The organism is Nodosilinea sp. LEGE 07088 (assembly GCF_015207395.1).
Lineage (GTDB): Bacteria > Cyanobacteriota > Cyanobacteriia > Phormidesmidales > Phormidesmidaceae > Nodosilinea.
Map to the genome: position 1 here is coordinate 1 of NZ_JADEWX010000032.1, position 48304 is coordinate 48304.

Annotated in this window: 44 protein-coding genes; 22 read left to right on the forward strand and 22 right to left on the reverse strand. The window is 56.5% G+C overall.

Annotated elements, in window-relative coordinates; translation table 11 throughout:
* The 3 genes from carB to IQ254_RS10190 all read right to left on the reverse strand — a co-directional run.
* Nucleotides 1-1997 (reverse strand): carbamoyl-phosphate synthase large subunit (gene carB / locus IQ254_RS10180; RefSeq protein ID WP_193966069.1); only part of this gene is annotated, 1997 nt, incomplete at its 3' end.
* A 315-nt stretch (nt 1998-2312) separates the two neighbouring features.
* Nucleotides 2313-2828 carry an AAA family ATPase gene (locus tag IQ254_RS10185; protein WP_193966070.1) on the reverse strand — a complete coding sequence of 172 codons (516 nt, stop codon included), beginning with the start codon at nt 2826-2828 and terminating at the stop codon, nt 2313-2315.
* A gap of 43 nt (nt 2829-2871) precedes the next feature.
* On the reverse strand, nt 2872-3207 hold the full coding sequence (locus IQ254_RS10190) for a helix-turn-helix transcriptional regulator (RefSeq protein ID WP_193966071.1): 336 nt from the start codon (nt 3205-3207) through the stop codon (nt 2872-2874).
* 135 nt (nt 3208-3342) lie between these two features.
* On the opposite strand from IQ254_RS10190, the gene tgt reads away from it, so the two are divergent.
* Both tgt and IQ254_RS10200 read left to right on the forward strand, forming a co-directional pair.
* The gene (tgt, locus tag IQ254_RS10195; RefSeq protein ID WP_193966072.1) at nt 3343-4476 is read left to right on the forward strand and encodes a tRNA guanosine(34) transglycosylase Tgt; all 1134 of its coding nucleotides are present in this window, start codon (nt 3343-3345) and stop codon (nt 4474-4476) included.
* 116 nt (nt 4477-4592) lie between these two features.
* Nucleotides 4593-4730 (forward strand): photosystem II reaction center protein K, encoded by a 138-nt coding sequence (locus IQ254_RS10200; protein WP_193966073.1) that lies wholly within the window; start codon nt 4593-4595, stop codon nt 4728-4730.
* A 69-nt stretch (nt 4731-4799) separates the two neighbouring features.
* Here the strand turns inward: IQ254_RS10200 and IQ254_RS10205 are convergent, their stop codons facing one another.
* Nucleotides 4800-5105 (reverse strand): TIR domain-containing protein, encoded by a 306-nt coding sequence (locus IQ254_RS10205; protein WP_193966074.1) that lies wholly within the window; start codon nt 5103-5105, stop codon nt 4800-4802.
* Between the two features lie 350 nt (nt 5106-5455).
* Between IQ254_RS10205 and IQ254_RS10210 the strand changes: the two genes are divergently transcribed.
* From IQ254_RS10210 to IQ254_RS10220, 3 genes are read left to right on the forward strand one after another with little or no spacing between them, the layout of a single operon-like run.
* Nucleotides 5456-6514, forward strand: coding sequence for a hypothetical protein (locus IQ254_RS10210; RefSeq protein WP_193966075.1), 1059 nt, complete (start codon nt 5456-5458; stop codon nt 6512-6514).
* A gap of 49 nt (nt 6515-6563) precedes the next feature.
* Nucleotides 6564-8132, forward strand: a complete 1569-nt coding sequence (locus IQ254_RS10215; protein WP_193966076.1) for a GUN4 domain-containing protein — start codon at nt 6564-6566, stop codon at nt 8130-8132.
* Complete coding sequence (locus IQ254_RS10220) at nt 8122-8751, forward strand: GUN4 domain-containing protein (RefSeq protein ID WP_193966077.1); 630 nt, start codon at nt 8122-8124, stop codon at nt 8749-8751. The genes IQ254_RS10215 and IQ254_RS10220 overlap by 11 nt, the downstream gene beginning before the upstream one ends.
* 49 nt (nt 8752-8800) lie before the next feature.
* Here the strand turns inward: IQ254_RS10220 and IQ254_RS10225 are convergent, their stop codons facing one another.
* Nucleotides 8801-10126: a hypothetical protein gene (locus tag IQ254_RS10225; RefSeq protein WP_193966078.1), complete on the reverse strand. Its 1326-nt coding sequence runs from the start codon at nt 10124-10126 to the stop codon at nt 8801-8803.
* Nucleotides 10127-10337: 211 nt separating this feature from the next.
* Here IQ254_RS10225 and IQ254_RS10230 point away from each other — a divergent pair, with 211 nt between their 5' ends.
* From IQ254_RS10230 to IQ254_RS10245, 4 genes are all read left to right on the forward strand, one after another.
* Nucleotides 10338-11213 (forward strand): pirin family protein, encoded by an 876-nt coding sequence (locus tag IQ254_RS10230; RefSeq protein WP_193966079.1) that lies wholly within the window; start codon nt 10338-10340, stop codon nt 11211-11213.
* Between the two features lie 122 nt (nt 11214-11335).
* Nucleotides 11336-12175 carry a PEP-CTERM sorting domain-containing protein gene (locus tag IQ254_RS10235; protein WP_193966080.1) on the forward strand — a complete coding sequence of 280 codons (840 nt, stop codon included), beginning with the start codon at nt 11336-11338 and terminating at the stop codon, nt 12173-12175.
* Between the two features lie 207 nt (nt 12176-12382).
* Complete coding sequence (locus IQ254_RS10240) at nt 12383-13114, forward strand: rhomboid family intramembrane serine protease (RefSeq protein ID WP_193966081.1); 732 nt, start codon at nt 12383-12385, stop codon at nt 13112-13114.
* Between the two features lie 293 nt (nt 13115-13407).
* The gene (locus IQ254_RS10245) at nt 13408-13968 is read left to right on the forward strand and encodes a pentapeptide repeat-containing protein (protein ID WP_193966082.1); all 561 of its coding nucleotides are present in this window, start codon (nt 13408-13410) and stop codon (nt 13966-13968) included.
* A 16-nt stretch (nt 13969-13984) separates the two neighbouring features.
* Here the strand turns inward: IQ254_RS10245 and murQ are convergent, their stop codons facing one another.
* Genes murQ through IQ254_RS10260 form a run of 3 tightly spaced genes read right to left on the reverse strand, consistent with a single transcriptional unit; the run spans nt 13985 to nt 16231 of the window.
* Nucleotides 13985-14911: an N-acetylmuramic acid 6-phosphate etherase gene (gene murQ / locus IQ254_RS10250; RefSeq protein ID WP_193966083.1), complete on the reverse strand. Its 927-nt coding sequence runs from the start codon at nt 14909-14911 to the stop codon at nt 13985-13987.
* 45 nt (nt 14912-14956) lie between these two features.
* Nucleotides 14957-15835, reverse strand: coding sequence for a DUF4870 domain-containing protein (locus tag IQ254_RS10255; RefSeq protein WP_193966084.1), 879 nt, complete (start codon nt 15833-15835; stop codon nt 14957-14959).
* Nucleotides 15836-15850: 15 nt separating this feature from the next.
* Complete coding sequence (locus IQ254_RS10260) at nt 15851-16231, reverse strand: DUF3110 domain-containing protein (RefSeq protein ID WP_193966085.1); 381 nt, start codon at nt 16229-16231, stop codon at nt 15851-15853.
* A gap of 233 nt (nt 16232-16464) precedes the next feature.
* On the opposite strand from IQ254_RS10260, the gene IQ254_RS10265 reads away from it, so the two are divergent.
* The 5 genes from IQ254_RS10265 to cobW all read left to right on the forward strand — a co-directional run bounded on the left by IQ254_RS10265 (nt 16465) and on the right by cobW (nt 25202).
* Entirely contained in the window at nt 16465-22062 is a 5598-nt protein-coding gene (locus IQ254_RS10265) for a translocation/assembly module TamB domain-containing protein (RefSeq protein WP_193966086.1), read from the forward strand.
* A 90-nt stretch (nt 22063-22152) separates the two neighbouring features.
* Nucleotides 22153-22785, forward strand: a complete 633-nt coding sequence (gene lepB / locus IQ254_RS10270; protein WP_193966087.1) for a signal peptidase I — start codon at nt 22153-22155, stop codon at nt 22783-22785.
* A gap of 178 nt (nt 22786-22963) precedes the next feature.
* On the forward strand, nt 22964-23575 hold the full coding sequence (locus IQ254_RS10275) for a hypothetical protein (protein WP_193966088.1): 612 nt from the start codon (nt 22964-22966) through the stop codon (nt 23573-23575).
* A gap of 83 nt (nt 23576-23658) precedes the next feature.
* Nucleotides 23659-24093, forward strand: a complete 435-nt coding sequence (locus tag IQ254_RS10280; RefSeq protein WP_193966089.1) for a VOC family protein — start codon at nt 23659-23661, stop codon at nt 24091-24093.
* A gap of 74 nt (nt 24094-24167) precedes the next feature.
* Nucleotides 24168-25202 carry a cobalamin biosynthesis protein CobW gene (cobW, locus tag IQ254_RS10285; RefSeq protein ID WP_193966090.1) on the forward strand — a complete coding sequence of 345 codons (1035 nt, stop codon included), beginning with the start codon at nt 24168-24170 and terminating at the stop codon, nt 25200-25202.
* Between the two features lie 9 nt (nt 25203-25211).
* Here the strand turns inward: cobW and msrP are convergent, their stop codons facing one another.
* Nucleotides 25212-26201, reverse strand: coding sequence for a protein-methionine-sulfoxide reductase catalytic subunit MsrP (gene msrP, locus IQ254_RS10290; RefSeq protein ID WP_193966091.1), 990 nt, complete (start codon nt 26199-26201; stop codon nt 25212-25214).
* A gap of 672 nt (nt 26202-26873) precedes the next feature.
* Here msrP and IQ254_RS10295 point away from each other — a divergent pair.
* The 3 genes from IQ254_RS10295 (at nt 26874) to IQ254_RS10305 (ending at nt 29989) form a co-directional block, all read left to right on the forward strand.
* Nucleotides 26874-27653, forward strand: a complete 780-nt coding sequence (locus IQ254_RS10295; RefSeq protein ID WP_193966092.1) for an RNA polymerase sigma factor SigF — start codon at nt 26874-26876, stop codon at nt 27651-27653.
* 69 nt (nt 27654-27722) lie between these two features.
* Nucleotides 27723-28679 carry a hypothetical protein gene (locus IQ254_RS10300; RefSeq protein ID WP_193966093.1) on the forward strand — a complete coding sequence of 319 codons (957 nt, stop codon included), beginning with the start codon at nt 27723-27725 and terminating at the stop codon, nt 28677-28679.
* A 125-nt stretch (nt 28680-28804) separates the two neighbouring features.
* Nucleotides 28805-29989 (forward strand): bifunctional sterol desaturase/short chain dehydrogenase, encoded by a 1185-nt coding sequence (locus IQ254_RS10305; protein WP_193966094.1) that lies wholly within the window; start codon nt 28805-28807, stop codon nt 29987-29989.
* Here IQ254_RS10305 and IQ254_RS10310 read toward each other — a convergent pair.
* From IQ254_RS10310 to IQ254_RS10320, 3 genes are all read right to left on the reverse strand, one after another.
* Nucleotides 29986-30288, reverse strand: coding sequence for a hypothetical protein (locus tag IQ254_RS10310; protein ID WP_193966095.1), 303 nt, complete (start codon nt 30286-30288; stop codon nt 29986-29988). The two genes, IQ254_RS10305 and IQ254_RS10310, sit on opposite strands and share 4 nt — an antisense overlap.
* Nucleotides 30289-30352: 64 nt before the next feature.
* Nucleotides 30353-31408: an ABC transporter permease gene (locus tag IQ254_RS10315; protein ID WP_228040468.1), complete on the reverse strand. Its 1056-nt coding sequence runs from the start codon at nt 31406-31408 to the stop codon at nt 30353-30355.
* Nucleotides 31409-31962: 554 nt separating this feature from the next.
* Nucleotides 31963-33420 carry a DASH family cryptochrome gene (locus tag IQ254_RS10320; protein WP_193966096.1) on the reverse strand — a complete coding sequence of 486 codons (1458 nt, stop codon included), beginning with the start codon at nt 33418-33420 and terminating at the stop codon, nt 31963-31965.
* A gap of 146 nt (nt 33421-33566) precedes the next feature.
* Between IQ254_RS10320 and IQ254_RS10325 the strand changes: the two genes are divergently transcribed.
* The 3 genes from IQ254_RS10325 to ctpC all read left to right on the forward strand — a co-directional run bounded on the left by IQ254_RS10325 (nt 33567) and on the right by ctpC (nt 37109).
* Complete coding sequence (locus IQ254_RS10325) at nt 33567-33980, forward strand: nuclease A inhibitor family protein (RefSeq protein WP_193966097.1); 414 nt, start codon at nt 33567-33569, stop codon at nt 33978-33980.
* Between the two features lie 160 nt (nt 33981-34140).
* On the forward strand, nt 34141-35583 hold the full coding sequence (locus tag IQ254_RS10330; RefSeq protein ID WP_193966098.1) for a glycoside hydrolase family 13 protein: 1443 nt from the start codon (nt 34141-34143) through the stop codon (nt 35581-35583).
* Between the two features lie 227 nt (nt 35584-35810).
* The gene (gene ctpC / locus IQ254_RS10335; protein WP_193966099.1) at nt 35811-37109 is read left to right on the forward strand and encodes a carboxyl-terminal processing protease CtpC; all 1299 of its coding nucleotides are present in this window, start codon (nt 35811-35813) and stop codon (nt 37107-37109) included.
* A 48-nt stretch (nt 37110-37157) separates the two neighbouring features.
* On the opposite strand, the gene IQ254_RS10340 is transcribed toward ctpC, so the two are convergent.
* Entirely contained in the window at nt 37158-37403 is a 246-nt protein-coding gene (locus tag IQ254_RS10340) for a lipopolysaccharide assembly protein LapA domain-containing protein (RefSeq protein WP_193966100.1), read from the reverse strand.
* Nucleotides 37404-37493: 90 nt separating this feature from the next.
* Here IQ254_RS10340 and rplI point away from each other — a divergent pair, with 90 nt between their 5' ends.
* Both rplI and IQ254_RS10350 read left to right on the forward strand, forming a co-directional pair.
* Nucleotides 37494-37952, forward strand: a complete 459-nt coding sequence (gene rplI, locus IQ254_RS10345) for a 50S ribosomal protein L9 (protein ID WP_193966101.1) — start codon at nt 37494-37496, stop codon at nt 37950-37952.
* Between the two features lie 618 nt (nt 37953-38570).
* Nucleotides 38571-38762: a hypothetical protein gene (locus tag IQ254_RS10350; protein ID WP_193966102.1), complete on the forward strand. Its 192-nt coding sequence runs from the start codon at nt 38571-38573 to the stop codon at nt 38760-38762.
* Between the two features lie 4 nt (nt 38763-38766).
* Here the strand turns inward: IQ254_RS10350 and thiO are convergent, their stop codons facing one another.
* The 9 genes from thiO to IQ254_RS10395 all read right to left on the reverse strand — a co-directional run.
* Nucleotides 38767-40725: a glycine oxidase ThiO gene (gene thiO / locus IQ254_RS32435; protein ID WP_193966103.1), complete on the reverse strand. Its 1959-nt coding sequence runs from the start codon at nt 40723-40725 to the stop codon at nt 38767-38769.
* Between the two features lie 61 nt (nt 40726-40786).
* Nucleotides 40787-41251 carry a hypothetical protein gene (locus IQ254_RS10360; RefSeq protein ID WP_193966104.1) on the reverse strand — a complete coding sequence of 155 codons (465 nt, stop codon included), beginning with the start codon at nt 41249-41251 and terminating at the stop codon, nt 40787-40789.
* 121 nt (nt 41252-41372) lie between these two features.
* Nucleotides 41373-41966, reverse strand: a complete 594-nt coding sequence (locus IQ254_RS10365; RefSeq protein WP_193966105.1) for a hypothetical protein — start codon at nt 41964-41966, stop codon at nt 41373-41375.
* A 127-nt stretch (nt 41967-42093) separates the two neighbouring features.
* On the reverse strand, nt 42094-42726 hold the full coding sequence (locus IQ254_RS10370) for a CatB-related O-acetyltransferase (RefSeq protein WP_193966106.1): 633 nt from the start codon (nt 42724-42726) through the stop codon (nt 42094-42096).
* Nucleotides 42727-42765: 39 nt separating this feature from the next.
* Nucleotides 42766-43362 (reverse strand): 5-formyltetrahydrofolate cyclo-ligase, encoded by a 597-nt coding sequence (locus IQ254_RS10375; protein WP_313887414.1) that lies wholly within the window; start codon nt 43360-43362, stop codon nt 42766-42768.
* A 44-nt stretch (nt 43363-43406) separates the two neighbouring features.
* Nucleotides 43407-45566, reverse strand: a complete 2160-nt coding sequence (locus IQ254_RS10380; RefSeq protein ID WP_313887415.1) for a pentapeptide repeat-containing protein — start codon at nt 45564-45566, stop codon at nt 43407-43409.
* Between the two features lie 7 nt (nt 45567-45573).
* Nucleotides 45574-46095, reverse strand: a complete 522-nt coding sequence (locus IQ254_RS10385) for a M23 family metallopeptidase (RefSeq protein ID WP_193966111.1) — start codon at nt 46093-46095, stop codon at nt 45574-45576.
* 204 nt (nt 46096-46299) lie between these two features.
* Complete coding sequence (gene lepB / locus IQ254_RS10390; RefSeq protein WP_193966108.1) at nt 46300-47430, reverse strand: signal peptidase I; 1131 nt, start codon at nt 47428-47430, stop codon at nt 46300-46302.
* A 68-nt stretch (nt 47431-47498) separates the two neighbouring features.
* Nucleotides 47499-48304: type 1 glutamine amidotransferase (locus IQ254_RS10395; RefSeq protein WP_228040470.1), on the reverse strand; the 806-nt coding region annotated here is incomplete at its 5' end.

A 48304-nucleotide genomic window follows, 5' to 3' on the forward strand; every position in this document is an offset into this window, starting at 1 on the left:
GTGGATGGGTCGGCGGGGGGCAGGGAGAAGAGGTATTGCTGGAGCGGTACGGCCAGCTTCAGCGGAGTTTGGCCGCCAAACTGAATGATGATGCCGACGGGGTTTTCGGCCTCGATGATGTTGAGTACGTCTTCTTTGGTCAGGGGCTCAAAGTAGAGGCGATCGCTGGTGTCGTAGTCGGTGGAGACCGTCTCGGGGTTGGAGTTGACCATGATGGTCTCAAAGCCATCGTCTCGCAGGGCAAAGGAGGCGTGGCAGCAGCAGTAGTCAAACTCAATGCCCTGGCCAATGCGGTTAGGGCCGCCGCCCAAAATCATCACCTTGGGGCGATCGCTGGGCAGCACCTCGGTTTCGTCTTCGTAGGTGGAGTAGTAGTAGGGGGTAAAGGCCTCAAACTCGGCGGCGCAGGTATCTACAGTCTTGTACACCGGGATCACGCCCAGGCCTTTGCGGTACTGGCGCACGGTGTCTTCGGTGGTGCTGGTGGCGTAGGCAATCTGGCGATCGCTAAAGCCCTGACGCTTGACCGCCCGCATCTGGTCGTAGGTGAGGTCAGTCAGATTGGTGCGCTTGAGGAATTTTTCGGTCTTCAGTAGCCCTGAGAGTTGGTTGAGAAACCAGGGGTCGATGGCGGTGAGCTGGTAGATGTCGTCTACAGTGAGCCCCAGCTGCATAGCGTGGCGCAGCTCAAAGATACGATCGGGGTTGGGGGTGCGCAGCTTGGGGCGAATTTCGTTGAGGCTGGGTAGCTTCTCGGCGCGATCGCAGCCCCAGCCCGCCCGGCCAATTTCGAGCGATCGCAGCGCCTTTTGAAACGACTCCTGAAAGGTGCGGCCAATCGCCATCGCCTCACCCACCGACTTCATCTGGGTGGTCAGGGTGGAGGAGGTGCCGGGAAATTTCTCAAAGGCAAAGCGAGGAATTTTTGTCACCACATAGTCAATGGTGGGTTCAAAACTGGCCGGAGTTTTCTTAGTGATGTCGTTGGAAATTTCGTTGAGGGTGTAGCCCACCGCCAGCTTGGCGGCAAACTTGGCGATCGGGAAGCCCGTGGCCTTTGAAGCCAAGGCCGAGCTGCGCGACACCCGAGGGTTCATCTCAATGACGATGTAGTCGCCGTTGTCGGGGTTGACCGCAAACTGAATGTTAGAACCGCCCGTCTCCACACCAATCTCGCGAATAATCTTGACCGAAGCATCGCGCAGACGCTGATACTCTTTATCGGTCAGGGTCTGGGCCGGGGCTACGGTAATCGAATCGCCCGTGTGAACCCCCATGGGGTCCAAGTTTTCGATTGAGCAGATAATCACTACGTTATCGGCCAGATCGCGCATCACCTCCAGCTCGTACTCTTTCCAGCCCAGCAGCGATTGCTCGATCAAGATCTGTGACACCGGGCTGGCATCGAGGCCCGATCGCGAGATGGTTTCAAACTCCTCCTGGTTGTAGGCAATGCCGCCGCCAGTGCCGCCCATGGTGTAAGCCGGGCGAATAATCAGCGGAAAGCTACCGATCTGCTGGGCGATCTGCTTCGCCTCATCCATGGTTTCAGCCAGCCCCGACGGGCACACCGGCACCTCAATCCGGGCCATAGCCTCTTTAAACAACTTGCGGTCTTCTGCCATCTCAATGGCCTCGAGCTTGGCCCCAATCAGCTCGACCCCGTGGCGCTCTAGGGCTCCATTTTTCGACAGCGCTACCGCCAGGTTCAGCGCCGTCTGCCCGCCCATGGTGGGCAGCATCACATCGGGCTGCTCCCGCTCGATCACCCGCTCTACCATCTCGGGAGTCAGCGGCTCAATGTAGGTGCGGTTGGCAGTCTCCGGGTCGGTCATGATGGTGGCCGGGTTGGAGTTGATCAGCACCACCTCATAACCCTCTTCCCGCAACGCTTTGCACGCCTGGGTGCCAGAGTAGTCGAACTCGCAGGCTTGGCCAATGACGATCGGGCCAGAGCCGATCAGCAGAATCTTGCGGATGTCATCACGGCGAGGCATAGGCGGCAGAGGTGCTTACGGAAAATCCAAATCATTCTAAGGGGTATTGGCAAGATCCGTTTGCCCAGGTTGAGGCGATCGCGCCCGATCGCCGAGGGTTGCCGACTATTGTCATCATTTGCTGAACTTAAACCAAACGCTAGCTTTGCTATTGCTGCGGCTGACGTTCCCACTCACTGGACGTAAATGACCTTTGCATCTCACCGATCATTTGCATCTCACCGATTATTTGCATCTCACCGATTATTTGCATCTCACCGATTATTTGCATCTCACCGATTATTTGCATCTCACCGATTATTTGCATCTCACCGATCAACTGTATTCGTTTGTATTCGTTCTGGTGTATTCGTTCCGGTGCAGTGGGCTGGTTGGGCGTACACAAGCTAGTACCTTCTCGACAACCTGGTTAAGAGATATAGTCGTCTCGATCTCGCATGTAGCCCCACGTCGTAGCAGCGGCTCCACCGTTTCAAGATAGTAGAGAACTTCTTCGAGTTCCTCCGATCGCTTCCCATAGGGGTTGTTAGTTCTGGTGCTCAAGCGGTCTATAAGAATCTCGGCTGGCGCTCTCAATAGGATGATGTCAGTGAGTTGGGGATAGAACTTCACCTGGTTCTCTGCACATCCACTGAGAAAGAGCGTGTCGTCACCAGCAGAATCTAATGCTTCTTGCACGCGCGATTCGCACCATTGTTGGTTGCCATCATTGTCGTGTTCCGACCAGCCTGGTTCGTCCAGGTCGATCGCTCTAAATCCCTGCCTTCGGAGTTCTTCAATGACACTCGATTTGCCTGTTCCAGACATTCCCGTCAGTAGAATTTTCTTCATAGTCGCGCATCCACTGAGGGACATATCAGATAAACCGCAGTCTCTATGGCCGATAATCGGGTGGGCAGGGGCAGGCCAGACGCGAGGGACTGAGGTGGTGCAGGGTGCTGAGGTAGGCATCGAGCTCGCCAAATTCCGCCGGGTTGAGACTGTAATAAATCCAGCGACCCTCCTGACGGGCGGTAATCAGTCCGGCTTCGCGCAGGGTTTTGAGGTGAAAGGAGAGTTTTGACTGAGCAATATCCATGCGATCGCACAAATCGCACACGCACATCTCCTGCGATCGCAGCAGCTCAATTACCTCCAGCCGCAGTGGGTCAGCCAGGGCTTTGAAGCGGGCTACCAGCCTGTGCGATCGTTTACCTAAAGCCGTAACCATCTGCTGCTCAAAAAACACTGAATCCAGCGTAGCAAAGCCCGGCCCCTCTGCCCTTAGCCAAAAGCCTGGCGGGCCTCCCCTAGTGCTACGATAAATGCCGCCCTGCCCAACATCCGCTCCCTGGAGCAACCCATTTTGACCCAGGCCTTTTCCTTTAGTTGCGACGCCCGCTGTAGCCACACCCAGGCGCGGGCAGGTACCTTCATCACCCCCCACGGCCCCGTCCACACCCCCCGGTTTATGCCGGTGGGCACCCTGGCCAACGTCAAAACCGTTACCCCGGCCCAGCTGTCCACCACCGGGGCGCAGATGGTGCTCTCCAACACCTACCACCTGCACCTGCAACCGGGCGAAGACATCGTGGCCGAGGCCGGTGGCCTGCACCGCTTCATGGGTTGGGATGGCCCCATGCTCACCGACTCCGGCGGCTTCCAGGTGTTTAGCCTCAGCCAGATGCGCACCATCACCGAAGACGGCGTCACCTTTAAATCCCCTCGGGATGGTCGGCTCATCAATATCCGTCCCGAAACCTCGATTCAGATTCAAAACGACCTGGGGGCCGATGTGATCATGGCCTTCGACGAATGCCCCCCCTACCCGTGCAGTCGCGAGGCCATCAAAGCCTCTACCGATCGCACCTGGCGCTGGCTCCAGCGCTGTGCCACCGCCCACCAACGGCCTGACCAGGCGTTGTTTGGCATTGTGCAGGGGGGCGTCTACCCCGACCTGCGCACTGAGGCGGCCCAGCAGCTGGCTACCCTCGATCTGCCGGGCTATGCGATCGGCGGGGTCAGCGTCGGCGAGCCGCCGGAGTTGATCGAGACCATTGTCAAGGCCACCGCCCCCTGTCTGCCCGACCACAAACCCCGCTACCTGATGGGTGTCGGCACCTACCGCGAAATGGCCCAGGCGATCGCCGCTGGGGTCGATCTGTTTGACTGCGTCATCCCCACCCGGTTGGCCCGCCACGGCACGGCCCTGGTAGCCGGGGAACGCTGGAACCTCAAGAACCAGCGCTTTCGCCGCGACTACACTGCGATCGATGGCACCTGTCCCTGCTACACCTGCCAAACCTTCACCCGGGCCTACCTCTGCCACCTGATCCACGCTAAGGAGATGCTGGCCTTTACCCTGATCTCAATCCACAACATCACCGAGCTGGTGCGGTTTACCCAGCGGGTTCGAGAGGCGATTTTGGCTGACCAGTTTCAGACAGAATTTGCCCAGTGGTTAGCTCCTAGCGCTGCGGCGATCGCTCCCCCAGCGTGATAAAATGCGAAGAAAATTTACCAAATCTCAGATTTCAGCCTGCCCGCTCCTGGCACGGCTCTGCTCAGGTCTGAGGCTGGTCTGTCCCGGCTGTGTAATGAGAGGATATTTAACCAATGGAAGCTATGATGCTACTGGCCAAATTGCCCGAGGCCTATTCCCTGTTCGACCCCCTGGTAGACGTGCTGCCCATTATTCCCCTGTTCTTCCTGCTGCTGGCCTTCGTCTGGCAAGCCTCGGTCGGCTTTAAGTAAAGTTAAGGTTCTACCCTTTCCACTATACAAACCCCACGGCTATAAAAGCCCTGGGGTTTTGTTTTAAGGTTAGCCCTCAACCTTGTGTAGTAGTTTGTTGAGATCCAGTTCGCTGGCGATCTTCCCACTCCTTAATAGTCTGATGTTCAATAAAGTGGTCAGACTATTGAGCCATTCCCCGGCAATCACTGGTAGCACAATGGCGCACTGACTGATCATGTCTCGGATATATGCTCGAACGTCTTCTCCTTTAGGAATGCTTTTGTCGTCTAAGAAAATAGCGTCTGGGCCATAGGTATCTGTTAAATGCTGATGGATCTTGCGGGTAATCGTTTGGCTATCGCGACGACGATAGGAAAGGAAGATGATCGGCATACCGAATTCCTGAGCTAACCAAGTTGCCTCTATTAAAGATCAGGGTTATCGAGATGGAGCTCTGAATAAGTCGGCACTGACATATCAAAATTGCTACTCAAGCTAAGATTTTGCCTGAGGATCTGGGTTGGTTGTGAGTCAGCGAGTACTCTGAGGCGGAAATGACCCAGCTGTTTACTCACGCGGAAACCCTTATGAGACCTGGAATTCCCGTTCTGCCTTCTGCCTTCTGCCTTCTGCCTTCCGCCTTTCGGTACTAGCCGCCCCAGTTATGGCGATGCATCGAGCAACCGGGCCCTCAGCTTGCTGCTCAGCGCTATACTTAGCCAGCGTCATTGCTCTTAGCCAAAATGGTTCAGACGTCTAACTCAGACTATAGTTTTCAGCTTTCGATCAAGTCCGTAGAGTGCACACTAGACCCAGGCGTTATCCATACTGGGTTTGAGGTACTCTCTGGCAGCGTCATCAGACTCAGTGGCCTTGAGCAGACCACCTTTGACTTTGATTTACTGCCCCAGCGCCCCCCTTCCGGTACGCTCCCCGACCACAGCACCCAGCCCAATCGCTACGTGGGGCTGAGGTTTAATATCCCCCTCAACCGATTTAGGGTGGTGATCAGATGCCTTGAAAACTGGCTCGATCGTACTAAGCAAAACAATAGATTTGAGTTTCAGCTTTCACCGGCCCATACCATTACCATCCAGACTAACCAGGCTAAAGTTTTAGCGCAGATTTTACCCCTGGGCGAAGCGCTGCTTCCCCCCGAGGAGGTCTACCTTACCCAGGCCAAAGACTATGTCAACACCTTTGGTGAATTGACCCCAGCCGCTAAGGCCAACTTGCTGCTGTTGCGCCATCAGTTGAGCCTTTCCCATGACGAGGCCGATGACCTCAACGCCAGGGCCATGGGGCCGTTTAAATCCCTAGCAGATAAGTATCAACACTTTCGCAAAGAACTGCTGGCCTGCAAGCAAGAAATGACCCTGGACGAAGATTTTTGGCAGGTCATGCGTGACAAGGCCACCAATATGAGCCTGCCTGAGGCCGATGCTGAGTTTCTCAAGGCCGAGCGGCTGCATACCCTGCGCAGTGAGGCCGAGCGAGCCCGACAGCAGGCCGAAGCCGAGGTGGCAGCAGAGCACCAGCGACAACAACAGCAGCAGCAGCGATTGATTAACTACTGCCAGAGCTTTGAAGCCTTGGTGGTTGAAACCCTGAACCCAATCAGCCTCTGGGGGCCAGAGCCCGACGCTTTTCGGCGACAAATACTGGCCCAGCTCTCTGCCTCAGAGTTAAATCGGGGTCGTCTGATCCAGGGGCGAGACTTTTACCACCTCAGCTCCCAGGAAACCGATGCCCTGGAGAAAACGGTTTTAGATGAGCTGTATATGCTATCTGGCTTACTATAGGGGGCAAACGAGTCGATCGGAGATTTAGGGTCGTCTGTGAGGTGCTAGCTTGGCGGAAAGCGTTAAATTTCGTATCACGATCGTAGACCCTCAGTTCAAGAGCGATGACGTGGTCACCGAGGTTCGCTATCTGATTGAAGATCTGCGCGACCTTGAGGGGATGAGCCAGATTCGGTACGAGCCTGTCACAGAAATTAGAGACATAGCCGAAATTCGGGTTGGGGTTCAGTTCGAGGCTGATTCAGACCGCCTGAGCTCAATTTTGCGGCGGCTGCGCGATCGCCTTTATTACAACCCGACTACGACCTTCATCCAGATCCGTATTGCAGCGATCACCCTGAAGATTCAGACTGATAGCGCCGAAGATCTAATGAGTCTTATGTCCGCCACCCAGAGTGGCGAACTGTTTGCTCCCAATCGCGACTACCTGGCAGAGGCCGAAACCTACAGCCGTACTCAAGGTGAGCTATCGCCCACCGAACTCGATAACCTCAATCTGCTGCGTCAGCGTCTAGGGTTATCGGTAGAGCAGGCCGAAGTGCTGAATGCCAAAGCAACTGGCCCGTTTACAAGCCAAGCCCAAAAACGTCGTCACTTTGACGAAATCACCCAGGCCGAGTTTAGCCGGTTGTGGGCCATGGTCAGTGACCCGCCCTTCGCGCTCAAAGATCCCGACGATGATCATTGGCCAGTGCTGCAAGAGCTGGCTGAGAACCTTGGCGTTCCTATGGCCGAAGCTGAGACAATTTACCAAAAGCATCAGCAACGCTATCGAGATGACATGTCTCTAAAGGCCCAGCAAGTCTCGGCCAAAACCTTTGAGAGTAAGCAGTTGGCAGCTGAGGCCAAGGCCGAGGCGGCCCGGCAAGAACAGGCCCAGCAGGTCCAGGAACAACGCGATCAGTACCAGGCCCTCTGCCACGAAGTCATGGCCAACGATCTCTATCCCTCCGAGTACGACCAGGGCCGCTTAGACCAGGCCCGTCGCCTGCGGAATATTTCTGTTGACGAGGCGATCGCGATCGAGACAGAGGTGCGCGATGGGCTCTACGGCAGCATCGCTTCCGCCGCCGGGGTCGATTACAATCGCCTGCGTCACTGCCTACGCCAGCAGGCCTGGGAAGCAGCCGATTTAGAGACAGAAATAGCCATTTTAGCCGCTCTCCAACAAGGTCAACAGCCCCTTATAGCCGCCACAGTGTCGCGGCTACCCGCCATCGATTTGGCCACTATCGATGGTCTCTGGAGCCGCTACAGCAACGGCAAATTTGGCTTCAAAGCCCAGCAGCAGGTTTACCGCAGTCAGCAGCAGATTCAGCCCGACGAGCAAAAGCGGTGGCTAGACTTTTTGCAGGTGCTCGGGTGGCGCGACGAACCCACCTGGTTTTATCGTGGCTTTAAGCCCTACCGCGATCTTACCTTTAGCCTTGAGGCCCCCCAGGGGCATCTACCGACCTGGCGCTGGGGTTGCCCTAGCCTCAGCCCCCGCTACAGCCCCAGTATCGAGGTGGTTGAGGTCGTCATGGCACACCTCAACCACTCCATGCCCCTTGAAGCAGCGGCGGTTCTGGCGCCAACGCAAACCCTGATGATGGGAGGGTTAGCCAGTGCTAGCTAACAGGCTCCATAGCCAACTCGAACCCCAAAGCCAGTTCGCCGCCGACCTTGACGAACTCAGCCTGCTGCTCCACGACGACGACTGGATATCGGCCGATCGCCTGACGGCAACCCTGCTACGGCAAGCCGTAGAATCACAGCTGCAGAATTCCCCGGCGCAGCAACAACGGGCTAATCGGCGATCGCTCCTAACGCCTGAAACCATAGCCGCTCTCCCCTGCCAGTTGCTCCACGCCCTCGACGATCGCTGGCAGCAGGCCAGTGGGGGACACTTTGGCTTCTCGGTCCAGCTGCAGATCTACGACGAAATTTTGGCCACCACAGAGTTTGACCCATCCCTGCGCAACTGGATGACCCCCCACCCATTTCTTTCAGAGGTGGGCTGGCTCATGCCCCTGCCCCTGCGCCCGGTCGGGTTCCTCAAGTTTTACAACTGGCTGGAGTTTGACCTAGATGCGCCCATGGGCCACCTACCCGCTCTCTGGTATTGGCAGGTGCCAGGGTTATATTCTCTACAGATGGGCGGCTTTTTAACCGGCCAGGGAGCGGGCTTTGGCGATTTGGCCCGACTCGACGCCATGCTGCTCCGCATAGCCCGGTGCCATCAACCAGGGCAGTGATATTGAAGGTACAGCTATTACACTCCCCATCTCCTGATCTCCCTAGCCCCTATTCCCCTCCGTCCCCTTCAGCACCGTCAGGCAGATCAGACTCAGGCCAGGGAATGCGGCCATCAAGCGCGATCAAGCGGGCCATTTCACGGGCGCCATAGCGGTTAATATGGCTAGGGTCAGCAAACAGGTGCGATTTCCAGCGCCAGTCTTCGAGTAGGTCTAGCAAAATGAGCTGGCCCTGGTCTGCCCTGGTCTGCAAGAATCGCTGAAACTGGCGTTCGTAGCCCATCCGCACTCGGTCTAGGTAGTCGTTGCTGAGGGGCAAGTTGACGTACACCAAAGGAATATTCTGGCTTTGCAAAAACTGGGTGATGGCGGCCAAAGAAACCGTTTGCACCCCCTCCAGGCGAAAGGGACGGTAGGCGTTGTCGTAGAGCCCTGCGACCCGAGGAAAGCTGCGGTAGTACACCGCCGGGTTGAACTGGTCGTCAACGGCTAAAAATCCCTGGGTGTCAATGGGGCTCAGGGGTACCGTGCCGTAGTCAGTATCTGGGGCAGCCGCAGCAGTATCGGCGGTGGCTTCAGCCTGTACTCCTGAGTCTTGTAGCGTTAGGCGAGCCCCATCTCGCACGGCAGCGTAACCTGGCGAGGCCAGAATCTCGGCAAAGGTGCGGTCAAACCGGCCGCTGTTAAAGGCGCGGGAGCCTTCGGCCCAAATGATCAATCGGGGATGCAGGTCGGGGGCCAACAACTGTCGGGTAATAAAGCTCACTACCTGGGCCGTTGCCCCATTGACGCTAAAGTTATAAACCCGCAAACCAGGGTAGCCCTCTAAAGCGAGGGCCTGCTGTAGCACCTGGGGGTCGATGCCCTGGAGCGATCGCGAGCTGCCGATAATCAGCACGTCAGGTGGCCCTAGGGCTGCCACGTAGGCGCGGTAGAGACTAACCTGCTCGTCTAGCACGTCGCTACCTAGGGTGGGCAAGGCTCTGGGCAAGCCCTGTTGGTCAGCTTTGCGCTGAGCCAGGTACAGGTTTTGTCGATATTCGTCGGCCTTGCGCTGGGCAACGGGCTGGCGAGGGTCGTCAAGGGCCATTGCATGCAGGAGTGCGATCGAGCGTCCCCAGCCTGCGGCTACCTGGTGCCATTGAGCCGCAGTGGTGGCAGTGGTGGCTAACCCAGCCGCCTGGTTGGCTTCGGCAACGGCCTGGTACCAAAGGTCTGGCGGTGCGATCGCACCGCCAGACGTAGTACTTCCAGCAGCCGAGGGCAGACCATTAGGGGTAGCCGTCGGCGCCGAACGGCTAATACAGCAGGTCAACAACACGCCTAACACCGTTGAGGTCGCCAGCCCAGTGCGGCATGTGAAGGGTTTGGTCATAACATCAGGAAGGGCGACGGCAGTCAAGCAAGATCAAGCAAGCACGAGTTGCTTTAGGCAAGGTTCGCCATATAGCTAGTGTAAGAAATTGCGCCACCCGATAGAGCTTGGAGCTTCAGGTCTGAGCCCGTACGCTTACCTAGCGTATAGTAGGGGCGACGTCCCTAGCCTTACCTGGCTTTAATTTGTAGTGCCATGCCTTTGTAGTGCCATGCCAGATTCTATCGATCGCATGCTCAAACCTCACATTCAAGACCTGGGAGGATTTCAGGCCCGGCGTCTACTGCCCCATGAGCATCGCATGATGGTCGGGCCATTTATTTTTTTCGACCACCTCGGCCCAGCCCAATTTGCCCCAGGGCAGGGGGTTGATGTCCGGCCTCATCCCCATATTAACCTGGCCACCGTGACGTATTTGTTTGAGGGGGTCTTACGCCACCGCGACAGCCTCGGGGTAGTACAAGATATTTACCCTGGCGCCGTAAACTGGATGACCGCAGGCCGGGGCATCACCCATTCGGAGCGCACGCCAGAGTTCGTCCGTCAACGCGAGGCGGTGCTCCACGGCATTCAAACCTGGGTAGCCTTGCCCGACGACCAAGAGGAGGTAGCCCCCTGGTTTAAGCACCACCCCGAGGGCACCCTGCCCCGATGGCAGGCCGATGGGGCCACCATTACCCTGATCGCTGGAGCAGCCGATGGTTACTCTTCACCGGTACAAACCCTGTCGCCCATGGTCTACTTAGATGTGCAGTGTACGCCGGGCAGCCGGGTGGTTATTCCCACTGACTACCGCGAGCGAGCGGTCTATAGCGTCACTGAGGGGATAACCCTTGACAACGAACCCCTGCCCCAGCACCGCATGGTTCTATTGGCTCCCGGTAGCACCCCCGAGTTAGGAGCCACTGCGACGGGGCGTTGCATGATCATCGGTGGCGAGCCCGTAGGCCCACGCATTAAATGGTGGAACTTTGTTTCTAGTCGCCAAGCGCGGATTAACCAAGCCAAGCAAGACTGGAAAGCGGGCCGATTCTCAGCTGTGCCTGAAGAGACTGAGTTTATTCCTTTGCCTGAAGGGCGTCCATAGACCGGGCAGAAGGCATTGGCTTCACAGAAACTTGATGGCTGGTTCCGTGAATTCGCAGATGGTACATGGCTATTGGGCCAAGGACAATCAAAAGGTAACCGAGTTCACCTGGAGATACCTGCATGCGCCTGAATCGACTCTACAGTCTTGGCATTTTAGCTACCACCGTAGCACTCGCTAGCATCGCTCAACCCGCCCGAGCGATCTCGTTTACGCTAGGCGACAATGCCGCTACCCAAGCATCTATGAAAGGCATTGCCGGGTTTGGCGGCGAAACCAATCAAGGCGCTTATTCCATCTATGCTCAGACTGAAGGGTTTAATACTGTAGCGTTTAACGATGGCAGTTTTGCCGTCGTTGACAATCAGAATCAGCTCGTTGCCGATGCCGGCATCACTTATTCTTATATTGGCAATACGACTAAAAACGCTCGCATCACTTCAGATCAATGGGCCCCCACCTTCGCATCCCCAAGAGACAATAAATCCAAGTACCTGACGGCTTTTTCTGGCACTGATGTTCAGATTAATTTAGATACAACCCATAACTACTTCGGCATTAACTGGGGCTCTGCCCATGACGGTAATGAGTTTTCGTTTTACAACGGCGATGCCCTAGTGCAGAAGTTTGTTTACTATGGCGATAACCGTACCTTTGCCGCCGATACAAAGACAACTAACGTTGCCTCTGCTCTACAGACCTACGGGACAAAGGGCAATGGAAACCAATACAATGCTTACTTCAATTTCTTCGCTGACTCTAGCGATGATATTTTCAATCGAATTTTGATATCACAGGCCGGTGGTGGCGGCTTCGAAACCGACAACCACACCTTCAAAGCTGGCACTAAGGGCTTTAACGACGTCGAATCTGTACCGGAACCCGCTATGGCCTTAAGCCTTTTGGTTGTAGGCGGTGCCATGGTTGCTAAGCGTCGATCGATGGGCTCCCAGGTCAGCTAACCAGTCTGATTCACTATTTCTAAGCTTTCTTTGCTCCGCGAGTTTAACTCAGTCAACGCCGTCTCGCAAGCACAATGAACGCTGTATTGATCTCTCCGGGCAGATGGCTTTACCCATCTGCCTTTTTGGTATCTACCTCGTAGAAGATTTGCATTTTTCAGCCACTCTGCGATAGTAAAACTGTGCCCAGTCGCAGTGAGGAAATCGGTGGTACCCCTTAAAGATTACAACCCAGGACTGCGCACGCCCTACGTCACCTATGGGCTGATTGTGCTCAATGTAGCAATTTTCATCTACGAACTCAGCCTGCCCTCCTACGGGCTGACGAGCTTTTTCCATGCCTGGGCGGTGGTGCCCGAAGAGTTTTCTATCAGCCTAACCACGGGAGTTTCGGCCCTCAATGCTGAAGAGTGGCTGACGTTGGTGACGAGCCAGTTTCTCCACGGCGGCTTTTTGCACGTTGCTGGCAACATGCTCTATCTGTGGATCTTTGGCAATAACGTCGAAGACCAGATGGGTCACGTGCGGTTTTTGCTGTTTTATGTGCTCTGCGGGGTGTTGGCTAACTTAGCTCAGTGGTTTTTTGCCATGGGTTCTGAGATTCCATCTCTGGGCGCTAGTGGCGCGATCGCAGGGGTGATGGGGGCCTATATTTTCCGCTTTCCAGAGGTGCGCATTCTCACTCTGGTGCCCCTAGGGCCATTCCCACTACCGCTCCGCATTCCAGCGCTGTTCTATTTGGGCATTTGGTTTGTGCAGCAGGCGTTTTACGGCTTGGCCAGCCTCGGCACCCCAACCATGATCGGCATGGAAAGCGGTGGTATTGCCTACTGGGCGCATGCCGGTGGTTTTGCGATCGGCGCACTGCTCGGGCCGCTGTTTGGCCTGTTTAGTCAGCCCAATGCGGCGGTTGCTGTCGAAAGCCCGAAGGTCAAATAGCCGAAATATTATCGCGCTCCGAACCCCATCGTCAGGGGCTGGGGTTGTCAATGCTGGCGGTCAATAGCATCGCCATGCACTCCCCGCACTGAGTTAAGTTGAGCGACAAAGCTTTGATGGCTGACACCTGAGCTGTAACCACACTACTGACGCCCCTTGCAAACACCATGAGAGATTGTTACATTACTTAACAGATAGGTGGGCTTGGATAGAGCAGCGAATGCGTAGTGATCGGTTGGTCGCGATCGCCTGGAACTCGGGAGAGGGGATTAGAGCAGGGCAGGGAGATTTTCATGGATACAGCAAGTCCTATAGATATGCAGTCCATCACGATGGCCCAGGTGCTTGATCTCTATGCCGCTGGGCGGCGTGACTTTAGCCACCTTGACTTTCATGAGGCCTGGATGCCTGGCCTGGAGCTGCCTGGCATTGACCTTGCTCAGGCCAATTTAGTGTCGGCTAACCTCGATGGTGCGGTGCTGGTAGGCGCTAACCTGGGCGGCTGTAATCTTTGGCGAGCTAGTCTTGAAATGGCTGATTTGCAGGCTGCTAACCTGACTCGCTCGATCCTGATTCGTGCTCAACTGAGCGGCGCTAACTTAAACCAGGCCAATCTGAGCTCTAGCGACCTGCGCTTGGCCAGTCTGACCGGTGCCGGGTTGTGTCGATCTGATCTACGCAACGCCAATTTGAGCTATGCCGACCTACGCAACGCTGATTTGGCTGACGCTGATCTGCGCGGGGCAAACTTGACCGGGGCAAATTTACGTGGAGTCAGCCTCGCCACTGCTAGGCTTGGCGGTGCCAGTCTAGATCGCGCTTGGATGGATCCTTCCCCAGAACTTTCTTACTAGGCGATCCTTAATCCAGCTAATCACTTCTGTTAGCTCCTTCTAGTGCCTGCCTCAGCTGTCCCTGGTGCTGGGCAAGATTTATGGCGGCAGTCTCCGCGTCTAGATCGCCCAGGTGCATCATCAGAGCCAGCTTGACCTGCTGATGACTGCGGTCGAGCAGAGTGCCAGCGGCGTCGCGATCGAGATCGGTAAGGTCGCAGAGAATGCGCAGGGCGCGATCGCGCAGTTTGGTATTGGTTACCGCCACATCTACCATGCGGTTGCCGTAGACTTTGCCCAGCCGCACCATAACGCCGGTCGAGAGGATGTTGAGCGCCATCTTGGTCACGGTACCCGCCTTAAGCCGGGTTGACCCCGCTAGCAGCTCTGGCCCTACCAGTAGACGAATATCGATATCGACCTCAATGGGGGCCTGGTCGGCGGGTACACAAGCCATAAAGATGGTGGTGGCTCCCCGCTGTTGGGCCTCAGTGAGTGCACCGCGCACGTAGGGCGTAGTGCCTCCGGCGGTAATCCCTACGACCACATCTTGAGCCGATACGGCTCGCTCGGCGATCGTCGCTGCGCCATCTGCGGCAATATCCTCTAGCCCTTCTGAACTTTTCACCAGGGCGCCGACGCCGCCAGCGAGCAATCCCTGCACCAACTCCGGGGGGGTACAGAAGGTGGGCGGGCATTCGGCGGCATCGAGCACCCCCAGCCGCCCGCTAGTGCCTGCCCCTACGTAAAACAGTCGCCCGCCCTGTCGCAGGGCCTCGGTTGTGGCGTCGATGGCGGCGGCCAAGGGGCCTTTAGAGTCAGCGATCGCAGTCAGGGTGCGCTGATCTTCATGGTTAAACAGTTCGACCAGGTCTAAGCTACTGAGCTGGTCGAGCTGAGTACTGCGAGGGTTAGCCTGTTCAGTCAGCAGGTGGCCCCGATCGGTGGGTTGGGATGCGGTCACGGGCAGAGACAATAAACACTGCCGCTAATGTAGAGGATGGCGCGCCTAGCGCACAAACCGAATGGTTCCTAGGTAGCGTGCCGACCGCCCCTCAGAAACCTGGACTGCGGCGATAATGCAGCTCACCATTTCAACCAGAGCCAGCGGGATCACCAGTAAAAAGCCCACCAAAATAAACATCAGCGCGATCGTAACCACCCAGGCGATCACCATAGTGAGCTGAAAGTTCAGGGCAGCTTTGGCCTGGCGCTGCACATCGGCAGACCTAGATATCGCGTCGGGTGCTCCCCCCTTGACCAGCAGCAGCACCAGCGGGGCTACCACGCGCCAGGGTAGCAAAAAAGAGCCTCCCCAAAACAAAGGCCATCCGCTCAGCCACTGTCCGCCGATCACCAGGTAGCTGACCAGCGGAGCCAAGTGAACTAATGCCATCAGAGTGGTATCTGACAACGCTATGCTATCGGCCTCTGGGTCTAGTCGATCGGGTGCAGGTGACGCGATCGCAGATCGATCGGATTGAGGGTCGGTGCTGCTTGCAGTCCCAGTCGGGGGCGGAATCCTGGTACCATCGCCACTGGTTGATGGCGATGGTGACGCCAGAACTGCAGACGAAGCCACCGCCGATGGCCCTGTTGCCCCTAGCGCAAAGCCAGTTTGCCACTCAGCCGTGGCCGCACCCACCTGCCACCCGCTAACCCAAACTGTCTCTAGGGGGCAGGTTAGGTTCAGGCGCTCTAACCCCCTCTGAATCCGGGGCACCACTAGCGCCTGGGAGATGGGTGTCGGCGCTTCCAGCTCTAGACAAAGCTGAACCCCCAGCCAATACCCCCGAGCCACAATACCCTGCCGAGCCATAGATTGCGTCAGCAAATGCGCAATGGCCTGGGCATCGCCTTGGCGGGCACGGTCAATGAGTGTGGTCATGGGGATTGATTAGCATTACAGCAATTTTTCAAGCTGCTGGCGGAGGCGGTCAAGCTCGGTTTGGGAAGGGCCATTGGTCGTCGAAGATGGCGCTGCCTCTTCAGGCTGGTCGGGGTTCCAGGTTGTTTGCTCCAGATTTTGCTCCGGTGGCATGGCTAGCGACCCTGTTTCAACTAGGCGACAACTATAGCCCGCAGATTCACAAAATTCTTCAATATCCTCTTGCTCCATGGCCTCTACGGTGGCCTCCGGAAAGTCTTGAGCCTCCAGCATAAGGGCAAAACGAGTGGCATCATCTTCATGCTCAAACATCAAGACTAGATCCTTCCCGTCGATGTTCAAGGTATGAATACCTTCATTCTCGGTGCGAGCGTTAAACAACAGCACGTACACCATAGCTATATCTCACCCAACAGCGTTACCTGTCCACTGTAGCGGGCCGCTGCAGCCCGAACAAAGTCTCACCGATTGGCGTCTGACGCTATAGGGGTAGAGCTCCCCCAATGGCATCGTTCGGCGTCACTATGACTCAAGCCTCAGGTCACAGCGGTTAAGTTCATTACCGATGGTAGGCAGATGTTGGGGAGTTCACTACTATGATTGGGTGGTTTGCGGTGGTGTAAACGGGTATGACCCCTTCTCAAGAACCAGAGCCTGCGCAAGAATCCAGCCCAGGTGGCAGGTGGCGCTGGCGAATCGTCGGCTGGGCGGGTTCCGGGCTGCTGTTGGTCGGTAGTGTCGCTGGCTTTGCGGGCTGGGTCTGGAGCCGTAATAACCTGATTCCCTGGCTCTCGAACGAGCTTTCCGAGGCGCTCGATCGCCCGGTTGAGCTCGGCCCCCTCGAGCGCCTGGGGCCAACGGGTATTCGAGTTGGCGCATCGGCGCTCCCGCCAACGGCCACCGACCCCGATACCCTCACGATCGGGGCTATTGAGGTGCGCTTTAACCCCTTTGACCTGCTGCGCCGCGAGGTGCGCCTGATGATTTACCTAGAGCAGGCAGAGGCCTACCTGGAACAGGCTGCGGATGGTGAGTGGGTAGCCACAGATCTAGACCTGCCTGAAGACGACCCCAACCGCGACCCGTTTATTGATGTGTCGCTGGGAACGCTGAGCTTGCGTGACAGCCGCCTTACCCTCTTGCCCTACGGTACCGGGGAGCGCGATCGCCCCCAAATTGCCCTCGTCGATGTTCAGGGCGAGGGTGAGTTCAGCCACGTCGATCTAGAGGTCGATCCCGAAGGAGCAGGGGTCGAGGGGGGCGTTGCTACCCAGCCTCAAGCTCAGCGTATCGACCTGACGCTAGCAGGCACCTCAGTGAAGGGTGGCGATGTAGTCATTAAAGGCTCCCTCCAACTGCCACCCAACCGGCTAGAAGACTCGGTAACCGATCAGGTGGCTAGTCCTCAATTTTTGGCCTGGGTTCCCCCCCGGCTGTTGAACAGCCTGGTACTGCCCGCCCCGCCGGCCTGGGCCAGCAGTCCTAATCCTGCCCCCTCCCGTACTGGCCTCCAGGGCAAGCTCAACCTGCGGGCTCAGAAGGCTCGGGCCACCGACATCATGCCCCTGGTCGAGTCGTTTCTCAAAAATCCGTTGCCGGTTCAATTTCCCACTGGGCTGGTGAGCGGCAGTGTAGATATAGAACTGGGGGGTGAGCGTTCCCCCAGTTTTATGGGCACGGCTCAAGTCAGTGAGGGAACCGTCGCCTGGAAGGTGCTGCCCGAGCGGCTAGAAAACCTCCAGGGCGATGTGCGCTTTCGGGGCCGAGTCTTTGAATTTGAGGACGTGACCGCCAGCATGGGCGAGCTGACGGCTCGGGCCAGCGGCCCCCTCGACCTCGATGGGGGCTACGACTTCAGCGGTCAGGTCAACCCCTTTACCGTGGCCCAGGCCTCAGATCTGTTCGGAACGGCGCTGCCGGTGCCGGCTAATGGTACGTTTGGAGCCGATGTCACCATGACCGGGCCGCTGAAAAAACCGACCATTACAACAGCGCTGATTGCCCAAGATACCGTGACGATTGACCAGGTGGCCTTTACGGAGATGCGAGTCAATACGACTCTGGCAGCCCCCAATGTCTTCATCGATAGCATTCAGGCTATTCCCCAGGATGGGGGAGAAATCGCCGGTAGCGGCCAGTTCACCTTTGGTCAGCCAGGGCAGCTGGCTCTGACCCTGCGCGGCGATCGCCTGCCAGGTGATGCGATCGGTCGCCTCTACGGCCTACCTGCCTCTCTGGTGCTGGGCCCCGTGTTTGTGGAAGCTGAGTTTTCTGGCCCGGTTAACCAGTTGGTCGGTAACGCCAGTTGGCGAGCTCCCCAGGGCACCTACCCGGCCCAGGGGTTTGTGGCTCTCGCCGACAATACCTTGCAGTTCACCGATACTTTTGTCCAGGTAGCGGGCGGCACTGTGGCGGGCAGAGGCACCCTGGGCTTGGGCGATCGCCGCTGGCAGTCTACCTTAGTTGCCAATGGGCTACAGCTCAACCAGCTGGGGATATCTGCCGACGGGGTGGTCAATGGCACGGCTCAGCTAGCCGGTATTCTAGGCGCTGGCGGGCTGAACAGTATTCAGGGGCAAGGTATAGCCCAAGCCGTCCTGGCCGAGGGGACGGTGCTCACCCAGGCTGACCTGGCCGGGGGCCAGTGGAGTGCAAACCTACGCAGCAGCGGCCTGGCCATGGCAGCCTTTGCGCCTGACCTCCAGGGCACCGCTGAGGGCGAGTTTCGATTTACGGGTACCACCGCCAATCTCAGTCCAGCTGGCATCCGTGGTCAGGGCCAACTTGTTCTATCTGACGGGCTAGCTACTGTAGCGGCGCGGGCGCCCCAACTGGCCCAGGTGCGTCAGCCTCTCACTGCGGATCTGGTCTGGAATGGGCAGTCGGTGCTGGTACAGCAGGCCAGTACGGCGGGCATACAAGTCAGTGGGCTGGTAACGCCCCAGCTCAGTGGCGCTGGAGCACCGGCGATCGCCAATCTCGATCTCAATCTCAATGTTGATGGCTACAGTCTTGCCGCCCTGCCTGTGCCAGAAGTTATTCCTCTCCAGGGCAATGCCTTCTTCCAGGGGCGGCTCCGGGGCCGCCCCGGAGCCCTGGCCCTCAACGGCGAGGCTTCCCTAGTGGGGCTAATGGCAGGAGAGTTAGCCTTTGTTTCTCCCCTAGATGGCCCTGTCACCTATACCCAGGGGGGCCCGCTGGCGGTAGATTTGACCGGCGGTGGCGATCGCGTCTATGTGGCCTCCGGCCAGGGCGATCGCGACCTAGACTTTGAGGTCAGGGGCGGTGACGCTCTGGCCAGGGGCCACATCCAGGGCGATGATCTCTACGCCACCGTGGCCAATTTACCCCTGAGCGATATTCGCCTGCCCCAGGGAGAGACGAGCGGCTTTGGCACCGTCAGCGGCCTCATCACCGCCGCCGAAATTGTCGCTAACCTGCGCCAGCCTACGGTTCGGGCCAGCTTCGATGTGCAAGATCCAAGCATAGGGTATCTCAGCCTGCCCACCGAAACGGTGGTCGCCAATGCTGGTAGCGTTGCCCCTGAGTCCCCCGCCAACGGCAACACCGATCGCCCTAGAGAGATGGAAACCCGCTATGGTCGCCTGCGGGGAACAGTCACCTATGCCGATGGCGTAGTTGGCCTAGTAGGCGGTGTGATTGAGTCAGCATCGGGGCTCAGCCGCTACCTGGCCAGCGGCACCTACACCCTGGGCAACACCCCCCAACTCAACGGCGAACTGACCATCGACAATGGGCAGATTCAAGAGATTTTGCAGACCTTCCTCATTTTTGAACGAGCCGATTTTCGTCTGAATGTGCTCCAGCCACCCCCATGGTTTCGCCCCGCTACCGAGGCCGACCTGGCCTCTCTAGAAACGGTTCAACCAGTGGGCGATCGCAATGCTAGCCTGCTCGATCAATTGCGTTGGTTAGCTGAAGTACAGCAGCTACAAGATAGTCTCGCAGCCCAGGCTGAGACAGCGCGGCTACCGCCTTTAGAAGAATTTGTGGGCAGCATCTCAGGCACGGTGACCGCCAACGGTGCCGTACCCGACGACCTCGAGGTCACCTTTGATCTGGCTGGAGCCAACTGGGTTTGGGGTAACCCCAACGGCAGCAATGGATCGGTCTATCGCATTGATCAAGCTATGGCCCAGGGCAGCTACCAAGACAGTGTCATTCGGCTTGAACCCATTAGCCTGCAATCTGACTTCTCTGACTTCTCGGCCACAACCCAGCAGGGGGTAGCAGTAGCCACCCTCAACGGTGATTTTAGCTTCAACCCCGACGACCCCGTTGCGCGCACCCTACGCCTTGAGATCAGTGACGTGCCCGTTCAAGCGCTCCGACAACCCCTACGCTTACCCAATAATCTAAATGGTCTGATGAACCTAGGCGCCACCCTGACGGGCACCCTCGCCAATCCCCAAGTGCGGGGTCAGTTGGCCGTCAATGAGGCCACCATCAACAGACAGTCTATTGATCTAGCCACCGCTACCTTTGGCTATGCCGATGCCCGGTTTAGCTTGATTAGCCGCCTGGCCATTGATGAACAAGATGATGACCCACTGCGGTTGGTAGCCAGTGTGCCCCTATCGCTACCCGGCCTCAACCAGCGGCCCAAATCTGACGATGTTGCCATCAACCTACGCATGCGTGACGAGGGCTTTGCCCTAATCAACCTGTTGACCCAGGCCATCACCTGGGAAGAAGGCCAGGCTGATCTGGCCTTAGCCGTACAGGGTCGCTGGCTCACTGATCAATCGCTGCAAGCGGCTCTGACTACGCTCACCGTCGCTGGCAACGCTAACTTTGACGGGGTCACTATCAGCGCCCGCAGCTTACCCGAACCGCTCACCAATATTCGGGGCAACATTCAGGTCGTCGGCCAACCCGACCCCGACAACCTCAGTTCAGTCACTGCAAATTCGGTCTACAACAATGGCCTAGTGCTCGATGTTCAAAATCTACAAGGCGACTTTAGCGACGGCCAGATTACAGCCCAGGGCAACCTCAAGCTATTGCCTTCGGTACGAGACCTAGCGCCCGGCGCATTTGATGGTAGCAGTCCGGCCCTGGCCGAGAGTTCCGGCGGCAGCGCTTCTCCCCTACAAATTACCCTCGATCAAATTGCCCTGGATCTGCGTAGCCCTACGGGTACCTATCGAGGGGGCGTCGATGGCGATGTCGTGGTAGACGGCAGTGTATTTTTGCTGCCACCGTTGGTCTCAGGCGAAGTCAACCTGTCCAATGGGATCTTGACCCTGCCCGAGTCACAGATTGAGGGCAGGGCGACAGAAACCTTTGTAGCTTCCCAAGAACCAAGTATTTTCACGCCTATTCCACCAATTTTAGAAGATTTAAAGCTGGTGCTGGACGACAATATACGCCTGGCCGTACCTGGGTTTGTCGATGTGCAAGCCCAAGGCACGCTGGATCTGCTCGGGACCGTCCCCAACATTAAACCCAGGGGTCGTATTGACCTGCCATCGGGCCGCATTAATCTGTTGACCACTGAGTTTAGGTTGACTGGCAATGACAACTATGCTGAATTTCGAGATTTGGATGAAGCCATTGATCCTTATTTAGTGGCGACCTTGACAGCGATCGTGCCCGACAATGCCGCAGCTGGCAATTCTCTAGCAGTGGCAACGCCCTTCCCTCGCAATGAGATCAGCGAGTCAATTATCGATCAATTGGGATTGACCCAAGGGGGCGTGCAGACGGTTCGCATTCGCGCCGAGGTCAACGGTCGCGTCAGCCGGGTGGTCAATCTTCAAGATGTAGAACTGTCGAGCACCCCGGCCCGATCGCAGAACGAAATCATTGCCCTAGTCAGCGGTGGGTTCTTAGCCGCCCTAGAATCGACCCTGGGCAGCGTCTCTGGGGGCGGTGACGGTTTTCAGGGATTACTAGCCTTTGCTGGCTCGGCTTTGCTCAATAACTTGCAGGGTTTCTTAGGCGCGGGGCTAGAGCGAATCGACCTCAGGTTGTATTCAGCGTCCCCTCCCGGCATCCAAGATGGCGCGATCGATATTGGCGGTGAGTTGGGCTTTAATTTATCGCCCAGTATTTCGTTGTCAGTGCAAAAAGTATTTACCAACGTCACCCCAGCCATATTTGGTATTCGTTACCGCGTCAATGATCAGATTACTGTGCGAGCGATCACTAGCTACGAACAGTTCAACGAAAACACTGGAGTCGTTTTAGAATTTGGCTTTTAACTTAGCGCCGCTTTTTTCGTAGCCTTTTCCCCTGTAAGGTGACAGGCAGGGGCTAGTAGCTCTGTCCTATTTTTCGAATGCAATAAGCCTATGGATCCTCAGCGATCGCAATCTTCGCAGTCTACGCCACCGGCTGCGCCTCAGCCTGACCAACCCGCTTCGTCACAGACCTCGGCCTGGCAACGTTGGCAGGCTATTTGGGCCGATCAATGGGGCAACCTGCGCGTCCTAGTGGTGGCCCTAGCCGTCGCCCTCACGGTGCGGGTGCTGATTGCTGAACCGCGCTACATCCCCTCCAATTCGATGGATCCGACGTTACACATTGGCGATCGCCTGCTGGTCGAAAAGATCAGCTACTACTGGCAGCCCCCCCACCGGGGCGACATTGTGGTGTTTGCCCCGCCACCCCAGCTCATCCGGCTCGGTTACGAGCCCCGCCAAGCCTTTATTAAGCGCGTAATTGGCGAACCAGGCCAGACTGTACAGGTCAACCAGGGTCAGGTTTTAGTAGATGACACTCCCTTACAAGAGGCCTACATCCTAGAGCCGCCCGCCTACGGTCTAGAGCCCGTCACGATCCCCCCGGGGCAGGTATTTGTCATGGGCGACAACCGCAACGACAGCAATGATTCCCACGTTTGGGGTGGTCTGCCCCAGCAAAACATTATTGGTCGAGCGCGATTTCGATTTTGGCCCCTCGACCGCATTGGTCTCATTCGTTAAACGCTGTTCTGAGCACCCGACCAAGCTTGTATCCCAGTCTCAATCAGGGATGTCGGTACTGGCGACTCACCCTAATTGCCTCAACCTGCTGCAGAAATGCCTGACACCAATGGCGTACTCCACTACTGCGAGCTCAAGCTGACTTGTGTAAGATCGAGACGGTCTTGAGGAAAGCGATATGCTCGTACAGCTCGTTCGGCCCCTGGTACGAACCCAGGTGCAGATGCTCACCCAGGCTCAGTCGGCCAGCGGCAAGCTGGTGGGTATGGTGTCGCAGTGGCTCGGCTACCTGGGTATTCAGGCGGAGGTAACTCAACTACAAACCACAGGCAACCGCATTCAGGTCTCCCTCTGTGTTGGCAAACCTGAACAGTGTACTGAAGCCGAGTGGCAAAAGATTCTCGACAATCTCAACCAGGAGGCCAATACCGCCCCTGCCGAAGATACCCTCACCTACAAGGCGATGACCTCTGCCCAGCAGAGCAAGGTGCAGCGACTGCTGGCGTCTATTCTCCACGCCAGCGGGCAAGACCCTACAGCTGAGTGGGCTACCCTACGCCCTCGCCTCGCGGCCATGGGCATGGACGAGTCGATGATCGCAGGGGTTCATGCGGCCCTCAAGGTACCCATGCCCATGGAGCTTCTAATTGAGCAACTCGAGCCAGACGTGGCCGCCTTTGTGCTGTCTAAGGCAATTAACATTGCCCTGCTCGACCAGCAGATCAGCCAGGCCGAAGATACCGTCCTCAAAGCCCTGCTCAACGCCGTCGATCGCCCCGTTGTCGCCTAAGTGGATGGTTAGAATCTGAGTGACCCCCTGTGGCGATCGCACTCCGCCCGCACCAATGCCCCATCAGAGCAATCTCCTGGAATATGACTTCCTCTACTGTGCTGTTTCACCTGGCCTTTCCCGTGGCAGATATTCCCACAGCCAAGGAATTCTATGTGCAGGGGCTAGGGTGTGAAACCGGGCGAGAAACACCCAGCTCTCTAATTCTGAATCTCTACGGCCATCAGCTTGTCGCCCATACCACCGCTGAGCTGGCTCCCCAAAAGGGCATCTATCCTCGCCATTTTGGCCTGGTGTTTTTGGCCGAGCCCGCCTGGGAAACCCTTCTGTATCGGGCTCAGGATCACAGACTCACCTTCTACCAGGGCGAAAAGCGCCGCTTCCCCGGTACGCCTCTAGAGCACCGCACCTTCTTTCTCCAAGACCCTTTTCATAACCTGCTGGAGTTTAAGTATTACTGCCACTCCAGCGCCATCTTTGGGGAAACCGAACACCCGTTTGTAGGCGACGGCGAGTAGCTAACGACAGAGTTTGTAGTCTCCGATGGGTAGTCACCGTGCTAGGTTGAGGGTCGGCGACTTTTCGGTAGGTCATGCACAAAATTCCAGTCACAATCGTTACCGGCTTTCTGGGGGCGGGCAAAACCACCTTGATTCGTCACCTACTGCAAAACCCTGGTGGGCGGCGCATTGCTGTACTGGTCAACGAATTTGGCGAAGTGGGCATCGATGGTGACCTCCTGCGCAGTTGCCAACTGTGCGATGAAGACGGTGAGGTCGCCAGCAACATTCTCGAACTTGCCAACGGCTGCCTCTGCTGCACGGTGCAAGAAGAATTTTTGCCTACCATGCAGGCGCTGATCACCCGCCGCGACCAAATTGACTGCATCGTGATTGAAACCTCTGGGTTGGCGCTGCCCAAACCCCTGGTGCAGGCCTTTCGCTGGCCCGAAATTCGCACGGCAGCAACGGTAGATAGTGTAGTTACCCTAGTAGACTGCGAAGCCTTAGCGGCAGGCGACCTGGTGGGCGACCTCCCTGCCCTCGAAGCCCAGCGCCAGGCCGACGACAGCCTCGACCACGAAACCCCGCTCGAAGAACTGTTTGAAGACCAGCTCAACTGCGCTGACCTGGTGCTGCTGACCAAGATAGATCAGGTGACCGAGGGCGATCGCACCCGCATCGAGCAATGGCTGACCCAGCAGCTTCCCCGTCCAGTCAAGGTTCTGGGCTTAGGCCAGGATCTCCTTAGCCCAGACCTGCTACTAGGCTTTAACGCCGCCGTCGAAGACGATCTCGACCGCCGCCCCAGCCACCACGACCACGAGCATGATCACGACCATGACGACGACATCGTCGCAATTTCCGTTGTGCTCGATCGGGGATTTGAACCCCAAGCACTTGTCCAGCGCCTAGAACAACTTGCTGCCAACCACGAAATCTATCGCATCAAGGGATTTGTCGACGTACCCGGTAAAGCGATGCGTCTAGTAGTCCATGGCGTTGGCCAGCGGTTTGACTCATTCTTTGACCGCCCTTGGCAAGCTGCTGAACCCCGGCAAACTCGCCTGGTGGTGATCGGCAAAGATTTAGATGAAAGGGCAATTCGGGCGGCGATCGCCGCCTAGCCATGGGCTTTATCTATAGAGCCCCGCCACATAGTCCCCATAGCCGTTATAAATCACGGTGGGTTGCTCTTCCCAGCTAAACATAGCCGTTCGCTCACCGATTAGGCGTTCGGTTGCCTGGGACCAGCGGGGATGAGGCACCTCGGGTTCTACATTGGCCTCAAACTTATACTCATTGGGTGCCAGAGTGTTCCAGTAGGTGGCGGGCTGCTCGGCCACAAATTCAATCTTGACAATAGATTTAGCCCCCTTAAAGCCGTACTTCCAAGGCGTCACCATACGAATCGGGGCTCCATGCTGCTTAGGTAGGGTGCGGCCATAAATACCCACCGCAAAAAAGGCCAGGTCATTGGCCATTTCCGCTATCGTTAGCCCCTCGGTGTAAGGCCAGGGCAGATTGCGAGACAAACTCAGCCCAGGCCCGGGACATACCTGCGGGTCGTAGAAAGAGGTAAACCGCACAAACTTAGCAGCCGAGGTGGGTTCTACTACGTTCATGATCGCTTTCATGGGAAACCCGATCCAGGGCACCACCATAGCCCAGGCTTCGACGCAGCGAAATCGGTAGATGCGCTCTTCTAAATCAAACCGCTCGGTCAGATCATCTAAGTCAAACGTAGTTGGATTTTTCACTAACCCACCGACCTCTAGCTGCCATGGGTCAGCCGGTAAAGCCTGGGCACTTTCCCAAATATTCTTGCTACCACCAAACTCGTAGTAGTTGTTATAGCTGCTGGCATAGATTTGTTCGGTGAGGTCTCGGCCTGCATCGGCAAAGGCCGGGTTTTGCCGTACCCCAATCAGGGGCTGCCCTAGCGTGGTGTCCAGGTCAACGTCCCCGGCATTGGAGCGTTGGCAAGCTCCTGCTGAGGCCGCTGCTAACCCTACACCGGCACCAATGAGCGATTTCATAAACCGCCGCCGCTGCCAAAATATCCGCTCAGGGGTAACCCGCGATGCGGACAACTGCCAATCAGGGCGAGAATCAAAAAAGACCATAGCAGTTTCATATTTAGAGATACGGCGCCAGAGGTTCTAACCTGGCAGCCATAGTGACATGTACATAAAGCATCTAGATGAGCTTAAGCTAAGAAGCTTTAGCCAAGTTTATGTAACGTTTCTAGTGTCCACCTGAGGGAAATACTGACACTACCAGTGCCATCGCTAGACGATTGCCGACTATACCGATCACTCAAAACATCATCCTGGCTTGGGTACACGCACTCCTATTCGCTGGCTTAGCCAAAAATTTATAGATTCATAACGATTCCACAAACAGGCCTGAAATCCTTTCCTATCAAGGATTATCACCCAGAGAAGGACTCACAGTTGAACCCATATAACGTTCCAGAGATCAGTTGAGGGGCGTCAGGTTGAAAAGTTCCAGATACAGGATTGTCAGCTTCTATACTAATCAAACGAGATATGGTGTCTCCGTGGTTACGCCATTGTGGCTTTCTCACACCAATATTAGGCTGTTGTTATCTACCATCATGCAGAGATCTCTAGCTGCTATGCGTTGCCTTGAAACTCAACGTTGTCGATTGAGTCAATATAGTTGGTTCTTTCCATCTATATTCAGGTCGCACTGCTCTTGCCAGATCCCAGGGGCACTCTTTACAGCCGTCGTTATCGGCTTTTCATCTGGATTTGACGTTTCCTGAAATCACCATGGTTGCTACTACCCGGTTTCAAGCTAAAGGCAGCACCCTAGAGCTGCTGCGCCAATATCAGGATGATCCTGACCTGAATTTGCGTAATCATCTGGTGCAGCTCAATATCGGGCTCGTGCGCCGAGAAGCCTACCGCTGGCGGCAACAGTCAACCGAAACCTTTGACGACCTCATGCAGGTCGGTAGTCTGGGGCTCATTCGCGCCATCGAGCGATTTGATATGAGCAAGGGCTATGCTTTCAGTTCTTTTGCCATTCCCTACATTCGAGGCGAAATTCAGCATTATTTGCGCGATAAAAGTACATCAATGCGTATTCCCCGCCGATGGCAGGCGTTACAAAGCCAGTCAAGTCGAGTAATTCGACAGTTGCAGGCCGAGATTGGCCGACTGCCCAGCGATGCAGAAGTCGCGGCTGCTCTCGAAATTTCAGTGGACGAGTGGCAAGATGTGAAATTGGCCAATCGCAATCGATCGCTGCTCAGCCTTGACGCCCCTGTCAAAGACGAAGAGTCAACTTGCTTGGGCGATCTGTTACCTGACCTCAAATACAAAAGTTTTCAACTGGCTCAGGAAGACCAAATTCGTCTGCAACAGTCTCTCTATCAGCTCGAGCAGCGTACCCGCGAAGTACTAGAATTTGTATTTCTCTATGATCTAACCCAAAAAGAAACCGCTGAGCGCATGGGCATTAGTGCCGTCACCGTATCGCGCCGGGTTAAGCAGGGGCTTAAGCATCTCCAGGCCATTATGGTCTCGGGCGAAGACGAACTCGCTTAGATTGTTCTACATTGCCAGAAGTGAGCTATCGTTGGAGAACATCGGCTCAGACAGCAAGGAGGCTTGGCCATGGGGGCGATCGCATTTTTAGTACTGTTTGTTTTAGGTCTTTTACTAGCCACCATAGGCGGCATTGTTGGCCTAGTAGATGCCTTTCGCGTCAGTCCTGTGTGGGGCTTGCTTTCCTTCTTTGTGCCCTTTGCGCTGCTGGTTTTCTGTATTAAGTTCTGGGGTCGCAAGTGGGCTCGCAACAGCTTAATTATGAGTCTGGGTGGCCTAGGAGTCATGCTGCTGTCTTTACCCCTATTGGGCGCCTTTATAGCCCAGCGGGGTGCACAACTGGGTATTTCCATCGAAGAGGGCATGCCTGGAGAAGAGCTGCCGATAGAGGCGGTACCGGTGCCTGAAGAAGAGGTTGCTGTTGACCCAGAATTTGCTGAGCCATTGGTGCCTGTGGCACCTCAACTATCGCCCATCGCCCGAGCCGATCTGATTCAGTCGACTGACCCCAACGAGCGGGTGCAGCAGATTAATAGCAGCCGTCCCGACCCCTTTGCGATCGTGCCCATTCCCCCACCGCCCCAGGTGGTGGCACCACCGACAATTCCCGGGGGTAGCGTTGCGGTCGGTACTCCCCCTGCGCCTACACCGGGAGCTGCCGCCACCCCTGGGGCAGCAGGGCCTGGTGCGGGAGCGACCTCCGGTGCAGGCGGCACGTCTAGTTCGCCTGGGGCAACTGCCGCCTCACCCCTAGCGCCGCTGCCAGCGTTGCCTCAGCCAACGTTAGCCCAGACGGTTCTGGTCACGGGTGTTATGACTATCGGTAATGAAAACTTTGCCGTCGTTGAAACCTCTGCCGGTAGTCAGTATGTTAGAGCCGGTCAGCGGGTTGCCAATGGTCAGGTGCTCGTCAAGCGGATTGATGTGCGCGGCAGTGACCCTATGGTGGTATTCGAGCAGAACGGCATTGAGGTGTCTCGGCCTGTCGGGGGCCCCGCACCAGCAGATGAGCAGCCCTCGGTATAGTATCTGGAGCCTGCCTTACCTAATCTAAGCTGTATTCTTACTTTGATGCTGCTTGTAGAGGAAAGCCCTGAACCCCGCCCAAGTCGTGTAAAAATGTTAAGTGCTCGACTTGGTATATAAAATTTATGCCGCTTGAAACGGTTGTTTGGCAGGGGTTATGGGGGGTGATTGCCATCGTCATGGCAGAGGCCGTGCGCGATATTTATCACATGGTTAGCCATTACTGGCCCCCGCTTATGCAGCTGCATAACTGGCACCATCGTGCCTACAAAAAAGACTTTACCCCGGTTAGCCCCACGCTCTATCGCCAGGCCCAGCTTCATAACGATGTGCCCGAAGCCTTAGTCATGGCCGGGGCATTAGCCGGGTTAGCTGTTGCAACTGGTATTTTTGGGCTATGGCTAGGCACCCTTTATAGTCTGGGGTTTTTGTTCGCCGCGATCGCCCGGGCCCAAGGTTGGCTGTTAGCCACAGACCTCACCCATGAGCCTGGCGAACTCACGACGATTCCAGGAAACTGGTGGGTGAATCGCACTTATCACTGGCGACACCACTTCGATGATACTAACGCCTACTTCGCGGGATATTTTACGCTGCTTGATAAGCTGATGGGCACCGCTGTTTCTCTCAAAGGTAAAACCGTGGCGGTTACGGGGGCCTCCGGTACTATGGGGCGTGCTTTACTACAGGAACTAGCTCGCCAAAAAGCTCGCCCGATCGCGCTAACGACGTCATCTCAGGCCACTTTTGACGACGGCATCGCCTGTTGGCAATGGCAACCCGGTGCCGAAGCAGACTTGCAGGAGGCACTCAAGAAAGTAGATATTTTGATTCTCAACCATGGCGTAAATGTCCATGGCGAGCGTACCCCTAGCGCCATTCAAACCTCTTTAGAAGCTAACGCTCTCTCAGGCTGGCGCTTGATGGAAGTATTTTTTAGCACCGTAGAGACGTCGTCCCAGCGAGCGATGAAGGAAGTCTGGGTCAACACCTCCGAAGCTGAAGTGAACCCGGCGTTTAGCCCTCTCTACGAGTTATCTAAGCGACTTATGGGTGACGTCGTTAACCTGCGACGACTGGATGCTCCCTGCGTAGTACGAAAAGTGATTTTGGGCCCCTTTAAGAGCAACCTCAATCCCGTTGGGGTGATGTCTGCTAGTTGGGTTGCCTGGGCTGTTTTGGCCCTAGCCAAACGCAACGTGCGTAATATTATCGTGACTATTAACCCCCTCACCTATGTGCTCTTTCCCCTGAAGGAGTTGGGGCAAAACATCTATTTCAAACTTTTTTCTCGCCCCCCTCAGGGTTAACTGCGGTTAAAAAACTCGATTTGGGGTAACTGGGGGTCGTTAACCATCCCTACACCTTGAAAATCCCAGCGGCTGATCAGCGGCTTGAGATTAGAAGCGATGACGGTTTCTACCGCAAACTTATCGCTGATATCGGGAGCATGCGTGTTGACATAGCTAAGGGCCTCATAGTCAGCGGTGAACACCAGCAGATACCCCGTCGGTGGCGGTTGGTCAGACTGGGTTGAGCCCTGGGGACGAGCCACGAGATAGCTACCATCGGCGCGCGATCGCAGTAGATAATAAAGCTGGGAAACCATAGTAATAATTTCCTAAATTCTATATACCCCAGCCAGCAGCCAGACAGTAGTCAGCAGCAGTTGCTTAATTCATATCCGAGAGCCGAATTCTAGGATCGACGAAGCTAAGCGCCACATCAGCCAACAGGTTACCGATGATCAGCATAATTGCCCCCATCATTAGGCTGGCCATCACCAGGTATAAATCCTGGGCCTGCACCGCTTCCAAAATCAGCTTACCCAAGCCGGGCCAGTTAAAGTAGGTTTCAGTAATGAACGCCCCACCCAGCAGGCTGGCAAACTCAAACCCCAGTAGGGTAATGAGCGGATTGATCGCATTGCGCAGAGCATGCACATAGACCACTCGATTTTCTGACAGCCCCTTAGCACGAGCGGTTTGAATGTAGTTTTGCCGGAGCACATCCAGCAGTTGCCCCCGAGTAATGCGCTGCAGCCCTGCAAAGCTAGTGATGCTAAGCGCTAGGGTAGGCAAAATCAGATGCCAACCCACATCTAGCACCTTGCCAAACCAGTTGAGATCGTCATGAATAATGCTAGTACGTCCGCCAATGGGAAACAGCGGCGCCACACTTTGAGCAAAAAACAACAGCAGCAGTCCCGTCACGATGGTCGGCATGCCCTGACCCAAATAGCTCAAGACGCGTAGCACCTTATCCAGGAAACGGTTTTGTTTAACAGCCCCCACTACCCCCAAGGGGATGGCGATTAACCACGTCACCACAATGGCGGCAAAGGAGAGCAGGAGAGTGTTGGGCACCCGCTCCCAAAGCAAATCGACCACCGGACTTTGGTACGCAAAGCTGAGGCCAAAGTTGCCGTGAAAGATCACCTGATAGAGCCAGTTGAGGTACTGTCGCCACACCGGCTGATTAAGACCAAACTGAGCCTCAAGCTGGGCTAGGGTTTCGGGCGAAAACTGAGGACTCTGGCGATACTGATCGAGAAAATTGCCCGGCGCGAGTTGAATCACAAAAAAGCTCAGGGCCGAAGCCAGCAGCAGCGTCAGCGCCGCCTGCAAAATTCGCTTCACCACGTAGAGCACAGTCTCGCTGCTGGCAAAGGCCACCAAACGATTCCAGGGACTAACTGATGGGCGATGGGGAGTGGAAGACTGAGCCATCCCAAATGTATAGAGATAAAGAGCTATCTGTGGTGATTCTAAACCAATTGTGCCCGGTCTTTGAGCCCGCCTGAACCCTGGGCCCAACACCTAGGGGCAAGCTACGGACATGACAGGCGAAACAATCGACTAGCTTCTGGTAGGCGACGACGGCTAGTGGAGACACGGCACCTGCCGTTAGCCACAAAAAACCCCAGCCGTCCAAAGCTGGGGTTATTCAAGTAAATGGCTAATTCAACGATTTGATTTAAGGGTTTGATTTAAAGGTTTGATTTAGCGATAGTGATGACTTGCCTCAAGTCACTGACGCTAGTCAATGAACTATGACATTGTCAACACTACATAAAGATTATGGTAGCTCAACATTAGCTGCCGTTACATAGACTACCTTTGAGCAAATAAATTCAAAGCGCAATTCACCTCGGCTCGGCCTGGCCTGGCCGCTACTCAAACCCTTGCCCAATCTAAGTTTGGCACTGTTCCTTTAAGGGTTTACCAGCCCCAGACAGTTTGCACATAACATTACAACTGCATAAGAGTAAAACTCCTGCCGCTCAGCGCAGTTCAGTAGCCGCAGTATAGATTTTCTCGTTAGCCAGTATAGATTGGTGTAAATCTACCACCGGATGGGGATAATCAACTCCAATGGTTACCTTAAAGCGCTTTTGCTCCACGGGCTGAAGCTGCCAGGGTATATGTACCTTAGCTGCGGGGATGCCTTGTAATTCCGGTAGCCAGCGCTTTACGTAGAGGCCATCGGGGTCGTAATCTTTTGACTGTTTGAGCATGTTGAAGTAGCGAAACCCACGGGCGTCGTTACCCACTCCAGCGCTGTAGTTCCAGTTGCCGTAGTTGCTGCACACGTCATAGTCAATCAGCAGCGACTCAAACCACTCAGCTCCCATGCGCCAGTCAAGACCCAGATTTTTGGTCAAAAAGCTGGCTACGTTCTGCCGTCCTCGGTTGGACATAAATCCAGATTGGGCTAGCTCACGCATATTGGCGTCTACCAGGGGGAACCCGGTTGTACCATTGCGCCAACGGTCAAATCTAGCCCAGTCTTGCTTCCATTCAATTGGCAACCCCCTGAGGCCAGAGGGGTAAAACACACTATCGCCATGCTTGGCACAGATGAAGCGAAAGTAATCGCGCCACAGCAACTCAAAGATGAGCCAGTAGGTGGAGTCGTTGCAGACGCGGTCTACCTCGTACTGGCGCACCGTTGCATAAATTTGGCGGGGCGATAGGCAGCCCAAGGCGAGCCAGGCCGATAGCTTAGAGGAATAGTTGGCCCCCACCATACCGTTGCGGGTTTGCTTGTAAGACTTGAGGCAATCGGCATCCCAAACATAGTGGTGTAGACGCTTAAGCCCAGCCGTGGCACCTCCCTTAAAGGTCAAGACAGCGCGGTCACTAGGCGTGGGAGAATCTAGGTCCAGACTGGCCAGGGTCGGCAAGGGGCCGGGATCTATCTGAGGTAGTGGCGATAGCTGAGTCGGCGGCGGTAGAGCGACATCCACCGGGCTCTGCCGCTCTACCTGCTGCCGAAATTGGGTAAAGACCTCCGGTAGGCGGGCAATTTTAAAGGGCAAATTGTCGGGGTGATAGAGGGTTGATCCCCAGTAGATTTTTGTCTTGCAGCCCAGGGAAGCTAGCTGCTTCTCTAAGGCCTGTTCAACTCGCACCTCTTCGGTGGTCACTTCTTCATGCCAGTAAACGGCTGTGACACCATGGGCTTTGACTAAGTCTGGGATGATGTCTTCAGGCAGACCGACTCGCACGACGAGATCGCTGCCTAGATTCTGAAGCGATCGCCGTAGATCGGCCACACTCTCTAGCAAAAACTGGGCTCGGTAGGCCCCGGTTTTGGGAAACCCAAAGGCGGTTTGGCCGAACTGGCGCGGGTCAAAGCAGTAGAGCAGAATCATGGGCTGCTTACGCCTCAGAGCCTGATCTAGAGGCTGATGGTCATGGAGGCGGAGATCATTACGAAACCAAACGAGACTAGCCATGGCAAGAACGGGAATGTGGGGGAGGGAATGGAAAAAAGTGAGGACGTAGAGTGGGTGAAGGAGATGGCGATTATTCACCGGACGAGGAATAACCTACTGTGACGTATTCTAAAGACCTATAAATTCCTATGCAGGAGCTGCATGGTATGGAACTTCAGCCTGAACATCTCGATTTAGCCACCTGCCTGAAGGACATGGAGGGGGCGATCGCGGGTCTCTGGTACCCCAGCGAAAGTGATGCCCTAGTATCTCTGGTGATCTACGCCGATCCAGTGCCTAACACGGCGGCCCTAGGCGCAAAGCTGGCGGCTGGAGCTGACAGATTTCAACCACAATCGGCTGCTGAGTTCTTTCATCCAGTGCTTAATAACCCCTACTGGGCCAGCGCCCAGGGGGGCCATCTAGCTCAAAAGTATGCGCGTCTGCGCGACGTGCTGCAAAGCCATCTGCATGATATTCAAAGTTTTCGGATCGGCACCGTAAACGTCACGGTGTACTTACTGGGACGTCATCCCAGCGGTTGCTATCTGGGGGTTTGTACCCATGTAGTGGAAACCTAAAAGGTAGAGAGGATGAGGTCGATGGGGGCGTTGGCCAGATGCCAAAATCCCCGGCGATGACCTTGGTCAGCCCATATCTGCTTCCCAATCCAACCTCTAGAGCCGTGGCCAGTCTGCCCAGATGACGGTAGCCTAACGGTAGCAACCGAGGCGAAATACCATGGCTTTTCAAACCCCGGACTGGGTGAAGCATGCTGTCTTCTACCAGATCTTTCCCGACCGGTTTGCCCGTACCCAGCGGCATCTCGATGCTCCAGCCATGGCGGTAACCCTAGAACCGTGGGACTCACCACCGACCCCGTTCGGCTACAAGGGGGGTGACCTGTGGGGGGTAGCTGAACGGTTGAGCTACCTGGTCGATTTAGGGGTCACAGCTATATACCTGACACCAATTTTTCAGTCGGCCTGCAACCATCGCTACCATACCCACGACTACTACCAGGTTGATCCGCTATTGGGTGGCAACGAGGCGTTTCTCGATCTCCTAGAAGCCGCCCACGCCAAAAATCTGAAGGTAGTGCTAGATGGCGTATTTAACCATGCCAGCCGGGGATTTTTCTTTTTTAACGACATTCTCGAAAACGGGCCCCATTCTCCCTGGTTAAATTGGTTTAAGGTAGATGCCTGGCCGCTATCGGCCTACGACGGGGCACTACCGGCCAATTACCAAGGCTGGGTCGATAACCGCGCGCTGCCCAGCTTTAACCACGACAACCCGGCGGTGCGCGAATACATTATGCGCATTGGCGAGTACTGGATTCGTCAGGGTATAGATGGTTGGCGACTGGATGTGCCCTACGAGGTCAAGACCGAGGGATTTTGGCAGGAGTTTCGCGATCGCATCAAAGCGATCAACCCCGAGGCCTATATCGTTGGCGAAATTTGGACCGACGCCACCGAATGGCTCGACGGCACCCAGTTTGACGGGGTGATGAACTACCTGTTTACCGGGCCGACTATTGCCTTTGCCGCCGGCGATCGCGTGCGGATGGACTTGGTTGAAACTCCTCATTATTTTCCCTACCCAGCGTTGGATGCGGCCGGCTACGCCGACAAGATGCAGCACCTGCTGAGTCTCTATCCCTGGGAGATACAGCTGACGCAGCTCAACCTGCTCTCGAGCCACGATGTCGCTCGGCTGTATTCGGTGGTGGGCGAAGATGAGGCCAGCGTAGTGCTGGCAACGCTGCTGCTGTTTACCTTTCCGGGAGCACCCAGCATTTACTATGGCGATGAGGTGGGGTTACCGGGTGAGCTCGACCCCGACTCCCGCCGGACTTTTCCCGCTGAGGCAGACTGGCACCAGGGGCTCAGGCAAATTCACCAAGCGCTGATTGCTCTGCGCGATCGCTACCCGGCTTTGCGCATTGGCCGCTACCAGACGCTGCACGCCGAGGGCAGTCTCTATATAGCGAGTCGAACCCTCGGCGACGAACAGGTGCTGGTTGCCCTCAATGTCGGGACTATGCCGACCTCGCTAAGCACCGATAGCCTGTTATCTGGGATGACTAACCCCCCCTCGGTCTTTATCTACCGAGGGGCCTCATGGGATGGAGAGAAGCTGCACTTGCCAGAACGAGCGGCGATTGTAGTCACCGTGTAACCAAGCGATGTATATCTACATACCTGAGATAGCCTAGCCAAGGCATGGCATTGGTGCCTGGGTGAGTAATGCCTGGTTTTGCGCTCGAGCAGCGCAGTATTAGAAAGGGTCTTAAGTATCTATTGTTACCAAGGGTAACAGAGGCAAATTCCCTTACAAAGTCTTCCTCTTGGTTCTCAATTTGGTGTGTTAGATTGGGCGTAATTTGCTGCTAGAACTTATACCTTATGACATTTGCAAAGCGCGGACTGATCCTCGGTGCTACCGCCCTAGCCGTGGCTGCGGTAATTGTAACCGGTGCCGGGATTCGCCTGTCCCAGAGCAAAGCATACTTCGAAGAAAGCCCGAAGGAACTCATTGATCAGGTCTGGCAGCTGATCAACCGCAACTTCGTCGATGCCACCTTCAACCAGGTCGATTGGGAAGCCGTACGCACAGACTATCTGGAGCGCGATTACACCGATCAAGAAGCGGCCTACGTAGCTATCCGTGAAATGCTGGAGCAGCTGGAGGATCCCTACACCCGCTTCATGGAGCCAGAAGAGTTCCGCAATATGCAAATCGACACCTCGGGTGAGCTCACCGGGGTCGGTATTCAAATCTCCCAGGACGAGGAAACTAAAGAAATTATCGTCGTAGCGCCGATCGAAGATACCCCAGCCTTCGAGGCCGGCATGCGCTCCAAGGATGTGATTTTGGCTATTGATGGCGAATCCACCGAAGGCATGGAGCTCAACGACGCCGTCAGCCTGATTCGGGGGCAGGTGGGTTCCTCAGTAACGCTGACGATTCGTCGGGGCGATCGCGAACTCGATGTGTCCATTACTCGGGCCCTCATTGAAATTCATCCGGTACGCTACAACGTCCAGGCTGGGCCTGAAGGGCAGGTCGGCTATATTCGCCTGACTCAGTTCAGCGCCAATGCCGCCGCTGAGATGGGTGAAGCCATTGATGATCTAGAAGCTCAGGGGGTGACGGGCTATATTCTAGACCTGCGCTCTAACCCCGGCGGGCTGCTATATTCCAGCATCGATATCGCCCGCATGTGGCTGGATGAAGGCACCATCGTGTCAACGGTAAATCGCCAGGGCGTTGTTGACGAAGAAACCGCAAACAGCCGGGCACTCACGAACAAGCCTCTGGTGGTGTTGGTCGATGGCGGTTCAGCCAGCGCCAGCGAAATTTTGTCGGGGGCGCTTAAAGATAACGAACGGGCGGTATTGGTGGGTACACGCACCTTTGGTAAAGGACTGGTGCAGTCAGTGCGCAGCCTGGGCGATGGCTCTGGCATCGCCATTACTGTAGCCAAGTACCTGACGCCCAACGGTACCGATATCAATAAATATGGCATCGACCCCGATATTTCCATTGAGCTAACCGATGAGCAACGGGAGCAGTTTTCGACAGAGCGCGATATCATCGGCACGGCTGCTGACCCCCAATTTGCCGAGGCGCTGCGGGTACTGAGCACAGAAATTCAGGAGGCACGCGGAGCTAATAATGTGACGACGGCCCCGTCTGACTAGCTCGGCCCTCGGGTTAGATATTAGTAGGATATTAGACAGCGGCTCGGGCTATGGCCCGGGCCGCTGTGATTTGTGGCGGGGCGATCGCAGTGGATTGCCCCCCAGCACCAGCAAGACCAAAGCGGCTGCCACCATGCCAGCCGCTGCGCAAAAAGCTAGCAGTACCCCAAAGGGGATCTCGATCGACTGCAAAGTAATCAGACGAATGGAGACCGGGGTGGCATTTTGAATCGCGACAATGGCGATCGCGACGACCCAGACAGCGGGTACAAGCGCCAGAACGAGTCTAATCATGGCTTGGGTTACTCACGGTGTGGAGCAATAGGGTTGCCAAGGGGTAATCGCTTTGGGTAGTATAGGCAACTGGGCTATAAGAGAAGAATCATGGCAAAACGGGTACAGGTAGTTCTCACAGAAGACATTCGCAAGCTGGGCTATAACGGCGATCTGGTAGAGGTGGCCCCTGGCTATGCACGTAATTATCTTATCCCCAATGGGAAGGCGGTGCGCACCACCCCCGGTGTACTGAAGCAGGTTGAGCGTCGGCGTGAGGCACAAAAGCAACGACTGCTAGAAATTAAGCAAGAGGCCGAAGCCATCAAAACGGCGCTCGATACCATTGGTATGTTTACGATTCAGAAGCCCGTGGGCGAGAACGAGGCGATCTTTGGTACTGTCACCTCTAGCGATGTGGCCGATGTGATTAAATCGCTAGCCAGCAAAGAGGTAGACCGGCGCGATATCTCAGTGCCCGACATCAATAAGCTGGGTGAATACAAGGCTGAGGTGAAACTCCATGCCGAAGTTACCGCCACGGTTAATCTGCGAGTGATTGCCGAGTAGCGGTTATTTCGGGTGGATCTAAGTGTCTTGGGGCGGTCGCCGAAGGTGTGCTATGCACGTCGGTGCAAGGCGATCGCTACCTTCGTTAACCCAGAAGTAGTCTCTTTGTAGACTATTGCGATGGGCAATGCTGTGACTGGAGCCTACGTACAGGATTCGGCTGCTGGGGAAAAATCATCGCTTTCAATGCTGGCCTGCTCGATGCCTGGGATGATACGGTTCTCATACACTGTCGCTAGCCCCAGCAAACCCTCCAATTCCAAAGCGCTGGAGCGGCAAACTAGTACTCCAAGGCGCAAGTTTAGATACTATCTCTTAGGGCTAGGGAGCAGCAGGGGAGCTAAGGAGCCAAGCGATCCGGAACGGTGGACATATTTACCAACGCGGAAACCCTGGTGAGACTTGGAATTTCCGTCCTGCCTTTTGCCTGCTTACTTCTGCCTTTCGGTACTAGTCTGATTTTGGGAAGTCTTAGTAAATAAGGGTACTTACAATCACTATTTCCAAGCCAGGGTTACCTAGGAACTGTGCCTAGATCACCTCCCTAGGTAAACGGTAGCGATAGGTACCCAATCAGCGGTAAATCAGCTTCAAAGTATTTCTCAACAGCCCTGTCCTATGTCGCAGCCCGACTGCCCTATTACCGACCTAGTAAGTCAATGTATTCAGGTGCGAACCATCACCCAAACCCAGTACCAGCAGTTGACAGCTCTGGTGCTGGCCGATGGCACCGTTGACGACAGTGAGCGTAAACAGGTCAATCGCTTGTTTGACGCCATTCAAAGCGGTCGAGTTAAGATTGTGGACTAGCCAACTACTCTGTGATTCGCCCCGATAGCGGTGAGCTAGCGCTGGCGACTCCCTGTACTGGAATGCGCCCGGCTCTGTAGGCAAGGCGACCAGCGAGGGTAGCCAGCCCCATAGCACGACCCATGGCAATGGGGTCAGCGGCTTTGGCGATCGCCGTGTTGATCAGCAGCGCGTCGGCCCCCATCTCCATGGCCGCGGCGGCCTCGCTGGGGGTGCCAATGCCGGCGTCTACCACCACCGGCACCGTGGCATTTTCAATAATGATTTGGATATTGGCGGCGTTGCGAATACCCTGGCCCGAGCCGATGGGCGACCCCAGGGGCATCACGGTAGCGCAGCCAACTTCCTCCAGGCGTTTAGCCAACAGCGGGTCGGCATTGATATAGGGCAGTACCGCAAAGCCTTCTTTGACCAACTGCTCCGCCGCTTCTAGGGTACCGATGGGGTCGGGCAGCAGGTACTTGGCGTCGGGGATGACCTCTAGCTTGACAAAGTTGTTGTCTTCTTGGCCCAAAAGTTTAGCCATTTCACGCCCTAGACGGGCCACGCGAAGAGCCTCGTCGGCGGTTTTGCAGCCTGCGGTGTTGGGCAACATCCATAGCTTTGACCAATCGAGCGCTTCGGCTAAGCCCTGGTGGCCAGGGGCGTTGGTTTGCACTCGCCGCACGGCCACGGTGACGATTTGGCTGCCGCTAGCGGCGAGGCTCTGGCGCATGGTCTCAAAGTCGTCAAATTTGCCGCTGCCGGTCATCAGGCGGGAAGCAAAGGGTCGTCCGGCAATGACCAGGGGCGCATCGAGCGCAGTCGTTGCAGGCGCTGGGGGAACGGCGGGGACAGTATCGATTAGGGTCATGGCCTGAGGGATAGAAGGAACAGCGGGACTGGGAGCAGCAGCGGCGTGAAATCGCTGCCAGGAAAAGGGTTGAAGACGGGCATCGATTTGGCCTAACACGGCCTGGGCTACCAGCTGAGCGGTAATGGGCGCCAGCAGGATGCCGTTGCGATAATGGCCCGTAGCCAGGGTGAGATTGCGGGCCGGGCCGGGGCCCAGAATGGGCCATTCGTCAGGGGTGGCGGGGCGAAAGCCCCACCAGGTTTCGTCGAGTACGAAGTCACTGAGCTGGGGCAAGAGTGCGATCGCATGGTGCAAGAGCCGAGAGAGGCCGCCAGCGGTATTGTGGGGGGTAAAGCCCACCGCCTGACTGGTCGCCCCCAGCACAATGCGGCCATCTTGGCGGGGCACGATATAAATTGATTCGCCAAATAGCACCCGGCGCAAGGGTTGGTGAGTACCGTAGCCCAGGGGCACGCGTAGGCTAGCCATCTCCCCTTTTTTGGGAAAAACCGGCAGGGGCAGCAGCTCATGGGCCCAAGCGCCCGTCGCCAACACAATATGGTCGGCGCTAAAGTCGCCCGCCTGGGCGGTGCGAACCTGCTCTACCCAACCTTGGTGCTGGCCCAGGGCCGTAGCCCCAACGCCCTCGTGGAGCATGACGCCCAGATCGGTTACAGCCGCCCGCAGGGTGTTTGCCAAGAGACGGTTATCGACCTGCCCCTCGTCGGGGTACCAGTGAGCCCCCTGCACCCAGTCACCCAAGCCAGGCTGGTAGTAGTTCAACGCCCTAGCCGTCAACCAGGCCTCTCCTGGCGCTGGGGGCGCCGCCTGCCGGGGGGCCAGAATGCCGCAGGGCCAATAGCCCACCGACTGCCCGGTAAGTGCCTCGAGCTTGCTGACCCAGGTGGGATACAGCGCCAAACTGGCCTGGCACAGATCCAGCATAGGACTGGGGGATAGGCCCTCGGCCTGGGGAGCCAACATGCCCGCGGCGGCATGACTCGCCGCCTGCTGAAAGTCGCGGCTGAGGACCGTAACCGTTGCCCCCTGATGCCGCAGTTCTAGGGCGATCGCCAGGCCAATCACGCCACCGCCCAATACCAGGACGTCACTTCCCTGATTTGCCATGCCAGTTAACTCAAGTGCTCTGTGTCATTCTAGGGCACCTGAGGCTACGGCCGCCCGACTGTTACCAGAGAGCTGGAATCGAGTCTATATCGGGGTCTGTGGGATTTTCCGGTCTTACCCCAGGCTGCACCAGGCCAGGTTGAACAGGGGCAATGTCACCGACATTAGCTGGATAGGTGGCGGTATCCCCCGGCCGGGGAATGACGTTGCCAGGAGCCGGGGTAAACGTGCCCGTAGTGTCAGGGGAGAGAGTACTGCGCCCGCTTGGCATGGTGGCACCAGGTTGATCATTAAAGACCGTATCAGGACTGGTCGGAATGCCACCGGCACCCAGATCGCTCTGGCGACGCACCAGTTGACCAGCCTGCTCGACGGGCAAACTGCCCAGATCGCCGGTTTCTGTGGTGTTGGGCTGCGACCCAACTAGCCCTGGCTCTGGGCTGCGATCGCCCAACAACCGACTCAGACTCCCCGTTAGCAACACTACAATAGCCGCCAGAATGCCACCAATAACAAAGCGATTCATGGCCTTTCCTCACCCATACTTTTGTTCTATTGTTGCTCAAATTGACCTTTTTGAGCCGTTTCGATCGTGTTTTCTGCCTAAATGCGTCTTTTTTTCTTGACAGAATCAGGCCCATCCACCATTAGGCCGGCTGAATCAGGGCCACTTCTAACCGCAGATCGTTGTTGTCGTCGCGGGTTTCTTGGTCTTCGAAGGCAATTTGATAGACGTTTCCGTTAGCAAACCGAGTGCGCTTTACCCTGACCCCAAAGGCGTCACGCCAGGGGCTGTTAGTCGTGGGTCGGTTGTCACCATCGAAGTAATAGGTAAAGATGCCGGCCTCAAGGGGCAACGGCATCCAGCGCCCCGGCGCGTTAGTGGTGAGTTCCTGCCATAGCTCAGATTCAGGCGGCAGTTGGGTGATAGGACGAGGGCCAGCATTTTCTTTGTAGACTCGCAGTCGCTGACGATACAGGGCATCCCCGCCAGAGATGCGGTACCACACCTGGTGAGGAATAACCGTATTGTTGGTGTAAATCGCGTAGGCTGTTGCCTCGGGGATGGTGAGTACCTCGTACTCTCGGGTAACCACTCCCAGCGGCGGGCCACTCGCCTGGGCGGGGGTGCGTAGACCCAGGGACAAGGCCAACAGCAAAGCCGCCCCAAAAGCCACAACGAAACTATAGACTATGCCGCGCCGCTTCATGCTCTCAGCCATCAGAAGAGATTTTCCCAAAGAATAACGCAAATTTTTCGGTTGAGAACGCTAAAACAGACTTTTAATGCCTGTATTAGGTCGATTAAGACCCCAATGAAGCCTTGGTGAATCAAGATAACATTCTGATGCTGACAAACGCAGACACTTAATCAATGGCATTTTGTAGCGCCTGGAGATCAACTCCACAGATCGCGGGCAGGTAGCGGGTAATTTTTTCGATATCCCAATGCCACCACTGCAAGGTGAGCAGAGCTTCGATCGTAGCTTCGTCAAACCGATAGCGAATAATCTGGGCTGGGTTGCCGCCTACCACGGCATAGGCAGGCACAGCCTTGGTCACGACCGATTGGGCCGCGATCATGGCACCATCGCCGACCTGCACGCCAGGCATCAGGGTGGCACCGTAGCCAATCCACACATCATGGCCAATGACGGTATCGCCTTTGTTGGGCCACTGTTCGGGCATAACCGATTCCCAGCCCTGACCAAACACCGGGAAAGGATAATTGGTGAACCAGTCGGTGCGATGATTGCCACCGTTCATGATGAACTTGACGTCTGAGGCGATGGCGCAAAACTTGCCGATGATCAGCCGATCGCCAATGAAGTCGAAGTGATAGAGCACATTGCGCTCGAAGTTTTCAGGATTTTCAAAATCATCGTAGTAGGTGTAGTCGCCGACGATGATTTTGGGGTTAGTGACGAGGGTGTTGAGAAACACCGTGCGGGTCACGCCGGGGATGGGGTAACGGGTGGTGGGGCTGGGGCCGTAGGGCATGGGATGGAGGGAATGAAGGGGGATGGGGTCGTCGCCACTTTACTTTTCGCCTAAAAACAGACCGCTCTCGGAACAGACCCCGGCCAGGGGCCGATCCCACACGTCCTTGGGTAAATTGGGCAGGCGGGCGTACTCAAACACTATGCCCACGGTGGGAATCGCATTCCACGGCGCTTTGCTGAGCAGGCGATCGTAGTAGCCGCCGCCATAGCCAAGACGATAGCCACGCACATCGCAGGCGACGGCGGGTACCAGCATCAGGTCAACTAGGGAGAGGTCTATTTGGGGCGATCGCGGGTGGGGTTCAATAATGCCGTAGGCCCCCTTGCGCAGCGGCCATTTGCTCTCAGCCGACCAGTAGTGCCAGTGCAGCTGTTTTTTGTCGCCGCAGCGGGGCAAGCCCCAGTGCCGGTGGTGCTGGCTCAGGGGGCTGAGGTCGGGCTCCTGGCGAAAGCTGGTGTAGGCCAAAATCACCCGGCACTGGCGAAAGTAGCTCCAGTTGAGCAAGTGCTCGCAGATGCGATCGCTCTTTTGTCGCCACACCTGGGCGGGAATGCTCTGGCGGGCGCTGATTAGGCGACGGCGCAGGTCAGATTTTTCCTGCTGGTTGAGGTCTGAGGGAGAGGGCTGGGTCACAGGGTGGGCAAGAACCGTCAAAGGGAACACAACCGACAGCGATGCTAGAAGTAAATCAGCAGATTTAAACCCGGGATAGTACGCGAAAGCGTCCACAGAAGCAGCGCTGTATAGAGCAAGCCCAGGCCCCATTGATACCACACCAGCGCGGTGACTAGCCCTGGCACATGTTCGTCTCGTAACCGAATGTCATTAAAGCCAAACTTGAGCCAGTTGTTGAGGCTGAAGTCGAGATAGTTGAGCCAGTTCCAGCGGCGGTCAAGCAGCAGGTAGGTGTAGCGATCGCGAAAAAACGGAAACTTGGGAATCACCGGTAACCGCGCGATCAGCAGCCGGAGCTGACGCATGCTGCCATCTTCGACGAAATAGCTCTCGGCCATCAGATCGTGGTATCGCCCCTGATGCATGATCAGGCCAATTAGCACCGCCGGTATCGGCACCAGCAGCATAAACAGAAACCCCAGCGTCAGCAGCGGATAGTCAGCGGTGCGCAGTAGAGCATTGAGCCCCAGCCCTAGCAGCAGGCTACAGCCTCCAGCCAGCCACAACCCCTCGGCCAATGGCGGCAAGATAGGGGTGGGCCCCCGGCGGTGGCGATAGCGATCGACCAGCCAAAACATCAGCGCAAAGATGGGAATCGCCACCAGCCCCAGGCCAGAGGCTAGACCAAAGCTGGTGCCGTAGCGGCTCAGCACCACCAACCCGCCCAGCCACAGCCAGCGTAGGGCCAGGGCCAACCGCTGAGTCAGCGGAAAGGCGTCGCGGGCAAAGATGCGATCGCGCACTTTCAGATAGGCCGCCAAATCGACCCCATCTACGCTCAGTACTTCCTCGGTACCAATAAAGGGTTGTTCTTGCCGCCGCTGCACCACGGCTTTGGCCTGGGCTTCGGTAAAGCCGGTCCGCATGAGGGCAGGTAGCACCGCCGTATTGATATTGGTGCCCAGCAATTGCTGCTCCCAGGCTTTAAGCCGCAGGCGCTCAGCGGTATAGGCAATGTGGTTGGCGTCACTAACTTGTTCCAGGCGACGAAAGTTGCGCTCTAGGTTGCGCAGCAGGGTCTCGTTGCCCGCCAGCTGCGGTACCGAAAAGACGCGGCCAATTTTGCCGGGGGTACCCAAAATCTGGGTCTGCTCAAGGCTAAACTCCATGCCCGCCACGTTTAGGTAGGCCGAGGGCAAAAAGAAAGCATCGCCTAAATCAATCTCGCTGCCGACCGTGGCGTTGCGCAGATTGACCGGTTCGCCCAGGCGGGCTTGACGCAGCACCAGCGGCGCATCAAAGCGAGCTTCGGTAAAAAACAAAGCCTTGGCAAAGTAGGCCCGCACAAAAAAGGCCGTACCTTGCCACAGGGTACGGGCAAAGTCGGCAACCCCCTGCCACTGGGCCCGGCTAAAGTTGAGGTCGCCCGCCAGCACTGACTGGCTAAAGTTGACGTCAGCCTTAAACTCGGCCCCCTGAAAGTTGGCCCCGTTGCGAAACTGGCTCTGGTCAAACCGAACGGACTGAAAAAACAGGCTACCCTTGGCCTGTAGGCTCTGGCGGAAATCGGCCCCAGAAAAATTAACGCGCCGGTTAAACCGCGCCCCCGCCACCGCAAGCCCCTGCTCAAACACGGCTCCTGGAGCCAGCATGCGGCCCAGAAAAAAGGTATCAACCCCGCGCACTTGGCCTGTGAATCGAGTCTGCACCGCCACCAAGGGAGCTTTAAATAAGTAAATTTGCTGGCTGCTACCCTGTCCTCGAATCAGCAACGACTGGGACAACCGACTGAGCTGCAATAGCCGCTGGCGATCGCGCTTGAGCTGAGTCTGCCCCAACTCACTTAACAGGGGGGACAGATTATCACCGTAAAGGGGCTCTCGCTGACCCAGCCGCTGTAGGTCTAAATCGCCCTGCACTATGGCATAGCTGAGATCCAGAGCCGGTGCCGTGGCTGGTTTCTGCAGGGCACTAGCCAGAAGGCGATAAAACCCGTCGGTCAGCGGGCTATCGGGCTGTAAGTCAATGGTGTAGCTGCGCAGGTCAATCGTGGCTTGCCCCTCTCGCTGCACCGGGGCCCCCAGCCGCTGACGCAACAGATCGACCGTCAGGGTCGGATGACCCTCGACTGCGTTGGCGGGCTGAGCCACCACTAACCATACAATCAGGCATAGCCCCAGCCAGATCAGCCACCGTTTGAATCGTCGATGGGAGCCGAGCACCGCCGCCCTAGAGTGCCGCCTGTTGACCGACGTACATCGCCCGCAACACCAGGGCCGGATCGACCCAGTTGTCGCGATACTTGAGACCCCAGTGCAGGTGCGGCCCGGTGGTGCGCCCGGTCATCCCCACTCGGCCAATGCGAGCCCCGGCAGGAACTGGCTGCCCGGCCCGCAGCTGAATGCCGCCATCGCGATCGATCAGGGTCTTATTCTGACCGCTGCCCTCCACATGGCCCTGCATATGGCAGTAGATGTGAGTCCAGTCGCCCGATTTAATGGCAATGGAAGTACCGCAGGCACCACTGCCCTCAACCCAAAGCACCTCACCGCTCCACCAGCTGCGAATGTAGCTGCCGTTGGGGGCCGCCAGATCGAGGCCGTAATGAAACCGAGAGCCACCGCCATAGGGGTCGCTACGGTAGCCAAAGGGAGAGGTATAGGTTTGAAAATTTTCGACCGGGAAGGAGGCGCGGGTCCACAGGGCAGCGGTGAGGTCTTGGGCCAATGCCTCGGGCATCGATCGCGGCATGGCTACTGCCAGCGTGGTGATTAGGGCTAACCCCACCAACGATATGGGGCGCAGTCGAACGCCAAAAGCCTGGGCAAAGCCCCGGATAGACGCTTTGGCTAAACCTGGTTTAACTGGGCCGACAGAGGCCCACTGAAGTGCATTACAAAATTTCCAAGTCATAGAGACAGGGGGATGTGGGAGCAGCAAACATCGCCATTTAGCTTAGCCCAGATTTTGGAACTGGGATGATCTTAAATTTTTATTTTTGATCGAGGTCGATGGCTCAGTCAGAGGCTGTACGCGCTGGGGCGGCCAGTAGATTTTGTAGGCATTGCCGACTACGTGGGGACGGGGCAAAAAGCCCCAAATGTGGGAGTCACGACTCCGGTTGCGGTTGTCGCCCAGCACAAAGAGATGATCGGCAGGCACCGTCTCTGGGCCCCACTGGTAGAGGATCGGCTCCTTAAGGTGAGGATCAGCCAGGGGGGTGCCATCAATCCACACGCGCCCCTGGCGCACGGCGACCTGCTGGCCAGGTAGGGCAATCACCCGCTTGACCATCAGCTGGTCGAGACTCCCCGCTTGCTCAATTGGGGTGCGTTCGGGATTAGAGAAGACAATAATGTCGCCGACCGCAGGCACAAAATCAGGGGGCTGTGGGCGCACAAAGATGCGATCGCCCACAGCCAGCGTCGGCAGCATCGACTCGCTGGGCACAATGCACTGCACAACCTGGCGCGGCACCACAAAGGGGATAGCGCTGATGGCGCAGCGGGTGACTACAATCGCCACTAACAGCCCCGCCAGCAATCCCCACTGGCGTCGCCGAGTGGGGGCTGCTCGGTAGGCCAACCCACAGCCCACAGCCCAAATCGCTGGCGGCAGCGGCAGCAGCCTAGGATTAAAGTTGGCCCCGTAGGCGATCGCAATGCCCAACAACAGCAGCAGCCCCCCGACAGCCGCCTGCTGCAGAAACAAGTGCCCCAGTCCCGGTAGCACCTGGGAGAGAAATACTGGATACCAGGGATCTTGGGATTGATAGCGCAGCGGGCTAAACTCCCGCAGGGTGATGCCCCGCTTGGCAACGTGGTGGCTATCCCACAGAGTAAAGAGATAGAGACCGATCAAAGGCCCTAGGCCCAATAGTCCCCTCAGGGTGTTACCCGTCGGCGCAAAAATAGACCACAGCATGAAGGCGATCAGCCCCCAAAAGGCGATCGCAATGACTATCCCGCGCGCGATCGCACCGTCGTATATCTGCCCTGCCCCGGGCAGCGCCGCCGATAGGTTGACGGCCAACCAGGGGCTCTTGGGCCACGGCTGACCCACTAATACCGTAGGTCGTACCTTCATCGTTGGGGATGACACCAGCTAAAAGAACGGACTATGCCAAGCCAATATTCAGCTAAGACTAACCTTCCCTAGGTGCCGTAGCGTTGAACCACATAGGCGTGGGCGGCTAATTCTTCGGCATCGGCCAGGGCAGGCAGGGTCACGATCGTCTCTGGATACCGGCGGCAAAGTGCCAGCCAAATCAAATAGTCGGCAAAGTGAGGATTCTTGGGCAGCAGCGAGCCATGCATGTAGCTACCAAAGACATTTTTGTAGCGTGCTCCCTCGTATTCAGCGCTGGCGTTGTTGCCAAACCCGACAATAGTTTTGGCGAGGGGGTCAACATCTGCCCCCAGAAACGTCTGTCCCGAGTGGTTCTCAAAACCCACCAGGGTACGGGGCAGGTCGCGGGGAGTCGCGTACATGCTCTGCATTTCGGCATAGGCACTGGCATTTAGCTCAACAATGAGATTGCCGATGCACCGCTGTTTGACGTCGGTGCCCGGAGCGCGAGTATTGACGTCGATAATGCCCAGCCCCCGGGTTTCTTCCCCATTACCCATGAGAAAGGTATGACCCATCAGCTGGTAGCCGCCGCACACCCCCAGAAAAACCACCCCCGCCTCAGTATCGGCCCGAATCGCGTCGTACTTGAGCTGATGAAAATCATCCACTACCGCCACCTGGTCAGCATCTTGGCCACCCCCCATAAAGTAGAGATCGGTATGACCACCCTGGGCCACCTCCCCCATGGCCAAAGATCTGACGGTGCAATCGATTCCCATCCACTGGCAGCGGCGGCGTAGCACAATCAGGTTACCGGTGTCGCCGTAGAGGTTGAGGTGCTCGGGGTAGAGGTGAGTCAGGGTAAGGGCGTAGGGCATAGGGCGGGGGC

Bases quoted from the DNA above. Each gene is read 5' to 3' on its own strand.
- IQ254_RS10185 (WP_193966070.1), bottom strand. From the start codon at position 2,828: ATGAAGAAAATTCTACTGACGGGAATGTCTGGAACAGGCAAATCGAGT.
- IQ254_RS10190 (WP_193966071.1), bottom strand. From the start codon at position 3,207: ATGGTTACGGCTTTAGGTAAACGATCGCACAGGCTGGTAGCCCGCTTC.
- IQ254_RS10200 (WP_193966073.1), top strand. From the start codon at position 4,593: ATGGAAGCTATGATGCTACTGGCCAAATTGCCCGAGGCCTATTCCCTG.
- IQ254_RS10205 (WP_193966074.1), bottom strand. From the start codon at position 5,105: ATGCCGATCATCTTCCTTTCCTATCGTCGTCGCGATAGCCAAACGATT.
- IQ254_RS10210 (WP_193966075.1), top strand. From the start codon at position 5,456: ATGGTTCAGACGTCTAACTCAGACTATAGTTTTCAGCTTTCGATCAAG.
- IQ254_RS10225 (WP_193966078.1), bottom strand. From the start codon at position 10,126: ATGACCAAACCCTTCACATGCCGCACTGGGCTGGCGACCTCAACGGTG.
- IQ254_RS10230 (WP_193966079.1), top strand. From the start codon at position 10,338: ATGCCAGATTCTATCGATCGCATGCTCAAACCTCACATTCAAGACCTG.
- IQ254_RS10235 (WP_193966080.1), top strand. From the start codon at position 11,336: ATGCGCCTGAATCGACTCTACAGTCTTGGCATTTTAGCTACCACCGTA.
- IQ254_RS10245 (WP_193966082.1), top strand. From the start codon at position 13,408: ATGGATACAGCAAGTCCTATAGATATGCAGTCCATCACGATGGCCCAG.
- IQ254_RS10255 (WP_193966084.1), bottom strand. From the start codon at position 15,835: ATGACCACACTCATTGACCGTGCCCGCCAAGGCGATGCCCAGGCCATT.
- IQ254_RS10260 (WP_193966085.1), bottom strand. From the start codon at position 16,231: ATGGTGTACGTGCTGTTGTTTAACGCTCGCACCGAGAATGAAGGTATT.
- IQ254_RS10265 (WP_193966086.1), top strand. From the start codon at position 16,465: ATGACCCCTTCTCAAGAACCAGAGCCTGCGCAAGAATCCAGCCCAGGT.
- lepB (WP_193966087.1), top strand. From the start codon at position 22,153: ATGGATCCTCAGCGATCGCAATCTTCGCAGTCTACGCCACCGGCTGCG.
- IQ254_RS10275 (WP_193966088.1), top strand. From the start codon at position 22,964: ATGCTCGTACAGCTCGTTCGGCCCCTGGTACGAACCCAGGTGCAGATG.
- IQ254_RS10280 (WP_193966089.1), top strand. From the start codon at position 23,659: ATGACTTCCTCTACTGTGCTGTTTCACCTGGCCTTTCCCGTGGCAGAT.
- cobW (WP_193966090.1), top strand. From the start codon at position 24,168: ATGCACAAAATTCCAGTCACAATCGTTACCGGCTTTCTGGGGGCGGGC.
- msrP (WP_193966091.1), bottom strand. From the start codon at position 26,201: ATGGTCTTTTTTGATTCTCGCCCTGATTGGCAGTTGTCCGCATCGCGG.
- IQ254_RS10295 (WP_193966092.1), top strand. From the start codon at position 26,874: ATGGTTGCTACTACCCGGTTTCAAGCTAAAGGCAGCACCCTAGAGCTG.
- IQ254_RS10300 (WP_193966093.1), top strand. From the start codon at position 27,723: ATGGGGGCGATCGCATTTTTAGTACTGTTTGTTTTAGGTCTTTTACTA.
- IQ254_RS10305 (WP_193966094.1), top strand. From the start codon at position 28,805: ATGCCGCTTGAAACGGTTGTTTGGCAGGGGTTATGGGGGGTGATTGCC.
- IQ254_RS10310 (WP_193966095.1), bottom strand. From the start codon at position 30,288: ATGGTTTCCCAGCTTTATTATCTACTGCGATCGCGCGCCGATGGTAGC.
- IQ254_RS10315 (WP_228040468.1), bottom strand. From the start codon at position 31,408: ATGGCTCAGTCTTCCACTCCCCATCGCCCATCAGTTAGTCCCTGGAAT.
- IQ254_RS10320 (WP_193966096.1), bottom strand. From the start codon at position 33,420: ATGGCTAGTCTCGTTTGGTTTCGTAATGATCTCCGCCTCCATGACCAT.
- IQ254_RS10325 (WP_193966097.1), top strand. From the start codon at position 33,567: ATGGAACTTCAGCCTGAACATCTCGATTTAGCCACCTGCCTGAAGGAC.
- IQ254_RS10330 (WP_193966098.1), top strand. From the start codon at position 34,141: ATGGCTTTTCAAACCCCGGACTGGGTGAAGCATGCTGTCTTCTACCAG.
- ctpC (WP_193966099.1), top strand. From the start codon at position 35,811: ATGACATTTGCAAAGCGCGGACTGATCCTCGGTGCTACCGCCCTAGCC.
- IQ254_RS10340 (WP_193966100.1), bottom strand. From the start codon at position 37,403: ATGATTAGACTCGTTCTGGCGCTTGTACCCGCTGTCTGGGTCGTCGCG.
- rplI (WP_193966101.1), top strand. From the start codon at position 37,494: ATGGCAAAACGGGTACAGGTAGTTCTCACAGAAGACATTCGCAAGCTG.
- IQ254_RS10350 (WP_193966102.1), top strand. From the start codon at position 38,571: ATGTCGCAGCCCGACTGCCCTATTACCGACCTAGTAAGTCAATGTATT.
- thiO (WP_193966103.1), bottom strand. From the start codon at position 40,725: ATGGCAAATCAGGGAAGTGACGTCCTGGTATTGGGCGGTGGCGTGATT.
- IQ254_RS10360 (WP_193966104.1), bottom strand. From the start codon at position 41,251: ATGAATCGCTTTGTTATTGGTGGCATTCTGGCGGCTATTGTAGTGTTG.
- IQ254_RS10370 (WP_193966106.1), bottom strand. From the start codon at position 42,726: ATGCCCTACGGCCCCAGCCCCACCACCCGTTACCCCATCCCCGGCGTG.
- IQ254_RS10385 (WP_193966111.1), bottom strand. From the start codon at position 46,095: ATGCCGCGATCGATGCCCGAGGCATTGGCCCAAGACCTCACCGCTGCC.
- lepB (WP_193966108.1), bottom strand. From the start codon at position 47,430: ATGAAGGTACGACCTACGGTATTAGTGGGTCAGCCGTGGCCCAAGAGC.